This is a genomic window from Sphingopyxis sp. (genome assembly GCF_016704835.1).
Lineage (GTDB): Bacteria > Pseudomonadota > Alphaproteobacteria > Sphingomonadales > Sphingomonadaceae > Sphingopyxis.
The window spans coordinates 168,601-226,271 of sequence record NZ_JADIZJ010000001.1; the positions used below are offsets into that span (position 1 = coordinate 168,601).

52 protein-coding genes and 1 pseudogene (2 of these 53 only partly in view) are annotated in these 57,671 nt (G+C 60.9%); 15 read left to right on the plus strand and 38 right to left on the minus strand.

The annotated features are described in order from the left end of the window. The 5 genes from IPF76_RS00910 to IPF76_RS00930 all read left to right on the plus strand — a co-directional run. Positions 1–41, plus strand: the end of a protein-coding gene (locus tag IPF76_RS00910; protein ID WP_293838385.1) for a Crp/Fnr family transcriptional regulator. 649 nt of this gene lie to the left of the window's left edge; only the last 41 of its 690 coding nucleotides appear in the window; its start codon lies beyond the left edge, outside the window; the stop codon is at positions 39–41. Between the two features lie 52 nt (positions 42–93). Beyond that, positions 94–1,053: a L,D-transpeptidase family protein gene (locus IPF76_RS00915; RefSeq protein WP_293838388.1), complete on the plus strand. Its 960-nt coding sequence runs from the start codon at positions 94–96 to the stop codon at positions 1,051–1,053. A 448-nt stretch (positions 1,054–1,501) separates the two neighbouring features. Further along, positions 1,502–2,161 (plus strand): BON domain-containing protein, encoded by a 660-nt coding sequence (locus tag IPF76_RS00920; RefSeq protein WP_293838391.1) that lies wholly within the window; start codon positions 1,502–1,504, stop codon positions 2,159–2,161. A gap of 130 nt (positions 2,162–2,291) precedes the next feature. Continuing rightward, positions 2,292–3,098, plus strand: coding sequence for a universal stress protein (locus IPF76_RS00925; protein ID WP_293838394.1), 807 nt, complete (start codon positions 2,292–2,294; stop codon positions 3,096–3,098). Between the two features lie 159 nt (positions 3,099–3,257). Further along, complete coding sequence (locus IPF76_RS00930; protein ID WP_293838397.1) at positions 3,258–3,641, plus strand: response regulator; 384 nt, start codon at positions 3,258–3,260, stop codon at positions 3,639–3,641. A 157-nt stretch (positions 3,642–3,798) separates the two neighbouring features. Here IPF76_RS00930 and trxC read toward each other — a convergent pair whose 3' ends face one another. From trxC to IPF76_RS00970, 8 genes are all read right to left on the minus strand, one after another. Further along, on the minus strand, positions 3,799–4,239 hold the full coding sequence (trxC, locus tag IPF76_RS00935) for a thioredoxin TrxC (protein WP_293838400.1): 441 nt from the start codon (positions 4,237–4,239) through the stop codon (positions 3,799–3,801). 64 nt (positions 4,240–4,303) lie between these two features. After that, positions 4,304–4,819 carry a potassium channel family protein gene (locus tag IPF76_RS00940; protein ID WP_293838403.1) on the minus strand — a complete coding sequence of 172 codons (516 nt, stop codon included), beginning with the start codon at positions 4,817–4,819 and terminating at the stop codon, positions 4,304–4,306. Beyond that, positions 4,788–5,015 (minus strand): hypothetical protein, encoded by a 228-nt coding sequence (locus IPF76_RS00945; RefSeq protein WP_293838406.1) that lies wholly within the window; start codon positions 5,013–5,015, stop codon positions 4,788–4,790. The genes IPF76_RS00940 and IPF76_RS00945 overlap by 32 nt, the downstream gene beginning before the upstream one ends. A gap of 88 nt (positions 5,016–5,103) precedes the next feature. Continuing rightward, positions 5,104–5,904 (minus strand): sulfite exporter TauE/SafE family protein, encoded by an 801-nt coding sequence (locus tag IPF76_RS00950; RefSeq protein WP_293838410.1) that lies wholly within the window; start codon positions 5,902–5,904, stop codon positions 5,104–5,106. 11 nt (positions 5,905–5,915) lie between these two features. Beyond that, positions 5,916–6,839 (minus strand): MBL fold metallo-hydrolase, encoded by a 924-nt coding sequence (locus IPF76_RS00955; RefSeq protein WP_293838413.1) that lies wholly within the window; start codon positions 6,837–6,839, stop codon positions 5,916–5,918. Between the two features lie 65 nt (positions 6,840–6,904). Then, on the minus strand, positions 6,905–8,167 hold the full coding sequence (locus tag IPF76_RS00960; protein ID WP_293838416.1) for a TolC family protein: 1,263 nt from the start codon (positions 8,165–8,167) through the stop codon (positions 6,905–6,907). Next, a complete protein-coding gene (locus IPF76_RS00965) occupies positions 8,164–8,367 on the minus strand; it encodes a DUF2892 domain-containing protein (RefSeq protein ID WP_293838419.1) in 204 nt (67 codons plus the stop codon). Before IPF76_RS00965 ends, IPF76_RS00960 begins: the two co-directional genes overlap by 4 nt. A 16-nt stretch (positions 8,368–8,383) precedes the next feature. Beyond that, positions 8,384–9,661, minus strand: coding sequence for an FAD/NAD(P)-binding oxidoreductase (locus IPF76_RS00970; RefSeq protein ID WP_293838422.1), 1,278 nt, complete (start codon positions 9,659–9,661; stop codon positions 8,384–8,386). 187 nt (positions 9,662–9,848) lie between these two features. On the opposite strand from IPF76_RS00970, the gene IPF76_RS00975 reads away from it, so the two are divergent. The 4 genes from IPF76_RS00975 to IPF76_RS00990 are packed head-to-tail and all read left to right on the plus strand — an operon-like array spanning position 9,849 to position 14,768. Further along, positions 9,849–10,190, plus strand: a complete 342-nt coding sequence (locus IPF76_RS00975) for a rhodanese-like domain-containing protein (RefSeq protein ID WP_293838425.1) — start codon at positions 9,849–9,851, stop codon at positions 10,188–10,190. 5 nt (positions 10,191–10,195) lie between these two features. Further along, positions 10,196–11,248, plus strand: coding sequence for an efflux RND transporter periplasmic adaptor subunit (locus IPF76_RS00980; RefSeq protein WP_293838428.1), 1,053 nt, complete (start codon positions 10,196–10,198; stop codon positions 11,246–11,248). Beyond that, positions 11,245–14,463 (plus strand): efflux RND transporter permease subunit, encoded by a 3,219-nt coding sequence (locus tag IPF76_RS00985; RefSeq protein WP_293838431.1) that lies wholly within the window; start codon positions 11,245–11,247, stop codon positions 14,461–14,463. The genes IPF76_RS00980 and IPF76_RS00985 overlap by 4 nt, the downstream gene beginning before the upstream one ends. Further along, positions 14,460–14,768, plus strand: coding sequence for a metalloregulator ArsR/SmtB family transcription factor (locus tag IPF76_RS00990; RefSeq protein ID WP_293838434.1), 309 nt, complete (start codon positions 14,460–14,462; stop codon positions 14,766–14,768). The genes IPF76_RS00985 and IPF76_RS00990 overlap by 4 nt, the downstream gene beginning before the upstream one ends. A gap of 1,188 nt (positions 14,769–15,956) precedes the next feature. Here the strand turns inward: IPF76_RS00990 and IPF76_RS00995 are convergent. The 10 genes from IPF76_RS00995 to IPF76_RS01040 all read right to left on the minus strand — a co-directional run bounded on the left by IPF76_RS00995 (position 15,957) and on the right by IPF76_RS01040 (position 28,568). Then, entirely contained in the window at positions 15,957–17,840 is a 1,884-nt protein-coding gene (locus tag IPF76_RS00995; protein WP_293838437.1) for a glycoside hydrolase family 3 N-terminal domain-containing protein, read from the minus strand. A gap of 248 nt (positions 17,841–18,088) precedes the next feature. Further along, positions 18,089–19,381, minus strand: coding sequence for a sugar MFS transporter (locus tag IPF76_RS01000; RefSeq protein WP_293838440.1), 1,293 nt, complete (start codon positions 19,379–19,381; stop codon positions 18,089–18,091). A 197-nt stretch (positions 19,382–19,578) separates the two neighbouring features. Then, on the minus strand, positions 19,579–20,685 hold the full coding sequence (locus IPF76_RS01005; RefSeq protein ID WP_293838443.1) for a carboxylesterase family protein: 1,107 nt from the start codon (positions 20,683–20,685) through the stop codon (positions 19,579–19,581). A 107-nt stretch (positions 20,686–20,792) separates the two neighbouring features. Continuing rightward, the gene (locus tag IPF76_RS01010; RefSeq protein ID WP_293838446.1) at positions 20,793–20,921 is read right to left on the minus strand and encodes a hypothetical protein; all 129 of its coding nucleotides are present in this window, start codon (positions 20,919–20,921) and stop codon (positions 20,793–20,795) included. Then, positions 20,911–21,576 carry a carboxylesterase family protein gene (locus IPF76_RS01015; RefSeq protein WP_293838449.1) on the minus strand — a complete coding sequence of 222 codons (666 nt, stop codon included), beginning with the start codon at positions 21,574–21,576 and terminating at the stop codon, positions 20,911–20,913. The genes IPF76_RS01010 and IPF76_RS01015 overlap by 11 nt, the downstream gene beginning before the upstream one ends. Then, the gene (locus IPF76_RS01020; protein WP_293838452.1) at positions 21,557–22,381 is read right to left on the minus strand and encodes a carboxylesterase family protein; all 825 of its coding nucleotides are present in this window, start codon (positions 22,379–22,381) and stop codon (positions 21,557–21,559) included. The genes IPF76_RS01015 and IPF76_RS01020 overlap by 20 nt, the downstream gene beginning before the upstream one ends. A gap of 1 nt (position 22,382) precedes the next feature. Next, positions 22,383–24,059, minus strand: coding sequence for an alkaline phosphatase family protein (locus IPF76_RS01025; RefSeq protein ID WP_293838454.1), 1,677 nt, complete (start codon positions 24,057–24,059; stop codon positions 22,383–22,385). Between the two features lie 119 nt (positions 24,060–24,178). After that, on the minus strand, positions 24,179–25,072 hold the full coding sequence (locus IPF76_RS01030; RefSeq protein WP_293838457.1) for a TonB-dependent receptor: 894 nt from the start codon (positions 25,070–25,072) through the stop codon (positions 24,179–24,181). Further along, positions 25,011–26,456 carry a TonB-dependent receptor gene (locus tag IPF76_RS01035; protein ID WP_293838460.1) on the minus strand — a complete coding sequence of 482 codons (1,446 nt, stop codon included), beginning with the start codon at positions 26,454–26,456 and terminating at the stop codon, positions 25,011–25,013. Before IPF76_RS01035 ends, IPF76_RS01030 begins: the two co-directional genes overlap by 62 nt. Positions 26,457–26,483: 27 nt before the next feature. Further along, on the minus strand, positions 26,484–28,568 hold the full coding sequence (locus IPF76_RS01040) for a glycoside hydrolase family 3 C-terminal domain-containing protein (RefSeq protein WP_293838463.1): 2,085 nt from the start codon (positions 28,566–28,568) through the stop codon (positions 26,484–26,486). 249 nt (positions 28,569–28,817) lie between these two features. On the opposite strand from IPF76_RS01040, the gene IPF76_RS01045 reads away from it, so the two are divergent. Further along, positions 28,818–29,846, plus strand: a complete 1,029-nt coding sequence (locus IPF76_RS01045) for a LacI family DNA-binding transcriptional regulator (RefSeq protein ID WP_293838466.1) — start codon at positions 28,818–28,820, stop codon at positions 29,844–29,846. Positions 29,847–29,890: 44 nt separating this feature from the next. On the opposite strand, the gene IPF76_RS01050 is transcribed toward IPF76_RS01045, so the two are convergent. The 18 genes from IPF76_RS01050 to IPF76_RS01135 all read right to left on the minus strand — a co-directional run bounded on the left by IPF76_RS01050 (position 29,891) and on the right by IPF76_RS01135 (position 48,771). Beyond that, on the minus strand, positions 29,891–30,526 hold the full coding sequence (locus tag IPF76_RS01050) for a LysE family translocator (protein WP_293838468.1): 636 nt from the start codon (positions 30,524–30,526) through the stop codon (positions 29,891–29,893). A gap of 78 nt (positions 30,527–30,604) precedes the next feature. Beyond that, positions 30,605–32,254 carry a carboxylesterase family protein gene (locus IPF76_RS01055; protein ID WP_293838471.1) on the minus strand — a complete coding sequence of 550 codons (1,650 nt, stop codon included), beginning with the start codon at positions 32,252–32,254 and terminating at the stop codon, positions 30,605–30,607. Between the two features lie 76 nt (positions 32,255–32,330). Continuing rightward, the gene (locus tag IPF76_RS01060) at positions 32,331–33,893 is read right to left on the minus strand and encodes a tannase/feruloyl esterase family alpha/beta hydrolase (RefSeq protein WP_293838474.1); all 1,563 of its coding nucleotides are present in this window, start codon (positions 33,891–33,893) and stop codon (positions 32,331–32,333) included. Between the two features lie 244 nt (positions 33,894–34,137). Further along, positions 34,138–36,297 carry a TonB-dependent receptor gene (locus IPF76_RS01065; protein WP_293838476.1) on the minus strand — a complete coding sequence of 720 codons (2,160 nt, stop codon included), beginning with the start codon at positions 36,295–36,297 and terminating at the stop codon, positions 34,138–34,140. 195 nt (positions 36,298–36,492) lie between these two features. After that, positions 36,493–37,122 (minus strand): amidohydrolase family protein, encoded by a 630-nt coding sequence (locus tag IPF76_RS01070; protein ID WP_293838479.1) that lies wholly within the window; start codon positions 37,120–37,122, stop codon positions 36,493–36,495. Further along, entirely contained in the window at positions 37,046–38,131 is a 1,086-nt protein-coding gene (locus IPF76_RS01075) for an amidohydrolase family protein (protein WP_293838482.1), read from the minus strand. The genes IPF76_RS01070 and IPF76_RS01075 overlap by 77 nt, the downstream gene beginning before the upstream one ends. 301 nt (positions 38,132–38,432) lie before the next feature. Next, the gene (locus IPF76_RS01080) at positions 38,433–39,671 is read right to left on the minus strand and encodes an FAD-dependent oxidoreductase (RefSeq protein ID WP_293838485.1); all 1,239 of its coding nucleotides are present in this window, start codon (positions 39,669–39,671) and stop codon (positions 38,433–38,435) included. A 3-nt stretch (positions 39,672–39,674) separates the two neighbouring features. Further along, positions 39,675–39,995, minus strand: coding sequence for an anthranilate 1,2-dioxygenase ferredoxin subunit AndAb (gene andAb, locus IPF76_RS01085; protein ID WP_293838488.1), 321 nt, complete (start codon positions 39,993–39,995; stop codon positions 39,675–39,677). Between the two features lies 1 nt (position 39,996). Next, positions 39,997–40,470: an anthranilate 1,2-dioxygenase small subunit AndAd gene (gene andAd, locus IPF76_RS01090; protein WP_293838491.1), complete on the minus strand. Its 474-nt coding sequence runs from the start codon at positions 40,468–40,470 to the stop codon at positions 39,997–39,999. Further along, positions 40,467–41,777 carry an anthranilate 1,2-dioxygenase large subunit AndAc gene (gene andAc / locus IPF76_RS01095; RefSeq protein WP_293838494.1) on the minus strand — a complete coding sequence of 437 codons (1,311 nt, stop codon included), beginning with the start codon at positions 41,775–41,777 and terminating at the stop codon, positions 40,467–40,469. The genes andAd and andAc overlap by 4 nt, the downstream gene beginning before the upstream one ends. A 175-nt stretch (positions 41,778–41,952) precedes the next feature. Then, complete coding sequence (gene andR / locus IPF76_RS01100; protein WP_366498910.1) at positions 41,953–42,966, minus strand: anthranilate 1,2-dioxygenase regulatory protein AndR; 1,014 nt, start codon at positions 42,964–42,966, stop codon at positions 41,953–41,955. Between the two features lie 5 nt (positions 42,967–42,971). Beyond that, positions 42,972–43,772 (minus strand): 3-oxoadipate enol-lactonase, encoded by an 801-nt coding sequence (pcaD, locus tag IPF76_RS01105; RefSeq protein WP_293838497.1) that lies wholly within the window; start codon positions 43,770–43,772, stop codon positions 42,972–42,974. After that, positions 43,772–44,971, minus strand: a complete 1,200-nt coding sequence (pcaF, locus tag IPF76_RS01110) for a 3-oxoadipyl-CoA thiolase (protein ID WP_293838500.1) — start codon at positions 44,969–44,971, stop codon at positions 43,772–43,774. The genes pcaD and pcaF overlap by 1 nt, the downstream gene beginning before the upstream one ends. Further along, complete coding sequence (locus IPF76_RS01115; RefSeq protein WP_293838503.1) at positions 44,968–45,615, minus strand: 3-oxoacid CoA-transferase subunit B; 648 nt, start codon at positions 45,613–45,615, stop codon at positions 44,968–44,970. Before IPF76_RS01115 ends, pcaF begins: the two co-directional genes overlap by 4 nt. Continuing rightward, positions 45,615–46,334, minus strand: coding sequence for a CoA transferase subunit A (locus IPF76_RS01120; protein ID WP_293838506.1), 720 nt, complete (start codon positions 46,332–46,334; stop codon positions 45,615–45,617). Before IPF76_RS01120 ends, IPF76_RS01115 begins: the two co-directional genes overlap by 1 nt. 36 nt (positions 46,335–46,370) lie before the next feature. Beyond that, entirely contained in the window at positions 46,371–47,288 is a 918-nt protein-coding gene (gene catA, locus IPF76_RS01125; RefSeq protein WP_293838509.1) for a catechol 1,2-dioxygenase, read from the minus strand. Positions 47,289–47,320: 32 nt separating this feature from the next. Continuing rightward, positions 47,321–47,611: a muconolactone Delta-isomerase gene (gene catC / locus IPF76_RS01130; protein WP_293838512.1), complete on the minus strand. Its 291-nt coding sequence runs from the start codon at positions 47,609–47,611 to the stop codon at positions 47,321–47,323. A gap of 2 nt (positions 47,612–47,613) precedes the next feature. Further along, complete coding sequence (locus IPF76_RS01135) at positions 47,614–48,771, minus strand: muconate/chloromuconate family cycloisomerase (protein WP_293838515.1); 1,158 nt, start codon at positions 48,769–48,771, stop codon at positions 47,614–47,616. A gap of 89 nt (positions 48,772–48,860) precedes the next feature. Between IPF76_RS01135 and IPF76_RS01140 the strand changes: the two genes are divergently transcribed. Then, a complete protein-coding gene (locus IPF76_RS01140) occupies positions 48,861–49,772 on the plus strand; it encodes a LysR family transcriptional regulator (RefSeq protein ID WP_293838518.1) in 912 nt (303 codons plus the stop codon). Here IPF76_RS01140 and IPF76_RS01145 read toward each other — a convergent pair whose 3' ends face one another. Together IPF76_RS01145 and IPF76_RS01150 are read right to left on the minus strand one after the other, a co-directional pair. Beyond that, a complete protein-coding gene (locus tag IPF76_RS01145; protein ID WP_293838521.1) occupies positions 49,773–51,113 on the minus strand; it encodes an MFS transporter in 1,341 nt (446 codons plus the stop codon). Positions 51,114–51,493: 380 nt separating this feature from the next. Next, positions 51,494–52,461, minus strand: a pseudogene (locus IPF76_RS01150) (glucokinase). A 318-nt stretch (positions 52,462–52,779) separates the two neighbouring features. Between IPF76_RS01150 and IPF76_RS01155 the strand changes: the two are divergent. The 4 genes from IPF76_RS01155 to IPF76_RS01170 all read left to right on the plus strand — a co-directional run. Further along, the gene (locus IPF76_RS01155) at positions 52,780–54,150 is read left to right on the plus strand and encodes a DUF6119 family protein (RefSeq protein ID WP_293838524.1); all 1,371 of its coding nucleotides are present in this window, start codon (positions 52,780–52,782) and stop codon (positions 54,148–54,150) included. A gap of 32 nt (positions 54,151–54,182) precedes the next feature. Next, positions 54,183–54,548, plus strand: a complete 366-nt coding sequence (locus tag IPF76_RS20685; RefSeq protein WP_366499273.1) for a DUF6119 family protein — start codon at positions 54,183–54,185, stop codon at positions 54,546–54,548. A 257-nt stretch (positions 54,549–54,805) separates the two neighbouring features. Next, positions 54,806–55,819, plus strand: coding sequence for a RelA/SpoT domain-containing protein (locus IPF76_RS01165; protein ID WP_293838530.1), 1,014 nt, complete (start codon positions 54,806–54,808; stop codon positions 55,817–55,819). After that, positions 55,816–57,671: the 5' portion of a hypothetical protein gene (locus IPF76_RS01170; protein ID WP_293838533.1), read on the plus strand. The gene runs 313 nt beyond the window's last position; only the first 1,856 of its 2,169 coding nucleotides appear in the window; the start codon lies at positions 55,816–55,818; the stop codon falls past the right edge of the window. The genes IPF76_RS01165 and IPF76_RS01170 overlap by 4 nt, the downstream gene beginning before the upstream one ends.

Here is a 57,671-nt window from a genome sequence, read left to right on the forward strand (position 1 = left end):
TGATCCGTGATCAACGCGCGATGGAGTTGGCGGCAGGATGATGGCACTTTGCCCCGAAAGGCTGCTGCATGCTGGCCTTGGCGACGTACAGACATGATGCGTGCCGTGCGGATGGCAATCCTGATCGGCGGTGCGCTATTGCCCACGGCGTCGATTGCGCAGGCGTCGGCCAGCGGCGAAACGGTGCTGGGCGCCGCTCAGGCGCTCGAGCCGGGCGAATTTCTTTGGGCGCCAGAGATCGCGCCGCATGGCCCGCTGCTGCTGATCGTCAGCACGGCGACCCAGCGGGCGACGCTCTATCGCAACGGCATTCCTATCGCGATTACGACGGTTTCGACCGGGCGGCCCGACCATCGGACCCCCACTGGAGTCTTCACCATACTGCAGCGTAAGGTCGAACATTATTCGAGCATCTACGACAATGCCCCGATGCCCTATATGCAGAGGCTCACCTGGGGCGGTGTTGCACTGCACGGCGGCAATCTACCCGGCTATCCGGCGTCGCACGGCTGCATTCGCCTGCCGCACGAATTCGCGCGCCTGCTCTATGGTGTGACCCGGCTGGGCATGACCGTCATCATTACCGATGCGGCCGCCGTTCCTCGCATCGCACCCGCCGACCGCATGGCGTGGGACAGCGTCGATGGCTCTGGCGGGACTTTCGAATGGCATCCGGAGCGCGCCGCGTCAGGACCGGTGTCGGTCATAATCAGCGCGGCCGACCAGCGTGTCGTCGTCCTTCGCAACGGGACTGCGATCGGCTCGGCGCCGGCCCGGATCGACGGGCCAGTGAACGGCACCTCGGTCTTTGTGCGGCAAGACGCGGAGGCACCAAATGGCGGGTGGGTCCGTGTCCATTTGCCTGCGCTGCTTGCGATGTCGCGAGAGGAAAGTTTCGCGGGGCGCGTCCATGTCGCCGCCGAGTTCCGCGCCGCGGTCGAACCTCTGCTCGGGTCCGGTGCCAATGTGGTGATTACTGGCGACTCGCTTCGCTCGGACGCCGCCGCGCCGTTTCGCATCGAGGACGACAGCGGCGAACCCCCGTCGGAATGAATGTCGTCGCCCAAGGGGCACGGCTTGCCCGCTAGCACTGCCATTTCAAAAGGCTGGGTTTATCTCAACCAGGAGCGGCGCTGAACCGGGAATGCTGCGTTAGGCGCGATAACGCCGCTTTGTCTTATCGTCAGGCAAAACCCTTACGGAAGAATGCGAATAGGCCGAACATCGCAATCCGATCAGATTATTTGCTCTTGGAAAGACCAACACGACGGACTCTGGAAGACGTCAGGCTGCGGCCTGGGAGGGGATCGTACCATGCTCGGCATGGAACGGATCTTTGCAGACTTTCTCGTGAACGGTTCTGCCAAGCCGATCCCTAGACCCATCTTGGCACCGTCCGGCATCGGACGGCGTCATTTCGATCGGGGATACAGCGCTGCGAGGCTGAACGCGACCCGGATGCCTCGCAGCGCTGCCTTCTTCCCATATGTTCAGGAGACAAATGATGAAAAAGTCCGACAGCCAGCTGCAGCACGACGTGATGGCCGAACTCGAATGGGAACCCGCCGTTGATCATGCAGATATCGGTGTTGCCGTGACCGACGGGGTCGTGACCCTTTCGGGCTATGTGAAGAATTTCACCGAAAAGCTCGCAGCCGAAAAAGCGGTGCGCCGCGTCGCTGGCGTGCGAGCAATCGCCGAGGAAATCAATGTCCGCCTCGCTTCCGACAGCAAAATGGCGGATCATGAAATCGCCAAGCGGATTGTCGACATAATTGCTTGGACCATCTCGATTCCTGCCGACACGGTAAAGGTCAAGGTCGAGCATGGCTGGGTGACGCTGTCCGGCACCGTCGACTGGTTCTTCCAGAGCAACGAAGCGCGCAAGGCTGCCAGCCGCGTCTCGGGCGTCGTCGGGGTGACCAACCTGATCAACGTCAATCAGCTGCCGGCGCGCGCCGACGTCAAGGATCGCATCGTATCGGCGTTCAAGCGGCAGGCCGATCTCGACGCGGCAGCGGTGACGGTGACCACCGATGGCGGGACGGTGAAGCTCAGCGGAAAGGTCCACGCTTGGAACGAACGCTGCATTGCCGAGCGCGCCGCGTGGTCGGCGCCCGGCGTGACCAAGGTCGAAGACCATTTGACCGTTCAATCCTGACACCCCGTCCCGACGGGGCTCACTGCGGCCGCTCCGGCAACGGGCGTCTGCTTCTTATCCGTATCATTGCGCATATCGCGTCACAGGCGAGCGTCCTATTTTCGGCCTCCAACGAGAAGGAGAATCGGCCATGAAAAATATCTTGTTGCTGGTGCATCATGATGATGGCCAGGAAGCCCGATTGCAGGCTGCGCTCGACGTGACGCGCGCCGTCGAAGGTCATCTCGCCTGTATCGACGTGACGCCCTATCCCGTCATGGCCGGCAATGCTGTCATGGGCTTTGGCGAGAGCGTCGTCCTGTTCGACGAGCGCGGCAGCGAGGCGAAGAACAAGGCCGATCTGACCGATCGACTGTCGCGCGAGGATGTCAGCTGGAGCTGGGCCGATGTCAGCGGCGAAATCGCCACCTCGGTCCTCGAGGCTGCCGATCTCGCCGATCTCATCGTCCTCAATCGCGCCCTCGATGGCTATCCGCTCCCGGACATGCGCGACATTTCGAGCCGCATCATCGAACGCACCAGCGCGGCGGTCCTAGCGGTTCCCGAAACCCTCGAACACTTCGCCGTCGATCGCGTGCTTGTCGCGTGGGACGGCGGTCGCTCAGCCGCCGCGGCACTGCGCGCTGCAGTCCCGATCCTCGCGCTCGCCTGCGAGGTCGAAATCTTCATGGCGCGTGAAGTGATTGACGACGATATGCGCAACGATCCCGAAACGGCGGCGGCTTATCTGTCGCGCCACGGAATCCACGCGGCGGTGAAAATCGCCGAGCGGGCGGAGGGCCGGGCCGACGCGTCGATCACCGGGGAAAGCGACGCTTGGCGAGCCGACCTTATCGTGATGGGCGCATATGGCCGCGGACGACTGCGGGAAACCTTCGGCGGCGTAACCAAGCGGATGTTGAGTGACAGCAAGCTTCCGCTTCTTCTCGCTCACTGATCCGTCGCGCGACGTCAGGTGGCGTGGCGATCAGAGCCGATCGATCCCGACGACGCGCAGCACCATCGCGGCGCCTGCGCGCGGATACAGTCACAACTTGGCATGGTCGATGCGCCAGAAAGACTCTTTCCCGGACGCCCGAGTATGAACGATCAGACCGTGCCTGAAAGACCGAACGCCCGGCGCATTCTCATCGTTGAAGATGATCCGGGCGCGCGGCGTTCGCTCCTGTTGCTGCTGACCGGGCGCGGCTTCGATGCGGCGGCCTTCCCTACGGCGGCGCAGGGGCTCGCCGATGCGGCAATGCACCCTCCCGCCTGCCTGGTCGCCGATTATCGCCTCGCGGAAACCGATGGCATCGCGTTGCTGCAGGCTATGCGCGTGAGTGGTTGGATGGATCCGGCGATCCTGATTTCCGCCCACAGTTCGCCTAAACTTGCGGACCGGGCGACCGCTGCGGGGTTCGCGGTCATATTCGATAAACCCCTTCGCGAACATGCTCTTGTCGATGCGGTGCAGCGACTGGTCCGCGGCGACGGATGATCGCGGCGCGGATGACGTAGTCTCCCTACAGCGCGCGGCGCATAATTCTCGCCGCCGCGCTGGCGGCAACTGCCATTTTCGTCCTGTTCCCTCTCGAAGCGCTCAAGCGTGTCCTCAACGTCGGGCGCGGCGACTGAACGATCGGCTTCGCGCGGGATCAGCCTGCCGCGGCCACACGCGCCCACCGAACCAGCGATGCGCGGTCCATCACGCCCGATTGGCGCGCCACCTCGCGTCCCCCGACGACGAGCATGAGTGTCGGGATCGACCGTATCGCATAGCGATGGGCGAGCGTCTGTTCTGCCTCGGTATCGATCTTGACGAGACGGAAGCCGGGCTCGAGATCGCCCGCGGCGGCGGCGAAGGTCGGGGCCATCGCCTTGCAGGGGCCGCACCATTCGGCCCAGAAATCGACAAGCACCGGCAGGCTGCCCGTACGGATCAGCCGGTCAAAACGGCGCGCGTCGAGCGCCAGCGGCTTGCCCTCGAACAGAGCGGCTTTGCATTTGCCGCAGCGCGGCGCGTCAGCCAGCCGCACGCGCGGAACGCGGTTCGCGGCGTCGCATATCGGACAAATCAGGATTTCTGGTTCGCTCATCGCACCTGTTTCTGCCACGCCATTACGGCTTGTCCAAGTCGTTGCTGGCCAACCGGCGATGTTTTCAAACCCGACGAAGGAGACCGACGACGCGAATGAGGAAAGCCGTCGACCAGCCGATCATCAAGATGCCGTTGATGCCCTCGATCGCCGACACGAGACGCCATCGTTCGGCCATAACCGCATCGTCATAACCGATCGCGCCATAAGTTATCGTCGAAAAATACACCGCATCGTGCAACGTGTTGATCGCACCGATCGCAAGATAAAGCAGCGCATAGAGCCAGATTTCCACGCCATGCGTTCCGATCAAGGCCAGAACGGCAAAGAGTAGCTTTCCAAGCTCGCTTATCGATGCGGGATGAAGATGTCCCGGGCTATTACCATGCGTCTCGAGCCGGAGAAGCCGAGCGAGCAGAACCAAACCGGCCCCATGGATCAATACGGTGAACGTCACCATGACAGTCGAAAGTGCCAGCTCGCGGATCATCGGAACCGCCATGGGACGCGGCTTGTCAGCCGGCGGAACGGGTTGAGAGCGCCGCTTCTCACGCAAAGAGCGAAGGCGCTTCTTGCGCATCGAGCGGCTCGGGTATCGCAAGCTGTTCATGGTTACCATGATGATGGGCGCTCGAGCTGAACGAAGGCCATAGCATCGCCGCGCTATTCCACCAGAGCATCATTAGCGACACGGGGATTTGCCAGCTCTGCAGACAGGCCGACCGCAAATGGCCCTCGGGCGACATACTCGAATCCTCGGGAACTTCGTAGCGCATGGCTATCCTCCTTGAGCGAAGGGTCTGGACGTCTGCTATCGGTTCCGGAATCAGCAATGCTACGTACGCCACAGGCTGACGTAACGCGTCAGCCGAGCATTGCAGCCGCGCTGCGATAGAGCATGAAGGCGGCGACGGCCAGAACGAGCACCGCAAACAGCGTGTTGAGCCGTCCCGAGCGCGCCGAGAGCCGCTGCGCTCCTTTCATCCCGAGCCAGCTACCCAGCGCGCCGCCGCTGATGAACAGCCCGGCGAGCTGCCAGTCGACCAGACCCGACCACGCATAGTTGGCCGCGGTGGTGAGGCCGAAGGCGGTGACCGCGACGAGCGAGGTGCCGACGGCATTGATCATCGGCATGCCCGTCGCGGCGACAATGCCAGGCACGATCAGGAAGCCGCCGCCGATCCCGAAGAAACCGCTGAACGCCCCACTGCCGAGCCCATAACCGAGCAAACGCGGGGCATTCTCACGACTGATCCTTACCGCTGGGTCGCCCGCTTGCCCGCGCCGGAGCAGCATGATGACCGCGATCGCGACCATCAGCAGCGCGAACAGGAAGAGCAGTCTGTCGCCGTCGAAACTCTTGCCGAGCGTCGACCCGGCCAGCGCGCCGACGACCCCTGCGGCGGCGAATGTGGCGCCGCACGGCCAGCGGACATTGCCCGCGCGAGCATGATTGGCCAGGCCGGCCGCCGCGTTGGCGGCGACGGCGAGTGCGGCGGTGCCGATCGCGACATGGGGCTGCGGCACCCCGACGAGATAGACCATCAACGGCACGGCAAGGATCGACCCGCCGCCGCCGACGAGACCGAGCGTGAAGCCGACGAGCACCCCCGACAGCGCGCCGAGAATCATCTGGGCAAGATCGAGCGTGGCGGGATCAGGCATCGCGCCGGCCTTCAAAGAATATCGATGGGCAGCTTCAGGTACCGCGTGCCGTTGCTCTCAGCTTCGGGCAGGCGGCCGCCGCGCATGTTGACCTGCACCGACGGCAGGATCAGCTTCGGCATCGACAATGTCTTGTCGCGTCCCTCGCGCATCGCGACGAACGCGTCCTCGCTCACGCCGTCATGCACATGGACATTCGCGGTGCGCTCGGCGGCGATCGTCGTTTCCCACGCATAGTCGTCGCGCCCCGGAGCCTTGTAATCATGGCACAGGAAGACGCGCGTCTCACCCGGCAGCGACAGGAGGCGGTGGATCGAACGAAAAAGCGCGCGCGCATCGCCCCCCGGAAAGTCGGCGCGCGCTGTGCCATAGTCGGGCATGAACAACGTATCGCCGGTGAACAGCGCGTCCCCGATGATCCACACCATGCATGCGGGGGTATGCCCCGGGGTGTGGAGGACAATGCCGTCGAGTTCGCCGAGGCGAAACATGTCGCCGTCGGCCATCAGCCGGTCGAATTGCGATCCGTCGCGCGCGAAACGGTCATCCTCGTTGAAAATCTCGCCGAACACCGTCTGCACCGTCTTGATATGCCGTCCGATGACGATCTGGCCGCCCAACTTATCCTGCAGATAGGGCGCGGCCGACAGGTGATCGGCATGGGCATGGGTTTCGATCTGCCATTCGACCGTCAGGCCCCGTGTGCGAACATAGTCGATGATGGCATCGGCCGAGGCATGGCTCGTGCGGCCCGAGGGCTGGTCGAAATCGAGCACGCTGTCGATGATCGCCGCCGTTCGCGTCGCGGGGTCGTGGATGACGTGCGTCGCGGTGAAGGTCGCTTCGTCAAAAAAGGTGCGGACGATGGGAATCTTTCCCGAGCGTTGCGCAGCTTTGATCTTGGCGGCGGCCTCGTCGCGGTGGAGATCGGTCATCGGGCACTCCTTTAATATTAGCTTATTATAATATAATAGCTCGGCGCCGGATGTCCAGTCCCGGCCTACTCGATCCCGCACAGCAAACGGATCCGCCAAGCCGCGACTTGGACCGACGCCTGCGCCTCGGCGAGCCGCGCGGTCGCGGCGATCGCCTCGCGCTCGGCATCGAGTTCGGCGAGCGGCGGCCGCGCCCCCGAGCGCACTTCCAGCCGGGTGCCGCGCAACGCTTCGCGCGCGGCAGCGTCGCCGTCGCGTGCGGCCTCAAGCGACTTTTCGGCGCTGTCGAGGCCGGTCCACGCCTCGATCACTGCCTGCGTCACATCGTCGCGCGCCAGACGCAGCCGCGCTGCGCTCGCCGACAGGCTGGACTGCGCCTCGCGCACGCGCGCGTTGCCCGCGCCGCTGTCGAAAAAGATCCAGCGCCCGCGCACGCCGACGGTCACATTGTCGTTGCGATAATCGGGAAAGAACTGATCGCGGATGCGCCCCGCTTCGGCAAAGACACCCACGGTCGGTCGGTTGCTTGCCCTGGCGGCGCGCACGCCGGCTTCGGCGCCATCCATGCCCGCCCCCGCCTGTGCGAGCATCACATTGGCGAGCGTCGCCGCTTCGACCGCCTCGCCCAGCGATTCCGGTACGGCGGGGCGCGGCGGCAGCGGCGCCATCGCGGCGACGGGGGCGCCGGTCAGGCGTTCGAGTCGCGCCTCGGCGGCGGTCAGGCGCCCCTCCGACTGGACCAGTCCCGCGCGCCCTTCGGCATAGCGCGCCTTGGCTTGGGCAACTTCGCTGCTCGTCGCGTCGCCGACATCGTAACGCAGCCTGGTGTGGCGCACGATCTCCCCCAGCGCATCGGTAAGCTTGCGATAGCTTGAGACCAGTTGGCGCACGGTCAACACTTCGGCGTAGGCGGCCACCGTCCCGAGCGTCAGGTTCTGCCGCGCCATATCCTTGCCAAGCGCGGCGGCGTGGCTTCCCGCCCTGGCCTGATCGATCGCGGCGCTGATCCGGCCGCCCGCATAGAGCGGATACTCGCCGACAAGCTGGAGGGCGCTTGGCGTGACGCTTGCGGCGGAGAGGCCGAAATAACCGCCGGGATCGAGCCTGCCGGTGCCGATGCTCCCCTCGACGCGCGCGGTTGGACCCGCGGCTGCCTGCGCCTGTGCAACCCGCGCCGCCGCCGCATCGGCTTCCGCCGCAGCAACCGCGAGCGCCGGCGAATGCGCGCGCGCGTCGGCAATCGCGCTTGCAAGGTCCTGCGCCGACGCCGCGCCCGGCAAACACAAGGCTGCCAGACTAACGGCCAACCGGAGGGAGGCCGATGTCACCGAAAGACGGTTCCCGAGCGCACGCCGAGGCGCTTGAAGAGCATCGCGGCAGGGCAGAAACCGGTGAAGCTTGCCTGGATAAGGTTGAGCCCGGCAAAGGCCGCGAGGGCGATCCAGTACGGATGAACGAACCAGGTGAGCGCGGCGCTCAACAGGACGATGAAGCCGGCGAAACGCAGCACGGCACGATCGAGATTCATGGGTTTTGTCCTTTCTTCAGAAGCGGAGTTTTTTGATACCGAGCGCATGCATTGCGAGCTTTTCGTAGAAGGGCTCGCTCTCTCCCTTGCGGACCTTGCGCAGGAAATATTTCTCGAAGCCGATCTTGGCGAGGTGTACCCATTTGCCCGACGACGACCAGTTGACGTTGCGCGGGGGGATTTGCGGCTGGGCAACGAACGCGACCCCGCCATCTCCGAAATCGGCAAGGCAAACGGCGTTCCACGTCGCCTCGTGGATCGGCGGCTTGCCGTCGATCTCGAGCTTCAGATTTTGCGCGATTGCGGTGACCATCGATTCGATCATGAAACCCGTCTTGGGCACGCCCACGGGCACCGGTGTTGGGCCGACCGGCGGGATCGCGACGCAAACGCCGAGCGAATAGACATTGGCGAAGGTCGGATTGCGCTGATGCTTGTCGGCGAGGATGAAGCCGCGCGGGTTGGTCAGGCCCTCGATCCCGAACACGGCATCGACACCGCGAAAGGCGGGCAGCAGCATCGAATAGGCGAACGGAAGATCGTGCTTCGCCTTGACGCTGCCGTCCTCGGCGACCTCCTCGACATGCGCCATGGCGGGCTCGAAGCTGGCGACCCGCGCGTTGGTGATCCATTTGATGTGGCGGTTTCGAAACTCGCTTTCGAGCAGGCCCTTGGTGTCGCCGACGCCGTCGAGGCCGAGGTGGCCGATGTAGGGTTCGGCGGTGATGAAGGTCATCGGCACCCTGTCGCGAATCTTGCGCCGCTTGAGCTCGGTGTCGAGGATCATCGCGAATTCATAGGCGGGGCCATAACAGGAGGCGCCCTGCGCAGCTCCGACAACGATCGGGCCGGGGTTTTCGCAGAAGCGGTCGAAGGCATCCGCCGCCGCAGACGCATGATGTGTCGAGCAGATCGAAACGGTGTTTGCGTCGGGACCGAAGCCCTCGATCTCGTCGAAGGCGAGTTCGGGGCCGGTTGCGATCACCAGAAAATCGTAATCGACCGACGATCCATCGTTCAGTTCGATCCGGTTGTTCTTTGGGTAGACGCGTTTGGCGCCGATCGCGGTGAAGCCGATGCCCTTGCGCTTCATCACCGGCGGCAGGTGAACGCGGATCGCTTCGGGCTCGCGCCAGCGCACCGCGACCCAGGGGTTGGAGGGGACGAACGAGTAATCATCCCGGTCGCAGACCACCATGACCTCGGCCTTGTCCTTGACGGACTCGCGAATTTCATAGGCGGCGATCGTACCGCCGAGCCCGGCACCCAGAACGACGATCCGCGGCAATGGCATGTCTCTCTCCTTGTACCCGAGCGCGTCGGCTCCGGCTTGTTCGAATGGTCGGATTTGCGCCCGGTCCGGCGAGTCGGGCGCAATTTTGAGGGCATAATATTAGATATTGCGCATATTACAACTAAGTAATATTAGCAGTATCGCAATTTAGCGGCGCCGATAATGTGCCGGCCAACCGAGGAGTTCCATGATGCTGAGCCTGTTCCGCCGCCCGCGCTATAAGGAGATTCCCCCACAGCGACTCGCCGCCTTGCTCGACCAGAAGCGAGCAATTCTGGTCGATGTGCGCGAAGCGGATGAATTTGCCGCGGGCCATGTCGCGAGCGCGCTTTCGGTGCCGTTGTCGCGGTTCCGCGCCAGCGCCTTGCCGGTGGACGGCGACAAACCGGTCATATTGATGTGCGCTGCGGGGCGACGTTCGGCGATGGCGCTTGAAAAGGCGGCGGCGGCGCGGCCCGATATCGACACGCACCTTGCTGGCGGACTGACGGCGTGGCGCGCCGCCGGCCTGCCGGTCGTTGCAGGTTGACCGCAGTGGTGCGCCCTTCCTTAGTAGCTGTCGCGCTGTTCGCGGTCGGGGTGTCGCTTTCCGCATGCAGCGGCAATGAATCGACGAACGCGCCCGCTGAAAAGAGCGCGGCGATCTCGGGCGAGCAGTTGCGTCTGGCGCCCTCGACCGTCACCGATTGGAAGGATGTCGGTGCGCTTGTCACCAGCGTCGACATGGCAGACGCGCGCGCGCGCATTTCCGGCATCCTCGACAGCCTGAGCGTGCGCGAGGGCGATATGGTGCGAAAGGGCCAGGTCATCGGCCGCATCGTCGATAGCCGGCTCAGCTATGAAGGCGCCGCCTTTGGCGCGCAGGCGGCGGCGGCGCAGGCGCAGGCCGCGCAAGCCGAGGCTGAACTGGCGCGCGTCAAATATCTGCACGCCAATGGGATCTATGCGCAGGCGCGGCTCGATCAGGCCGAAGCCGGCGCACGCGCTGCGCGCGCGCAGATCAACGCCGCGAGAGCGCAGCAATCGGCGGTGGGTGCGGTTGCCGGACAGGGCGCGGTCGTCGCCCCTTCGGCGGGTCGGGTCCTCGTCGCGCCGATACCCGCCGGCTCGGCGGTCGCGCCGGGCACATCGATCGCAACGATCACATCGGGGCCGATGGTGCTGCGCCTCGAGCTTCCTGAAACCTTGGGCGAAAAGGTACGCGTCGGGAGCGCCGTGATCGCGACGGGGCTGGCCAACGACGCCGCCCCCATCGCGCCGCGTGCGACAGTCGGCCGCGTTTATCCGTCGGTCACCGGCGGCCAGATGTCAGCGGATGTCCAGATTCCGGACTTGCCCAGCCAAATGGTCGGCCGCCGCGTCACCGCGCGCATTGCAGTCGGCGAACGGCAGGCACTCATCGTGCCGCGCCGCTTCGTCGAAACCACCTATGGTACGGATTATGTGACGCTCCGGGTCGGCAAGGATGCGACGTCGCGGGTTCCGGTGCAGATCGCGCCCACCGACGACCCCGCGCGCGTCGAAATCCTCTCGGGCGCCGCCAAAGGCGATACGCTGATCGCGGTGCAGGCCGGAATGCGCAAATGAATCTCGGTATCTCCGGGCGGCTGACCCGCGCGACGATCCAGAGCCCGCTGACCCCCCTGATGCTGCTCGCGGCAATCCTTGTCGGGCTGCTCGCGATCATGACGATCCCGCGCGAGGAGGAGCCGCAGATCAGCGTCCCGATGGTCGATCTGATGGTTGCCGCCCCCGGGCTGTCGGCGAGCGATGCGATCGAAATCGTCGGCAAGCCGCTCGAGACGATCGTCAAAAGCGTCGACGGGGTCGAGCATGTCTACACGCAGGCCGAAGATGACGGGGTGATGGTCACCGCGCGTTTCCTCGTCGGATCGAACGCCGACGATGCCGCGACCCGAGTCAACGAGCGGCTGTCGGCCAACATGGACAAATTGCCGGCCGGGGTGCAGCCGCCGCAAGTGACGGTGCGCGGGATTAGCGACGTCCCGATTGTCGTGCTCACCGTCGCGCCGAAACCGGACGCCAAGGGAGAATGGACCGAAGCCGCGCTGCACGCTCTTGCCGTGCGGCTGCGCACCGAAGTCGCGAAGGTCGATGACGTCGGGCTGACCTTCATCGCGGGCGGGCAGGAGGAGCAGCTTCGGATTGTTCCCGATCCGGCAAAGCTCACCGCGCATGGCGTCTCGCTCGCCGCGCTGATGGACGCGGTGGTGCAGGCCAACCGCAGCTTTCCGCTCGGCTCGGTGCGCGAGCGCGGCGCGGCCACCACGGTTGTGGCGGGCCAGACGGTGCGCAGCGCCGGTGAACTGGCCATGATCACGGTCCGCGCGGCAAACGGCAGCCCGCTCTATCTGCGCGACATTGCCGCAGTGACGCAGGGGCCGAGCGAAGAGCAGGCGCGCGCGTGGCGCTGGGCGAAGGGCGAGGGGGGACGCTGGTCGATGGCGCCTGCCGTCAGCCTCGCGGTCGCCAAGCGTCCGGGTGCCAATGCCGTCAACGTCGCGCAAGCCGTCGTTGAACGCGTCGAAGCGTTGCGCGGCACGCTGATCCCCGCTGGGGTCGATGTCGCCGTCACCCGCAACTATGGCGAAACGGCGAACGAAAAGGCGAACGAGCTGATCTTTCACCTCGGCCTCGCAACCGTGTCGATCGTCATCCTGATCGGCTTTGCGATCGGCTGGCGCGAAGCGGCGGTGACCGCGGTCGTCATCCCGACGACGATCCTGCTCACCATGTTCGCCTCGAACCTGATGGGCTTCACGATCAACCGCGTCAGCCTGTTCGCGCTGATCTTCTCGATCGGCATCCTCGTCGACGATGCGATCGTGATGATCGAGAATATCGCCCGCCACTGGGCGATGGCCGACGGGCGCAGCCGGATCGACGCGGCGGTCGATGCGGTCGCCGAGGTCGGCAACCCGACGATCATCGCGACGCTGACTGTGGTCGCGGCGTTGTTGCCCATGCTGTTCGTCTCGGGGCTGATGGGCCCCTATATGGCGCCGATCCCGATCAATGCGTCGGCGGCGATGCTCTTTTCCTTCTTTGTCGCGGTGATCATCGCCCCGTGGTTGATGGTGCGCTTTGCCCGAGATGCGTTGGCGCACGGTCATGACGACCATGCGACGGGCGGCAAGCTGGGAGCGCTCTATGGCCGCGTTGCGGCCCGCGTGACCCGCGACCGCAAGAGCGCGCGCACCTTCCTGATCGCGGTTGGCGTCGCGACGCTCGTCGCCTGCTCGATGTTCTATTTCAAGGCGGTGACGGTGAAACTGCTGCCCTTCGACAACAAGTCGGAGGTGCAGCTGGTCCTCGACATGCCCGAAGGCACCTCGCTCGAAACCACCGGCCGGACGCTCGATGCGGCGGCGGCCGTCGTGCGGCAACTGCCCGAAGCGCGATCGATGGAGGCCTATGCTGGCACCTCGGCACCCTTCAACTTCAACGGCCTGGTTCGACATTATTTCCTGCGCAGCCGCCCCGAGATGGGCGACCTGATGGTCACGCTTGCGCCGAAGGACGAGCGCTACCGTTCAAGCCACGCGATCGCGCTCGACCTGCGCGAACGACTCCATGCAGCGCTGCCGCTCCCCGCGGGCGGATCGATCAAGGTTGTCGAGACACCGCCGGGACCGCCGGTACTGGCGACGATGCTCGCCGAAATCTATGGCCCCGACGAATCGACGCGGCGCAGGACCGCCGAGCAGGTCGAGAAATTGTTCCGCACCATCCCCTATGTCGTGGATGTCGACAACAGCTTCGGCATGGCACGCCCACGGCTGCGCCTCATCCCCGACCGAGCGCGGATGGATGCCTATGGCATTTCGGAGCGCCAGCTGTTCGACAGCATCGGCGCACTGCTCGGAGGGCAGACCGTCGGCTATGCGCCGCGCGGCGACGGGCGCGATCCACTGCCGATCCGCATCGCGCTGGAACAGTCGCAGCGGACGTGGAGCGCCGGCCTCGCCGCGACTCCCGTCGCCACTATGGCGCCGGGCGGCCGACTGGTGCAGCTGGGCGAGGTCGTGAGCGCGCATGAAGAATCGGGATCGCCCACGCTGTTCCGCCGCAACGGCCGCGCCGCAGATATGGTCACCGCCGAACTCGCGGGTGATTATGAGGCGCCGATCTATGGCATTTTCGCGGTCGACAGTGCGATCGAGGCGTTCGACTGGCGGGCGCTCGGGATGACAAAACCTGTCATCCGCTTCAACGGTCAGCCCGGCAACGAACAGGAGCCGACTTTGCTCTGGGACGGCGAGTGGGAAATCACCTGGGTGACGTTCCGCGACATGGGCGCCGCTTTCATGGTCGCGTTGCTCGCCATCTATGTGCTGGTCGTGGGACAGTTCCGCAGCTTCACCATTCCCCTCGTCATCCTCACCCCGATCCCGCTGACACTCGTCGGCATCGTGCTCGGCCATATGTTGTTCGGTGCGCCGTTCACAGCCACCTCGATGATCGGCTTCATTGCCCTTGCAGGGATCATCGTGCGCAACTCGATCCTGCTCGTCGATTTCATCAACCATGCGAAAAAGCCCGACAAGCCGCTGCGCGATACGCTGCTCGAGGCGGGCATGATCCGCTTCAAGCCGATCGTGCTCACCGCGGCGGCAGCGATGATCGGCGCCGCCACGATCCTGAGCGACCCGATCTTCCAGGGGCTTGCGATCTCGCTGCTCTTCGGGCTTGCCTCCTCGACACTGCTGACGGTGCTCGTTATTCCCTCGATTTACATCGTCCTGCGCGACGATGGCCGCGAAGGAACGCTCTCTCCATGACCAAGCCTACCGACCTTTCAATCCTGAAACGCGATGCGCACGAAATGGCGGGCTATCTCAAACTGCTCGCGAACCCCGAGCGACTGTTGATGCTGTGCCAGATGGACGAGCGCGAGGTGTCGGTTGGCGAACTGACCGAAATCAGCGGCTTGTCGCAGTCGGCGGTTTCGCAGCACCTCGCGCGCTTCCGAAAGCAAGGAATCGTATCGCTGCGCGGTGAGGCCCAGACGCGATATTACAGCTTGTCCGACCCCAAGATGCAGCGGATCATCGCCGCGCTCTGCGAGGCTTGCCACACCGCCTAGCGCGTTTGTCGGTATCCGCTGCCCGAGAGGCCGGGCCTGCACATAAGTAACTGTCCTGATTCGGAGCTCGCTAAGCGCCTGCTACCGCAGCCTGCACGAAAGAGTCGCTACCAACCCATTTCCTTCCGGGCAAGCTGTCGTCGACCATGACAACGAGCAACCGCACGGAGGGCATGCGATGAAGATACGCAGCCTTCCCATCAATACCTAACCTGAGAACACAGCCTTTTTGCTGCGCGGTGGCGGCGACTTTGCACCCGAACAATTCCAGGCGATGCGCAAGCTCGCTATTGGCGCCGGTCAGAAGTCGATCTTCGCCACACTCGCGATCGACTCATCGGCTACCGCGCCTATCGTTTGGCAGGCGAGGCCAGACGTATCGGACTTTTCAGCGCGCGGGGAAATCAAAGGCGCGCTCGTTCTGCGGCCTTGGCCGGACCATCGGACGCGACACGACATGCCAGCTAGGGGAACTAACGTATAGCGCAGCGAAGCCTACTCCTCGCAGATGAGGCTCGCTATCCAAAAACACGAAAGGATATCGCATGCCGTCTGCGCAGCCCCAGTCAATTGCCGAGCCGATCCGCCATCCCGAATGTCCCGCAGGCGAGCCCCTGGAGAGGCCAGAAAAACGCTTCCCCGAGCGTCCCGCTCCATCAAGCGAGCCTCAGCCGCTCCGCGCACCGCCCGAGACGCCGGTGCTGCCCGAGAGTCACCCCGAGGAGACGCCGACCGAACGCCCCGATTGATTTTCTCGCCGGCCTGGCGGCTCGGACGTTGGGGCTGCCCGAGATCCCCGTCAATTGATGCCACTGCGATGGTCGGCCTTGCTCAGCTTCGGCGGAAATCTGGGGTTTTCCGTCCCCTGGTTGAGGCAAACACCGGCTGGCTGGGGCGGCAGGTCGATCAAGAACAAGCTATATATCTGATAATGTGATCTTTTTGTAGGGATAAGTCGCGAAATACCAGATTATCTTCCTCCTTAGATGTGAGCTGCAGCAGCGCTTTTTGAGACGATTAGAGCAAATTCGGCGAGCCGTTCTCTAATGACGGCGAGGTGCATAACTGCACGACATTCTGGTGGGTGTAGCTTCCCAAATGCAGCCTGGATTAGGGTACAGAATGTCACACGGTCGGGTCGGTCGAGACAGTGTGGCGAACTCAATCGATCGATCTGCGCAGCGGGCGTCACAATCCCGCACCGAAGGCGAACAGTGGGGCCACGCTGTCATCGGGCCGCGCTGGATCCTGCTGCTCCACTGCCGCCATCGAGGATGGAAGTTCGAATGGCATCCGGCCCTGCGCTGTTGCGCGACCCGTTATGACGTCAAGCAAGGCGTCATCCGATATCCCAAAATTTCCAAGAAGAACGTCGGTCAGTCCGACAACGTTGGTCAGGATTGCCGGTCGATCAAGGAAGATCGAAGCAATAATCCTGGTTTTGCCCTGCAGAGCCTTGAGCTGTTCATATTCGGCGTCGCCGTCGCGGAAATCGAGGCGGCCCTCATGTTGGCGGCTACCAAAGAAATGGAAGGGATGGAGCGTTTCGGACGGCGCCGACAAACGCACGATCGCTGCGTCCGCCTGTTCCGGTTTATCGACCACGACCAGCCCATAGGCCCGCGCACGGGCTGGGTCCACGCCCACCAGATATACCGACTGGCTGACTTCGAGCGGGTCCAGACCGTCCTCCGCCTTAAGCAAGACCTGCGATTCCGCTTGAGCTTTTACGCCCTCGGCCAGGATCTCGGGCGGCGCGACCCGCGCTGCCTGCCCGACATCGACATAAGGATTTTCAAACAGCCCTATTTCGAATTTGGGCAGCAGGATGCGTGCGACTGACGCATCGATCCGCGCCATGTCGATCATTCCCTTTTCCACCGCGCCCGCGAGCATGTCTGTATCGTGCGCGCCGCCGAACTGGTCGATCCCGGCGTCGACGCCCTTCACGATCCGCTGCTGCCGGGTCAAATCGTCGACGCCCCATGGCATGCCTATGACTGGCGGGTCAGCCTGTTTGGGATCCTGGCACGTGTCCGGTGGACAATCTTCCAGAATGGCCCAGTCTGACAGGATGATGCCTTTGTAACCATAGGTTTCGCGAAGCAGTCCGGTCAGCAGGCTTTTGTTGAATCCCGCCCCGACAGGCTCAAGCGGTTTGCCGTCAATCCGCACACCTTCGACAATGGAATAGGTCGGCATGACCGCCGATACCTGCGCCTCGAACGCGCCGATGAAGGGTTTGACGTGGAGCGAGAAGGAAGCATCGTCGGCTTTGGCGAAGCGACCATAATGATTATGTCCGTCCCATCCTCCGGGCGTCGCGCCATAGCCCACCCAATGCTTGACAACCGCCATCACGCCGTCCTGGAGGAGCCGTCGATCGTTCCCCTGAAATCCCGAAATATAGGCTTTGACCAATTGCTGCGCGAGATCGGGACTCGACCCGAACGTGCCCGTGCCACGCGACCAGCGCGGTTCGGTGGCAAGGTCGGCTTGCGGCGACAGCGCCTGATGAATGCCGGTCGCACGATATTCCCGGCGGACGATGTCGGCGAACCGTCGCACGCGCTCAGGATCGCGCAGCGCGGCGAAGCCTAATGGCTCGGGCCATTGCGAGAAACCATTCGCGGTGACGCTGACCCCCGCGACATACTGAAAATGATTGCGCGGGTCCGTGCTGATTGTCACCGGAATGCCCAACCGACCTAGCTCCGCGAGCGCTTGCACTTCATTATTCTGCGCAGCCATGATCGGCGGCGACACCGCGATCCGCGTGATGAAGCTGGTGATGGCCTGCGCGCCAATCTGCTCGCCGACATCCGGCAATGCGTAGCCCTCGGTTGAAAAGCCGATCGCACCACCGGGGCCAATGCCCGGCAGGTTCCCATGCATCATCGTCCCCGCCTTTTCGCGCGGGGTCATACGTGCGATCAGATCCGTGACGCGAGTGTTCGGGGACAAGCGCCAGTCCTCATACGCATTGACCTGTCCATCGCGGTTGAGGTCGCGGAACTGGAGGCCATCGCGCGTGAGAATGGGGATCGCGCGCGTCCCAAGCGCCGGCTGCACTGAGCTCGCGAAGGCGGACTGCGCGCAACCCAGCATCAGGAGCGACGTCAAACACCGTAGGATCGAATTCATGGTCATGCGCGTTTCGCCTCTGCTAAAAATGTTGTCGAAGGGGGTTGGCGAAGGCGCACGACCCGATGATCCATGGAACGGTCGCCGGGCCTGCTTCTTCAACAAATCAAAGAAGAATGACCGTGCTCGAATGCGCGGGGGCGTAGCCGTGGGCATCGGCGAAACCATAGAATTGTCTATGCCGGACGCCGAGCATACACCCCGAAAGCGGCGATGATGGCATAACAAGCCGCAGGCAGGATCAATGCGATAGCCAGGTTTCCGGCTAGGTCGGCGAGCGCCCCCGTCGCAAGCGGCACCACTGCGCCGCCAAAGATCGCGACGTTGATGATCCCCGAACCGTCGGCGGCGCGTGAGCCAAGCTTTTCACAGGCCAGCGAGAATATCGTTGGGAACATGATCGAATTCATGAAGCCGATTGCGAGCAGACTGTATCCTGAAAGAGCCCCGGTCGTGCTGACCGACAACAGGATCAGCACTATCGCACCGCACGCCGCGCCCGCCAATATCTTGCCGGGGCTGATGAAGCGCATCACCGCCGACCCGATAAAGCGGCCGACCATGGCACCGCCCCAATATAGCCCAATCAATTTGCCTGCCGCCTGTTCGGGCAGTGCCATCACATCGGGCTGCATCAGATAACTGACCACCAGCGATCCAATCGACACTTCGGCGCCGACATAAAGGAAGATGCACAGTGCACCAAAGCCGAAGCGCGGACGCTGCAACAGGTCGAGACCGGCAAGACCTGCGCTCTCCTCATGCCGCTCGCCCTTTAGCCGATCGCGAAACGCCCAGACCGTCGCGGCCACAATCGCCAGCACGATGGCAATCCCCAGATAGCCATGAACGATCGCCTGGCTCTCGGCGGTCCGATAGGCGTCCAGCTGGGCGCCCGAGAGATCGTCGGCAGAGACAGTCGCGAGGCTGCCCAAGATCAGGACCGCGCCTACAATCGGGAACAGTGTCGTGCCGAGCGAATTGAAAGCCTGGGCAAAAGTCAGGCGGCTATGCGATGTCGCCGCCGGACCGAGCAGACTGATCAGCGGATTGGCGACCACCTGGACGATAACGATTCCGCTGGCGAGAACGAACAAGGCCAACAGAAACAGCCCATAGATTGCAGTTTGACTGGCCGGGATGAACAGCAGGCAGCCTAGCGTCGCGAGCGACAATCCCGCCACCGCCCCGCGCATATAGCCAATTTTCTTGACGAGACGCGCGCCGGGAATGCCGACCATCAAATAGGCAGCAAAAAAGCAGAACTGAACGAGCATTGCCTGCGTATAATTGAGCGTAAACAGCTCTTTGAGCTTCGGGATGATGACGTCGTTGAGCGACGTGATACCGCCAAAGATGAAGAATAGGCCGAAGACGAAAACCTTGAGTCCGGGAGCCTCCAATTGCGAGACCGGATCATTGCCCCCCGCACTGGCGGAATTGTCCAATGTCGTAGAAATCAATGCCATTGCTGTTCACTAGCCCCTGCACACGCCGATTTTCAAAATCACGGAGTTCATTTCCTATTCACGACCAGCATCCTGCGCCGCGGGTAAGCTGCCGAGGCCGAATATCGAGCGCCCCAGCCCTTTGGATATCCAGTCGAGCAGCAGTGCCAACTTCTCGCTATCGGGGTTATAAGGACCAAAACGCCCCCCCAATTCCATCACTGCGGGATTGTCGCGATCGAATTTCGGCCAGCGTGGCAAACCTGTCCCGTTTGGATCGGCGGATTTCGCGAGAATTCGCCCAATAGCTCGACATGCCATACCGGGCGATCTGCCGGTCCTTGTCGGCAAAGTTTCGCCATGGCGAAGCGCCGAGAGAGTTGAAGACATAGGGGATTTCCGCCGAATGAAACGCCCGAACATGTCAGACCCTGGCCCGGGTTCGCTGTGGGTAAAATAATAGGCGTATAATGCCTCGCGATTGCCCTTTGCCCAGTCGATCGTCGAAGCCAGGCCGACCCATCGATGATCGGCCCCAGCAATGACGTCTCACCGATCTGCGCGGTGCCGGCCAGCGGGCCTTGGGAAAGCAGCGCCATGATCCGGTCGGCGGGCATTCGCCGCAGATCGGCCAGGCTGCCAGTCGCGGCGCGCAATCGAAGGTCGTCGCCGCGGCGATAACCTTCCTCGCGAACCGGCAGGGGTGTCTCAATCACGCCGCTCTGTGCAATCGCCCGCGAAAACAAACCGCTCGAAGCCGGCGATACCAGCAGCGTATGCACGGCCATCGCGCCCGCCGACTGACCGGCTATCGTCACCTGCGCAGGATCGCCGCCAAAGGCCGCCGCGTTGCGCTGGACCCAGTCGAGCGAAGCGACGATATCCTGCAGTCCGAAGTTGGCACCGCCGCCCACTTCGTCGGCGAGTTCGCGGAAGGCGGCAAAGCCGAAGACACCAAGCCGATAATTGATCGAAATGACGATCACGCCTTTTTTGGCGAGTTCGCTTCCGTCGTAGATGGGAACCGAATTGGAACCCGACATGAAGGCGCCGCCATGAATCCAGACCAATATCGGCCGTGGCTGGCCATTGAACTCGGCCGGTACCCAGACATTGGCATAGAGGCAATCTTCCGAAACCGGCGCGGGTGTGACATATTCCTTTGTCCACGGACCAAAACCGTCGGGCGTGACAAGCTGGAGGCATCCCGGTGCATTGGCCGTCGCACCGCGCTGCCCCGCCCATGAGAGCGGGCGCTGCGGTGGCGCCCAGCGCCGAACACCGTCAATGACTTCGCCGCGCAACGCGCCACTTTCGACGGTCACGACCGTGTCCATTGCCGCAACTGAGGGCGCTAAAAGCATGGCGCACAGCAACGCAGCGCAAGACCGCAGAAATGTCATGGAATACTCCCCTTTTGCCGCCGATGAATTCAAGCGACCATCAGCGACTTCGCGGCAGCGTGCGCGGCCGAGGCAGCGGATATGAGGCCCTCAATAAAATCGAGCCTGGCCTTGATCGGATCGGCCTGTTCACGGGCACCATCGGCATCAAAGATCATCACATTGTCGGATGCCGGATCCTGGGTGACCGTGACCCGCCGTTCGAGGACGACGGCACGCCGGTCTTGGCGAAGTGACCCAATATTCGTGCGTCAGGCGCGCCGCCGCGCGATCTTTGTCGGTCGTCATCGCGCCGTGCCGTACCTCGACCGTGTCGAAGACAAACGGGAGTTCAGAGGCGTGCAGTGCACCGGGCATCTTGCTGCGAAGATATTCGGGCACATAGCCAAAGCGATAGGCGTAAACCGGCTGCCCCTTGCCCGCGATGATCCGTGTCGCGTGCCGAGCCGGTTCGAGGAACATCATGTCGGCCGAAATCGCTACACCAATCTTCGCAGGATTCTGCGTTCCGGCCGGATCATAAACTCTTTCGGCGGCAGGCCGGACCGCCGCAAGCGGGGCATAGGCCTTGTCGAGATCACCGCCAAAGAAGAAGCCGTCGGCATCATTGGCGCCGATCACCATGGGAATCGGCGCCCCGTCGCCCGCAGCATAGGCTTTGTCGACCGACGTGCGCACGATCTGGCCATCGGCGAACAAGGGCGTGAAATTGGTCGTCGGTGAGAAAAGGGTCATCAGGTTGAGACCATCCATCACCGCGTCGGCGGGCAACGCACGCAACGCCTTCAGACTGTCACGGTTTGTGCCTTCCACCCCCTTGGTTCGCGCAAAATGACTGCCCGATCACCTCGGCCTGCGAGGCTGTGACGAGCGGGCCCATCAAATCGCGGCCGCCTCCCGACAGCACGATCGCCTTGTCGAACAGGCCCTTGGCCAGCGGGGTGGTGGCAAGCGCGTGAACCGACCCGCCGCCAGCGGATTCACCGAAAATCGTAACATTGTCGGGATCGCCGCCAAAGGCCGAGATATTGTCCTGAACCCATTTCAGGGCAGCGATCTGATCCAGAATCGCATAATTTCCGTGCGGCGTACCGGCAGCCTCTTGCGTCAGTGATGGGTGCGCAAAAAAGCCGAACCGTCCCAAGCGATAGTTGAAGCTGACGAACACGACGCCGGATTCAGCAAATTTCGTTCCCGCATAGACCGGAGCCGAACTGCCGCCATTGACGAAGCCGCCGCCATAGATCCACACCATCACCGGACGCTTCTTTTTGGGCGATTGCGCAGGCGCCCAGACATTGGCGTAGAGGCAATCTTCCGATGGCTTGACGCCGAGCGGAGCCGCATCGGCCTTATAGGGGATCTGCATGCAATCGGCGCCGTAGCGGTCGGCGGCCCTGATGCCATTCCACGGCGCGATCGGCTGCGGCGCCCGCCAGCGCAGGTCGCCGACCGGTGGCTGGGCAAACGGAATACCCTTGTGTGCAATCACGCCACCCTCGACGACGCCTTGCACCTTGCCCGTGCTGGTTGCGACCGTCGTCTGTCCGGCGGCGACCGTGGGTAGCGCCGCAACGAGCGATATCGCCAGCGCGGCCAGCAGATTCTTACGGTTCATTTTACATTCCTCTCGCAATATCAAAACGTCGACGGTCATCGTCCGCAGTTCGTCGCCAATTCCGCAATCTCGATACATTGTCCGTCGACCGAGCCGGCGACACTTCGATCATTGCCGCCAGCGTCGGGGCCAGATCGACAACTTCCACCGGCAGGGCTCGCTCCTGCGGCATAGCACCCGGCCACCAGAACAAGATCGGTACGCGCCGATTGAAATCGCTAGGCCCCGAATGTCCCATCATGAACAGGCCGGGCAGCGCAGGTGCCGCAGTTTTGAGCGGATCGGTCGCCAGCAGTATGTCGCCACTACGCCCCGCAAAATAGGATAGCGCCATGCGGTCGTCGACCGAAAGGAGGTCGGGAGAGGTTGCCGGATCGACCCGGCGCGCCTGTAACGCCTCGCCCGTCCACGCGCCGACGACACCGGAAGTTTCGAGCGCGCGAGTGGCCGCCGCATCGGCAATGCGGCGCTTCAACGCGGCGTCCGCCAGCGTCCGCCCTTCGCGATCGACCACAACAAGCTGCGTCGGGTCGAAAAACGCGGGGCGCAATGGGTTCCAGTCGATGCCTGCGGCATTTCGCGCCGCAGCATTCAATTGTGCGAGCAGCGCGACCGGATCGATCCGACCGGCCTCCGCATAGCCACGCATGGCCAGACGCTCGGGAATGTCGCCACCGCCATGGTCTGCCGTGACCGCGATCACGACCGGGATGCGAAGCACCTCAACCCGCTTCAACAGGCGTCCGAGTTCGGCATCGAGCCGGGTCATCTGGTCGCACATTTCTGGGCCCTGCGACCCATAGGCGTGCCCGACCATGTCGGTTGCGGATAGACCAATCGCCAACAGATCGGTCGAGGATGAACGCCCCAGCCGTTCGGTTTCAATCAAGCTCAGCGCAGCATCGACCGTCACGCTGTCATAGAGCCACGGTGGCAGGGGGCTGCCTGCGGCGGCGGGCTGTCCGGCTATGGTCGCCGGGGGATCGGGGGGCAGATGGGCATGAAACATCTTGTCGTCGGCAAGCGGAATGCGAGCCTCGCGCACGCGGCAGTTTCCGCGAACATAGGTCCATTGGGTCGACGCCGCCAGGCGCCGCGCCAATTGCGCATTCAGGGCCGCGAGAGGGGTCAGCCGATGCCGCGCCTCTTCCGCCGTCGCACCCCAAGTGTCGAACCCCTGCTTGCCGTCGAACCAGAATGCGCCATTGGGCTGGTGACCGCCCATCATGATCGCCGAGCGATCTTTCCCCGCGACGGAAAACACACGGTTCGATGGCGACGCCGCTTTCAGCCAGTCGCCGAGCGTCGAAACCTCCAGCAAGCTAGGGCCGACACCGGCCTTGCGCTTCGCGGTCGCCGCGACATGAACGCCATCGTCGGTGCAGTACCGATCGACCGACAATTTCTGATCGAACCATTGATTGGCGATAATGCCCGTCGCGCTGGGATGGCGGCCACTCGCAATGACGGCGTGTCCGGCGCATGTTTCGGTCACGCCGTGCGCGTGGAACGCGTTGGCATAGACGATCCCTTGCGAAAGCTGTTTCAAGCCCTCACGAAACTCGGTGCGAAACCCATTGAATAGATCGGCCGAAAATTGATCGATCGAGATCAAGATGATCAGTTTCGGGCGAGCCGTATTTGCCTGGTCGTCGGCGGCGACGGCTGTTGACGTCACCGTCAGCGACAGCAACAGCGCGCAACAAGCGGCTTTGATACCGCACCTAATCATGTGCGCGTCCGCGGAGAAAAAGGGGGCCGGACTCCCGTTTCCGACATGTCCGGCCCCAATCCACCCTAGAACCGACCGTCAAGGGACAGACCAATCGTCCGGAACGAATTCAACCCGAACATGTGATAATAATCCCCGCGCGATTGCGAGTTGGAATTGATGAACGTCGGCTGCCGCTTGTCGAAGCAGTTCCTGCAGAACAGCGTCATCTTCAGTGCGTCATTGATATCTTTCAGCCCGACGCTGGCATCGAACAGCGAATAGCCCGGCAACTTCGTGCTGGGATCTTCATTTGAGCTGAAGTTCGATTTCGTCCGGCTATAGAGTGCGCCTTGGACGAAGATGGCCAAATCCTCGCTGACCGGCGTCTCGTAGCGACCGGTCAGGCTGACCGTCCATTTGGGTACGTTGGGAAGCCGGTTGCCCGTCGAGTCAGTCGTGCCATTTGGACGGCAAACGGGCTGGAACGGATAACAACGGTCGAGTTGGAAGTCCGAGAAGAACGCATCGACATAGCTGACGCCAAGGTTGAAGACCAATCCTTCTGTGGGAAGTGCCGAGGCCTCCACTTCGAAACCGCGCGATTTCAACTCACCTGCGTTCAACAGAACGTAGCCATTGCTGGCGGTGTCAAACGCCTGTGCCTGAAAATTCTTGAACGTCGAAGTGTAGCCCGAAATGTTGAGGATCAGATGACGGTCGAGCAGCGTCGATTTGATCCCGGCTTCATAGGACGTTGGGATTTCAGGCATGATCAGCGGCGCGCGCGGATCGATCGACAGGTTAAAGCCTGGCCCTTTGTAGCCGCGGGCCACAGAGGCATAGGCCATGATGTCGTCGGTCAGATCATATTGGCCGCCAATCCGCCAAGAGAAATTCTCCTCGCTGATCTTCTGATCACGCGCCCCCGGCACGCCGAGCGGAATAACAAATCCCGTGGCATCGGCGGTCGTTTGCAATTTCAGCTTGTCGTAGGTAGCGGCCGCCGACCGTAATGCGCGCTCGCTCTCCAAGGTTGATCGTACCCTGTCCGAACGCGGCATAGCTTTTAGACTGCATGGCCCCGACAGAGTTGATGCCGACCCACGCGTCAAACCCGGCGGGCGGCGGGTTCAGATTGCCGTTCGCGCCGCTCGCAGTTATCACGGTCCCGCTGTCAGAACTGTAGTAATACAGACCTAACTGATATTCGAACAGTCCGTCTGTCGGCGAGGCAAAACGCAGCTCTTCGGTAAACTGGCTTACGTCGCCAAGTTGGTGATTGGTATCGAGCAGGTTGACCCGATGCTTGTCGGAATCGAACAGATTGTCCGAGGTGAATTTCCTCCATGCAGTAATGCTCGTCAATGTGTGGCCGCTGCCAAATTCATAGTCGATATTGGCCTGGACACCCCCAACCTCGAAGCTCGCCACGGTTGGCGCGCCATAGCTGGAGAACAGGTTATTGGGTCCGGCGACAATCCCAAGCTGGGTGTTCTCTGCCACGAACCGGCTGGTCGGAAGGACGATAAGGTCAGCACTGCCGCCCGAGCCGACCCCCGACGAACGCGCGTAGTCGCCCGCCAGGTAGATGCTGAGACTGGACGACGGCTCCCAGAGCAATTTTGCGCGAACGCTGGACTGGTCCTGCCCATATTGGCTGCCCGGGACATCGACCAGATTTTTGATGATCGGATCTGTATGTGTCTGCGATCCGCTGACGCGCAGGGCCGCCGTGTCGCCGAGCGGAACATTGACGATGCCCTGCAAGCGATAGAGCAGACCGCGACCGGGCACGTCAATTTGCGCCAATTCGCCCATCAGATTGCCCTCGAAGCGGCCGAGTTCGGGCCGCCGCGTGGTGATGTTGACGAGGCCAGCCGACGCATTTTTGCCGAACAACATGCCCTGCGGCCCGTTGAGCACTTCGATTTGCGCGAGGTCGAGATAGTTCATGAAACCAAGCGCGGGGCTGCCCATGACGACGCCGTCGATAACCGAGGTGACACTCGATTCAATCGAGTTGGCGAAGCTGAGCGTACCCACGCCGCGGATGGAAAAATTCGATGCGCCCAGCGCGGCGTTGAAGCTTTTGACCTGCAAGCTTGGCGCAACCAGCTGCAGCTGGGAAGGGTCATAGATTTGGCGCGCGGCAAGTTGATCGGCGCTGACTACGGTCGCGGAAATCGGGACATCCTGAAGATTTTCAGCCCGTTTCTGGGCTGTAACGATGATTTCCCCAAATCCGCCACCTTGCGTTGCCGCGTCCTCATTCTCCGCCGGCGATGCATCCTGCGCGTGAGCTGGTGTTGCGATGGCTAGAACTGCGGCAATCGCGGCCGCTGATGACAAAATTTCCCTCATGGCGCTCTCCCTGTCATTTCTTGATTCTTACTTGGCGTAATTCCACGTCCGTTCGGTCAGCTGGACCTGCGCTTCTTCGATCAGGTCGTCGGCCGACGCACCCAAGGCGAAACGGTAGGTTCCGCCCGCGATCTTCCAGCCTTTCGATGTCCAGTCGGCGAGCACGCGCGGGTCGATGGCGACCTCGACCCGGCGGGCCTCGCCGGGTTTCAGGTCGATCCGCGAAAACCCAACCAGTCGCCGGGTCTTTCCAAGCGGTGTTTCAACCAAATAGACTTGGCCGATATCGGCGCCGTCGCGGGCGCCGGTGTTGCGTAGCGTGAAGGATGCAGACGGAGTCTTGCCGCCCGTCACTGCGAGGCCTGAGCGCTCGAAGCTGGTGTAGCTCAGCCCATAGCCGAACGGATACAGCGGCTTGGCGCCTTTCCGGGCGAACCAGCGATACCCGACGTCGGCGCCTTCGATATTATAATCGATGTCGAGCGTCTGCCCGGGCTTTCCATAGCCTTGAAAATTGGGTTCAATCGTCTCGGCGCCGGGAAGACCCGGGCGTGGCAATTGTGCGACCGATGCGGGAAAGGTAACGGGAAGACGCCCCGACGGGTTCACATCGCCGAACAACACGGCGGCGATCCCCTCTCCGCCACGAGCGCCCGGATACCAGGCTTCAAGGATCGCAGCGACGTCGCCTTGCCACGGCATCGCCACCGGCCCACCGGTCTGGAGCACCACGACAGTGTTGGGATTGGCCTTTGCAACCGCGGCCACCACTTCGTCCTGACCGGTCGGCAGCGACAGATCGGGGACGTCGAGCCCCTCGCTCATCCATTGCGTGGCGAACACAATAACAAGATCGGCATTTTTTGCGGCGATCGCCGCTTCGGCAGGATAACGTCCGTCGCGAAAGGTCACTTCCGCCTGCGGGGCGCGCGCACGAATGGCCTGGAGCGGTGACGAGCGATGATAGTTTTGAGCCATTATCGGCGCGAACGGTCCCTCGGCCATGGTCGGCAACGAGACGACCGGCCCGCCTTCACCCTGCACCTGTGACGAGCCCGCCCCCGAAAGGACACCGGCATCAGCATAGCCCCCGATGACCAGGATCTTTTTGGCCGAAGCTGCGAGCGGCAGGACATTGTTCTGGTTTTTCAGTAGAACCATGCCCTTTTCGGCGATCTCCTGCGCAACGGCGGCGCCCGCAGTAAAATCGATCGGCGCCTTGCGCGGCGGGTTCTGGTCGATGCCAACGGCATAGATCGACCGGAGGATGCGCCGGCTCATATCGGAGACCTTGTCGCGGTAACGCTTGTCCTGGTTCGCCGCGTCGAGCAGCGGCTTGCCAAAATGCACCGCCGCGTCGAGCTGCGAGCCCGATTGCTGATCGAGACCCTTCAGCGCGAAATCGGTTGCCCGAACCGAACCCCAGTCGGACATGACCCAGCCCTTATAGCCCCAGTCCTTCTTCAGGACGCCATTGAGCAACGGGTCATTGCCGCACGCCTGTGCGCCGTTGACCTTGTTATAGGCGCACATGATCGAGCCGGGCTGCCCCTCCTCGATTGCAATTTCGAAAGCGAGGAGATCGCTCATCCGCAACGCGCCCTCGTTGATGATGCCGTTGTGAAACTGTCGTCCGATTTCGGTGGGGGTCAGCACGAAATGCTTGATCTTCGAGATGACGTTGCGCGACTGAATACCGGCCACTGCGGCGCCCCCGAGCAGACCGGAGTGGAGTGGATCTTCACCCAGATATTCAAATGCGCGCCCGCCGCGCGGATCGCGGACGAGGTTGATCCCGCCAGCCAGCAGGACATTGAAACCCTTAGCGTGAGCTTCGCCAGCGATCAGCGCGCCGCCCTCGCGCATGAGCTGTGGGCTCCAGGTCGACCCCATGGCGAGCCCGGACGGCAGCGCAGTGGCGCCGTCGCCGCGCATGCCGCCAATGTAGGAGACCCCCAGACTGGCATCGGTTTCGGTCAAGGCGGGAATGTTGAGGCGTGCGATACCAGGAATATATCCAGCGCCGAACGGCACCCCTTCGGGCACCTTTGTATCGCCATAAGGCATCGCAAGAATGCCGTTCAAAAGCGTGACCCGTTCGTCATTGGTCATCGCCCGCTCGGTGGCAGCGGCCCGCTTATCGGCATCGCCGGCGCTCAGCGGTACGTTGCCAACCTGAGCCATAGCCTGTGTTGAACAGGCGGCAAGCCATGCCGCGCAGCAGAGCCACGACCTCATATCAATCTCCCCCATCATTATTTTCGATTCGAAACCTATCATGAATGTCAGCGCTGACAAGCTAAAATGTCAGCGCTGACATTCGGGGTGGACTGGATACGTATTCGATGTCTAATAGACGCGATGACTCTCACGCCCCCAAACTCGAAAAAGCCAGCGACGCTGGATCATGTTGCAGCGCTCGCCGGTGTGTCGGCGAAGACCGTATCACGCGTCGTCAACCGCGACAGCAACGTCAGCGCCAAGACGCGTGAGCGGATCGAACGCGCGCTTCGAGAGACGGGTTACCGCGTAAACCAAGCGGCCCGTTCTCTTGCGACATCGCGGTCCTATCTGATCGGTGCCTTTATGCCGCACCTCTCGTCGTTTTACTTCGCGGAAATTTTTCGCGGCGCGGCAAAGGCGTGCCGCCAATATGGCTATCATCTCGTGCTGGAAGAATTTGACCATGGCGCCGAAAGCGTCGTGGATCGTTATGAACAGGGGCTGCGCGGCGCGCATTGCGATGCCTTGATCCTGACGCCACCGACCTGCGACGATGAGAAGCTGCTCGACGCGCTTGATCGTGATGGAATGCGCTATGTCCGTATTGCCCCATCGAAGCAGATCGACCGGTCGACCGCTCTCGGCGCTGATGATCGCCAGGGGGTCGAGGAACTGGTGCAGCACCTATGGGCAACCGGCCGCCGAAGCTTTGCCATGATCGCCGGGCCTGAAGATCATCTGGCGGCAACGATTCGCGAGCGGACCTTCTTCCAAACACTGGCCGAGTTGGGATGTGACGCCACCCGCCTGTCGATTGTCAGGCCAGAATGGAACGAGCCGATTGCAGATGCCGGTCGCGAGGCAACATTGCGTCTGTTTCGCGACCTGCAACAGAAACCCGACGCGATATTTGCGTTCAACGATGAACTGGCGATCGGCGCGATGGCTGGCGTGCGCGAACTAGGCCTGTCGATCCCCGACGATGTGGCGATCGCGGGTTTCGATGACAGCTATGTGGCGCAGCTGGTTTGGCCTCCGCTTACCACCATCCATCAACCGATTGCCGATCTCGCTTTCCGGGCCGTCGGCATTATCGCCGGGTCCGCCGAACCGCGCGGTAGCGATGTGTGGCTGCCGACCAATCTCGTTGTTCGTGGTACCGCGTAAGCCGTCGCCGACCGCTTCCGGCAAATTTTGCATTATATCCAGGGTCAATTTGACAGGAGGATGATGCACGCTGCTCCAAACAAGATAACCGATGTCACGCGATTCATGGTGCGAACATGACCCGGGGCTTGAAACCATCGTGAAGCATGGCCGCAAATTGCAGCGTAGAAACCCATGGTCACGATATTTACGATTGCGATGACACCCATCACAGCCAAAACGTCAAGCATCTCGAGCTTCGCTAAATCAAAAATTTGAGGCGACAAGCTCGAATGAAACAATATTGCTTTCGGATTTAGAGCCGAGACAATAATTCCCGTGCGCAACAGAATAGTCCATCGCTCCGATGCAACTTGCTCCGATCGCGCGACTTCTGTTTTTGCATTCCATATTCTCAGACTGAGCCAAGCCAAATATGCGAAGCCGGCATATTTGACCAGGTCGAGCATCCATTTATGCGCTTGAACGAGCGCTGCTAGCCCGAGCATCGCAAAGCCCAGCAACAACGCGTCACCCAGAGCAGCGCCAACGCCGACCAAAAAGGCTGCGCCGCGGCCTCTCCGCATTCCAACGGAGATGACCGTCAGCGTTGTCGGCCCCGGCACCGATGAAACTACAAATACTGCGCCCGCATATGCTGCGACAGCGACAATATCTAAATTGAAAACATTGTCTATCAAGCGGCGTTCACCCGGAACAAATCAATTTGTGTAGATTAGGAATATCCAAATTCTGTTTCAGAAACTAGACAGCCTAACTTAGCTCCGAGCCAGGTTTCCGGTATTTACCATCCAATCACCGAACAGCGTCTGGTCCCAAAAAATACAATTATGCTTCTCACGAAATTCCGTCGATGACAGTTTTTTATCTCCGTCGGGAGACAGGACCGCCGTTTCACCGGTCTTTCCGAATTCGGACAATGCCGCCGGTTCCCGGCCCCAGATGAAATCACCCCAGGTTTTTAGCATCCGATCGGACAAACCGACTTGCGCTGGGGAGAATGTCGGCGGCCCGGCGTGCAATTCCGACGGATAGCTGGTCTGAAAGACGTAGGGTATTTCGGCGGTATGGAATGCGCCCTTGGGTGCGCCAGGAAAGGCGAACAACGTGGGCGGAGCGCCCCGGTCGGCAAATTCATACGCGTAAACCGGTGCAAACCGGCTGTGGATCAGGTTAATGCTCTGCGTTCCACAGGCCCATTGATTGCTGACCGCCGTCGCGAATGTCGTATCGGGCGAGCCGTATTTATGCGGCGGGTAGGCTGCAAGAATCTTGGCGCCGAAGGGAGCGCGCGAAACGGCATCGCGATAGTCATCCTCCTTCCAACCAGCACCCGGCCGAATGGTTCGCATCGCGGTAAAAAAGCCGCCTTCATTCTCCGTGTGGCCTGACAGCACTGGAACCCGGGCAACTTTGCCCAGTTCGCGCATACGCCGGGGCTGTTCGGGCAACACGTCGCCGTCCAGAATTATCGTCCAACCCGGCCAGCCCCGACTTGCTCCCGCGGCAGCAACAAGGGCGGCGGCCGGAACAGCCCGGAGACATTCGAGCAGTTTCGAGCGCGTATGGCAGCCGAATTCCTCGGCCAGTTTAGACGATGCACCGCGCTTTTGTTCGACGGCCCGCTCCACCATCGGCATACCATCGGCCAGCGAAGAATTTGGCCCCGACATCGTGATGGCGCGATGGAACAAGCCGCGAGCGCCGGGTGAGGCGATGTGCGCCCAAATACTGAACGCTCCTGCCGATTCCCCCATTGCGGTCACCCGCCGCGGGTCGCCGCCGAACGCCTTGATATTCTCCTGGACCCAGCGGAGCGCAGCCTGTTGGTCCAGCAGGGCATAATTGCCCGAACCGTGCGTGGGACTTTCGGCATCCAGTTCGGGCAATGAGGCGAAACCGAGCGCTCCCAAGCGGTAGTTTACGGTGACGACCACCGTGCCCGTCTTCTCTGCGAACCGCGACGGATCGACATCTTGTGATGCGCCCGCGGTGAAGCCACCACCATGGAACCATACGGCGACCGGGCGTCTCTCCTTGATCCCCTTGGGCGTGTATATGTTCAAATAGAGGCAATCTTCATTGCCAACCGTTCCGCCGCCTGGTCCCCAACTCAAACTTGGGCATTTGGCCGCAAACTGCGTCGCTGATCTGATACCCTTCCATGCTGCGGCGGGCACCGGCCGTTTCCAGCGCAGGTCTTTGACGGGCGGCGCCGCATACGGCACCCCGAGGAACGCCCGCGTCTGACCTATCGCGACACCCTCGACGACACCCAGCCGCGTCGCGACCCTCAATGGGTCGGCCTTCGGCGCTGCCGACGCAACCGTGGACAACGACAGCAATAGCGCCAGAAAGATGCCATGCCGCGCGCGCCGCGTCACATCAGAACAAATCAAACCAGCCATCCACCTATTCCTCATGATAAAGACCACGCCATTGCCAACGGCAGTGCAGGCGTCTGTCTGATTTAGATCGCCGCTTTCATTGTTCTACGCATTCAAAATTCTCAGAATCCTCGGTGTCGCCGCGCCCTCTATAAATTGTTCGCGTTGGATAGGGGCAGTAGGACCTTGAATATGGCTTGGCCGAACCCGGCGGCGAATGTGTAGCCAGCCGTGCCGGCGCAATGCCCTTTTCCACCCAATCGATCACGGGCGTCAAAGCGTCGATACTGCTCGGCCCATAGCCGCCCGCGCAATGCGCGACACCGGGGATGAGGAAGAGCCGATAGAATGCCTGAAGCTCATCGATCCCGTAACGTCGCGACAGTTTATCGTAATAGCTTATGCCCATCTGCGGATTGAGCGCCGTGTCGGACCAGCCCCAATAGGTGATCATCTTGCCCCCGAGTGCGTGGAACCGATCGAGATCGGGTGTCGGATTCATGATCTCGCTGACGGAATTTCCCAAGGCCGGATCCCGCGAAAAGTTGAAATTGGCGGGATCATATTGCGCGTTCGCAAACACCATATTCGCCATCCAGCTATCTGCCATTTTTGGCAAATAGCCTTCGGACCCGTCGGACATCATGGCGAAGGGAGCGAAGGTGGACACCGGCTCCGCCCCCACCGATTGCGGGTGAAAATAGGCACGGCCCTGCGCATCGCGCGGCCCGCCATAAAAATGATTGAGCGCCTGCGACTGCCGCGAAGTAAGGCAATCGGCCCCGTCGCTGCCCGCCTTGCACGCCCTGACGTCGCGCGCCGCGTCGAATTGACAGCGACGCGGATCATCGATCAGGCCATCCACCAGCCCATCAATCGCGTCGCATTTGCGCTTCACCGCTGCGAACACGGTCTCCATCTTCGCAACCGTCAAGCCGGCACCCGCGAAGGATTGCCGCGTCCACAGCCCCTTCACCATGATATTGTTCCAATCCAGCGTCGGCGCGGCCGCAGCTATGCCATCGAAATCATCCGGATATCGCTGCGCGGACATGACGCCTTGGCGGCCACCGGTGGAGCAGCCTTGCCAATAGCTATAATCTGCCGCGCGGCCATAAAATGCGGAGATTGCGGATTTGGCATATTGAACGGTCTTGTGCACCGCGAGATAGGCATGATCGACCATCTTCCCGGGATTGCGCGCAAAACTACCGCCAGGCTCGATCGCCGCAAGATGCCCCGTGTCGGTGCGAGCTACGGCAAAACCATTTGCGATGCCCGCGTCGCGTGATGCCTTCATCGCCGGGGCATCGACGTCTTCACCCGCAAAACCGCCATTGCCAAACATGTACAGACGGCCGTTCCATTGGATCGGCAAGTTGATTTGAAAACCTATTTCGGGCGCGATCACGCCATCGACACGGCAATGTGCGGGAACCCCGCCGACTGCGTCCACCAGCCGAACCGAGCGAATTTCGACATCCTCCGTCAGCGGCGCAGCCAATGCCCGGCAGTCGGTGGTCGCAGCGAACGGCGTCTGACGATAGTCCACGGCGCCGACGGTTGTCAGCGCAGCGGGGTTGCCACTCTGCGCATGGGCGATTGTGCCGATGCAAATTATTGTTGCAAAAAGCGCCAGAAACCTCTGCGTTCGCTTCATTCAATCCCACTCCGTAGTGATCAGATCGCCTCGTCGCGCCGTCCAGAACCTGCAGGATGCCGCGCAGATCCAACCGCGGCGCTTCAAAGCGACGATGGTTGGCAGCCCTGTTGGTATAGAAACGGACAGGGCTGCCACCGAAAAATGCGCGGCTGGGTTCGCCGATGGTCTTAGAAACGCCACCGCAGGCTTGCGAAAACAGATCGGGGTGCGGCCAGATTGCCGGTCAATGTCCCGGTGGTGTTCACACTCTTGCCGATACTCGTAAATAGAATGCATCGGTCAGATTCTTGACGCCCGCGACGATCTGCCAATCCTGGTTGGGGAAAGTATAAGTGACGCTTGCGTTGACCAGGATCGTCGCCTCCTGGGTGGTCTCAATGTCCTCAACCGAGCTGAATTGCATGTCGCTGGTCAGCGAAACATCGGCGCGCGTGAGCAACTCGCTGCCGTTGGCGAAGGGAATCGTCCAGCTCGCCCCCGCCGACGCTTTCCAAGACGGCGCGTAAGGAAGCTTGCTTCCAAGCGGGATTGGCGTTCCCTCGACCGCCGCCGTAGGATCGACGCGCGTGACCTTTGACTGGAGGTGGGACAGCGAAGCATCAAAGCGGAAATACCGCGATGGCGAGGCCGTCATTTCCAGCTCGAACCCCTTGATGCGGGCATCGCCGGCATTGATGATCGTCCCGAAAGGGGGCACGACATCGGGCAGAGTTCCAAAGCCCTGGAAGTCAGCGAACTTGGTGGTGAAGACCGCCAGATTCACGCGCAGCCGATTGTCGAGAAGATCCGCTTTGACGCCGGCTTCATAGGCAATCGCCGTTTCCGGATCATAGGAAGGCAAGAAGCTGACCTGGCCGATGATCCGCGGCGGAAAACCACCACTGCGAAAGCCTTCGGAATAGGTCACATAAGCGAAAATATCGTCGGTCAGATCCGCACCCAGCGAAACAAGCGGCGTCGCCTTGCTGACGGTCAGCTCGCCGTGGAGACCGCCGGGCGTTGCCGGGAGCAGAACAATCCGCGCGTCCTTCTTTTCGTTGGTCCAGCGCAAACCGCCCGTGAGGTGCAGCCGGTCGGTAATGTCGAAGGTCGCCTGACCAAAAACCGCCTTGTTGTACGTATGCGTCGTCATCGTGTTTTCGGTCAGCAGGGGATAGGTCGTCCCCAGGAACGGCGCGACAGCCAGGGCCGACAGCACGTCAACATGGCTAAACGTCGTTTCATAGAGATAGTAGCCGCCCAGTATCCACTTCAACCGATCGTCGAAGGCTTCCCCGCTCAGCTGAAGTTCCTGACTATATTGGTCCGAGTCCTGACGATCTGCGCTCGATTGAAAGAACAGCGCACCGATCAGCCCGCCGTCCGCATCATAATTGCTGCGCAGGTTGCGATACGAAGAAATCGACTGCAACGTCCCGAACGGCAGATCCAGCGACGCCGTCAGCGTCGTGCCCAGGCTGTCGAAGGCGTTTTTCGGCGAGACCTGGTTGAGGCTGCGATCGAAAAAAGCTGCATTTGATTTATACGGGTCCGTCGGAACCTGGACCGGGCCGAAGCATGCAGGATCGCTGGCCTGTCCCGCCGGCGAAAGACATGCACCAGGATTTCCGCTAAAGGCGCTGTTGTAGAAGACGGCCGTCAACGCCCCCGGATAGGTTTTGAGAAGAATTCCGGTGCTGCCAGTATTGCGGGTCGATGAATAGTCGGCTGCCAAATCGATGGTCAGGTTGTCACTCGCCAGCCAGCGCGCTTGCCCCCGCACCGCCCATGTGTTGTCATCGCCAAACTCGCGCCCCTTATAGTTGACGAGATCGACATAGCCGTCCTTTCGCGTGCCATAGCCAGTCAGGCGAACGAAGAAGCTGTCACTCAGTGGCAGATTGAGCGACGCCTTGCCGCTGAACTGCTGTCCCTTGACCCCGGTATAGCTGCCGATCGTCACTTCTGCCGAACCGGCAAAATCGGGGCCAGGCTTTTGGCTGATCAGGTTGATCGCGCCGCCGATCGTGTTCTTACCGAACAGCGTCCCCTGCGGCCCGCGCAGAACTTCGACGCGTTCAAGATCGACAAGATCCAAAATGCTTCCGACGTTGCGCGTCACATAAACGCCGTCGACATAAAGACCCACTGCCGGATCAGCGGTCAGGACAGTATCGGCCTGCCCAAGCCCGCGAAGATAGATGGCCGGGGTCTTCGAACTGCCATTGGCGCCCGAGGTTTGCAGCACGAGATTCGGGGTCGCCGCAGCCAGATCGGTGACGTCCGTCAGATTGCGCTCTTCCAGCATTTTTGCCGTCAATGCTGTCACCGCGACCGGGGTGGTTTGCAGATTCTCTTCGACCTTACGGGCCGTAACAATGATGTCTTCGTTGCCCCCCGATTGATCGTCCGCAGCGGCCACGTCTTGCGCGTGCGCTGTACCGGCAACAGTGCTGGCACTTGCAAGGCACACCAACATGAGCGCGAGCGAAGGCGACTTTGATCGCCTGACAGCGCGCATTCGAAGGCGCGACATCGTAGCGCCTACCAAATGGTTGTTCAACATTCCGTTCGAGTTCACTGAGATTCCCCTATTTATATAGTAAAGAAGGCATTATTACTTGTTTTCATAGACTTTATGGCCACCAATATAGGTTTCTATGGCCTTCATATCTCTGATATTATTGAGAGGAGCGGTCATGAAATTGTCAGAGAGCAGTACGAAATCCGCGCTCTTTCCGGGTTCGATCGATCCGATGGCTTGGTCTTCACCGACCATTTTGGCGTAGTTCAGTGTGAACATGCGCAGGATCGCGCCGCGATCGGTCACGCGTTCACCCGCGCCCATCACGCCGCCCTGGATCGTGTCGCGACTGAGAAAATGATACATCGCCCAAAAGGGGTTTGCGGGGACGACGGGAGCGTCGGTGCCGCCCGCCACCACGAGCCCGCTGCCCATAAGAGTCCGCAACGGCGTCACATGATTGGCGCGGCTTTCGCCCCAATATTTCCGTAGCGATGGCCCGGCGAGGTAGAGATGGTCCTGAACCGACAGCATGATATCGAGCTGTTTCATTCGCTCGATTTGCCGCGGATGGACGATGAAGCCATGTTCGATCGTCCAACGCCGTCCCTTGAGCGAGGTCGTGGCCGTGGCAGCCTCAAATCCGTCAAGAACCTGATCGACCGCCGCATCGCCCACCGCGTGCGCGGCAACCCGCCAGCCATCCTTGGCCAGTCGCGTCACTTGCTCGTTGAACTGCGCCGGGGGCGTCGACGATCCCGGAAAACGTGCCATTCTTCCCATAGGGCTCGGCATAAGGCTCAGAAAGATGCCCGCCCTCAAACCCGCCATCGACGCCGAGCTTCACGCCGCCGATGCGGACCCAATCGTCGCCTTCGTCCTGGCGCAATGCCGATTTGGTCAGATAGTCGGCGGGGGTTCCGAAAAACCCCGGAGCCGGCAAATAGAAAGTGTAGCGGAGCGTTAGTTTGCCCGCGTCCTTCAGCTCACGCGCCATGCGATAGGCTTCGGCTATTGGTCCCTTGGTGTAAAATCCAGGAACACGCACCGCCGTAACGCCAAAGGCGTTCATTGCCGCCTGCGTCCTGATCAAATCATCGGGCGACATCGGCCTTGGCGGCGGCATCCGAACTAGCGATTTCGCGGCATCGATAATTTCGCCGGTCAGGCGCCCTGTTCCATCGACGCTGATAACGCCGCCCGGGGGCGATTTGGTTGCCGTCGTAATGCCGAATTCGGTCAGTGCCGCAGAGTTCAGTATTAGGCTGTGACCGCCGCGCGGCAGGATAACCGGCGTGTGCGGAGCGACGGTGTCGAGCTCCGCCGCGGTCGGAAGGCGCTGCTCCGCGAGTTGGGCCTCGTGCCAATCGAAATTCGCGATGACCATGCCGTCGGCCGGCGCCACGCGCACAGCCGAGCGCACAGCATCGAGTAATTCGGGGATCGAGCGCACTTTTGACAGGTCGAGACCGGGACCGCCGCCCTCACCGTGGAAATGATCGTCACCCAAGCCCGGGATGACGAAATTGCCCTCCAGATCGACGCGTCTGGCTCCCAGATCCAAATACTCCTGAATATCCGCCTGCCCGCCGACCGCGACGAACTTTCCGTCGCGCACGACAAAGGCTGTCGCCATGGCGCCGTTTTCCGCAGCGGTAAAAATGTTGCCGTTCAGATAGACGACGGCTTCCTGCTTCGAGGAAGTGTCCGTACCGGCGCTCTCGTGAGCCAAAGCCGACCCTACGGGCGCGCAGAATAGAAGGCCGCCGACGATAAGGCGCCGCGCAATCGATCCCGACGCTAAACTCCCCCTGCTCACCACAGGCTTTGATCTTGCGATTTCCATCACGTTTCTCACGGTCGATTGCAACTCGCTCTGGCACTCGCTGGGACTATCCCGAACGTAATAAAATTACGTAGAATGCGACCTCTTTGGTAATGAAGAGGCGTGTTTGAGCGAGCCTGCTATCCGAAACGCGAGATTCGGGGCGCGACTGTCCAGTTTTCGCAGATTTCCACCCGCGGCATGACAATTATGCGGAGATCATGCTCACGTCGGCCAGCGCACACACGCTATCCGCCCATTTGGCAGGGTCCAGTGTCTGGCTGCCGCCGATAGCCTTTCGCACGACGCGTAACTCACGCGGCGCGTTTGCCGAAACGGCGCCAAGCGTTTCTCCAGCCTCGCCCAAGACGAGCCAGCAGCATGGCCCGTGCTGCGCGTCGCCGCGGGCCACAACCAGCGCGCCGCGCTCTGGATGGCCTAAAATCTGAAGATTGACGTCGAACTGATCCGACCAAGCCCACGGGACATCGCCGTATGTCACATTCTGGCCCAGCGCCGCCTTCGCCGCAACGATCGCCTGATTCTGGGCGTTGGCCCAGGATTCCAGCCGGCGGTAGCCGCCCGCCTGCGCACAAGGGTGGCTGGTCACATCGCCCGCTGCATAAATATGGGGATCTGACGTCCTGCATTGATCATCGACCATGATGCCGTCTGCGATTTTAATGCCGGCTGCTTCGGCAAGGTCGGTTGCCGGCACGATACCGATACCGATCACCAGTTGATCGACGCGAACAGTACCGGCATTGCTATTCACGACGACGACGTCGTCGCGCACCTCAATCGATTCGATCGAAACGCTGACGCGAATATCGACGCCCTCGCGTTGGTGGAGGCGCGCGAGATATTCGGACACCTGCTGCGGAACCGACCGTGCGCACAGCCGCGGGCCGGCTTCCAATACCGTCACGTCGGCGCCCTGTCCGCGCGCAGTCGCCGCAACTTCAAGCCCGATCCAACCGCCACCAACGACCGCCATGGACTGGCAATTTCCCATCGCAGTCTTCAACCGCAGCGCGTCGTCGATCGTGCGAATATAGTGGACACGTTCGGACGGCGTGGACCCGACCGATGGCAGGATCCGCGCCCGGCTACCCATTGTCAGGAACAATGTGTCATAGGCCACCGAGCGCTCGCTCGCACATCGAACGGTGCGTCGCCGGGTGTCGATTGCGACGACAGATTCACCGACCACCAGGTCGATCTGGTCAAGGCTGGCCTGGTCCCGCGCTAGCAACACTGCCTCAGCGATACTGGTCCCACCGCTGAGGATCGATTTCGACAAAGGCGGCCGCTCATAGGGTGGATGATCCTCGTCGCCGATCATCACGATGCGCCCAGAAAAACCTTCGGCACGAAGCGTTCGTGCAACCCATGCTCCCGCTTGGCCCGCCCCGACGATAACGAAGCAGCGATCGTCGACCGACATGGATCAAAGCTCGACTTCGATGCGTGCCCCGACCAGGCGAACGGGAAAGCTGCGCACCGCTTCGGTGATGGGCGCGGACCTGGGCTTGCCGCTGCAAATTTCGATCAACCCCTGGTGCAGGGGACATTCGACGCAGCCGTCCTCAATAAACCCTTCAGACAGCCGCGCCTGGCCGTGGGAGCATAAATCATGCAGGGCGAATATTTCGCCTTCCACACGAAAGAGCGCGATCGGCACTCCTTCCGCCGATGCGGCGAAGGGCTCGTCATCGGCGACATCGTCGACGGCAGCGACATCAATCCATCGGGCCATTTGCTGATCCATCCTAGATCGGGATCGCGAGCAAGGTCTGGACACGCGAAGTGTCGAAAATGACCCGCTTTGCCTTGAAGCGCCAGCCCGCCTCCGTCTTCACGACATGGTCGTGATAACGCCCCGTCTGATACACCGTCGATTCCCCGGCTTGGCTCGTGTTGATCACCAGATAGCTCGATTCCATCCGGACGCCGTCGTCACTGGCTTGCTTGATCGTCAGGCCCGATACGAAATGACGATAGACCGCGGGTTGAAAGATGTTCGCGTTGCGCAGGGACACGATGCGATCAAGCAACATGCGCTTGTTGTCGCACAGGATTACGGGTGCCGGCAGGCCGAGATCCACATTCTCCTTGGGAATGATTTCATAAAGGCAATCATCGACAAACATTTCCGGCCAGCGCTCAAGCGCATCGGTATCCAGGTTGGAGATATATTCGTCCTGCAATGCCATCATTTCGTGGCGCAGTTGCCAATCGGTCATGCGCTTTCCTCCGCAGTCGAAAACTCGTCGAACGCCATGAGCTTTTGATACCCTTTCCAGAAACTGCGGATCAAATTCTCGGTGATAAGCGTGTTGTCCTGATCAGGCGCATCGCGCGCCATATCGATTACCGACGTCGCTTGGGAATCGCGGATGGTACCCTGCTGCACCAACTCGGTCGCCTCAGTGTCCTCCATCGAAATATATCCCGCCGGCCCGACCAGATTGGCCTGCTTGATCCGCAGCGCTCGCATTTCGGCGGTGTCATCGGCATAGCCAAAGAAATGGAAGATCAGTTCGAAGCTGTCCGGCCCTTTCGGCAAGACCTGCCGCGCAACCAACGTGTTGTGGATTTGCTGGATGACGAGTTGTGGAAAGATCGGCTGGATATGGTTGGTCGCAACGATGTCGAACTCGGGTACCAGCGCGAGGATGCTGTCATCCTGCAGGTGAAAGCCTTCATCATAGGACCTGATATTCTGCTCTTTGTAGCTGGCGGACGTTTTGTCCGTGTCATCCGCCTTTTCATCTTCCTTGATCGCAAGGATGATACTGTGCAGCCCATCCTTGCCATCGGTCACGCATTTGGCGCGCATACCCACGCGAAAAATATTGAACGTGGTATGAAAGAGATGCAGCAGGCTGGCGTGATAAGGGTCTTTCACATTCTCATAATATAGCTTCCAGTTCGACTTCGAGAACTGGCGCGTGCAGCCAAGATACTCGACCGGCTTGCAAAATATCCGATCGACATAAGGCCGCATGACCGGGCCAATATACTCGGCAAGCGGCTCGACGCTGTCGCTGAAGGTCGCAAAAACAAGGCCATTGTAGCTCTCGACGCGCAGCTGGCGAAGCCCATTGTCCTTCGGGTTAAATTCGGATGGCATGCCCGCCATTCCCTTTTGCCCGCGTCGGAAGGGGACACCAAGCAGGTTGCCGCGCGTGTCATAGCTCCATTGATGATAGACACAGTTGTGCGACGAAGCATTGCCGCGCGCCAGCCGGCAAACCACGGCGCCACGATGGGCGCAGCGATTGACCCATGCGGCCAACCCGCCATCCTCGGTGCGCGTCATGACCACGGGCGTGTCGCCAACGAAGGTACTCTTGAAATCGCCGGAATTCTTGATCTCGGCCTCAAGGCCCAGAAAATTCCAGGTGTGGCCGCGATAGATGCGCTCTTGCTCGCGCTCATAAATCGCCTGCGAACTGAAGACCGCATAGGGTACGCGCGATCCGTCCTCGCGAGGAAAATGCGCGAGCGGTTCGATCTTTCCGCCTGATGAATGCAATGTTTCGGACATGTCGCAAGTACCTCGATCACTTTTGATTGCGTGAGGCTCAGGCTAACCTATGGATACTGGGCCGCACTATCCAGTTCTGACTTTCGACTGCTTGACTATCCGGTTCCGGTAAGATTCCGCCTCGCACCTTCGAAATCGCACGTCAGCGCCCGTGGGACGGAGCGGGACTATGAGGTCAGCGGAAGCGCTGCGCGCGGTTGCGTGCCAGCGTTTCAGACGGTGCCTCGCCATAACGCTGGCCATAATATTGGGAAAATCGACCGAAGTGCGTGAACCCGCAATCGAGCGCGACATTTGTCACCGATGTTCCGCCGACGCCCTGCGCCAACAAGGCACGGGCGCGATCCAGCCGCAGATCACGCAGGTAACGCATCGGACTTGTGCCGCGAAACCGCTGGAAGGACAGCAGCAAGGTGCGCGCCGGAACGCCAATAGCCTGGGCAATATCCTCAAGCCGCAGCGGTTCTTCGCTGTTTTCTTTCAAGTACCGTTCGGCTCGTGTCACCACGGCGGGCGCGACCCCTTTGCCCGGAGCATCCTTCATCCCCTGACCAGCGATCAAAAGATGCAGCAAAAGCTGCTCATAGGATCGCGCCACCGAATCATGCGCCTGAATGAAACCAATCGTCGCTGGGACGGCCAGCAGGTCGCGGATCGTCACCAGCCAAGGCTGTAACTTCGGGTTCGATAAATCGATCACGCTGTTCAGCCGCGACGATGACGCACCCGTCTGCGTTCGCCATGTCTCCGCATCGACCCGCATGACAAATTGTTCGCAATCGGCCGAAAACTCGCCGCGGAGCGGAGCCCCGGCCGGCAAATAATAGCCTCGGCGCGGATCGATATCGATCGCCTCGCCGTTGTCGGCCTGAATTCGGGCGCTACCCGAAAGGCAGCATAATATAAGGTGATAGCCGTCGATAGCCTCGACATTGACGCGCATGTGGCCAAACTTGATCGCTCCGATACCCATGCCGGGCAAACGCAGAAAATCCATATGAGCCCGCAAATTTGTCATGCTGCCAACCGGCACCAGATCATGCGGTTGCATCACGCGCGAGATCATTTCCCGCGTTTCATCGACATCGGTCGATTCAAAGAGACGACATGCCGCCAATGGCGAGCGCTGTTGATGTAGTGAGAGATTGCCGGTCATCATCGTCATCCCCTTCGGCCCGTGGGCCGACATTCAATCTAGCAGACTATGCTCTTCATCACGAACTCCAAAACCGCGTCGGCAAAGAGGGCGGGTTGTTCAATATTCGACAAATGTGCAGCATCGAGCGTCACCAGGCTGGCGTCGGGCAATAGTCGCATCATGATGTCGGCATGTTCGGGAGGCGTAGCGGGATCCTGCAAACCTGCAATGACGAGCGCGGCCTTACGGACCAGAGGCAAAACGGGGCGCATGTCCATGTCCCGGATAGCGGCGCAGCATCCTGCGTAGCCAAGCGGATCGGTTCGCAGCAACATGTCGCAGACTTCGGCAATTTCGTCCGGCGCGCGCGCGCGGTATGTCGGCGTGAACCAGCGTTCGATCACCGCCTGAGCGACGGCAGTCATACCCTGTTCGCGTACCAGTTCGATGCGCGACTGCCAGCCCGACGGCGGCCCCATGCTGGCCGAGGTGTTGCATAATATCAGCCGGTCGATCCGCTCGGGGGCGCGAAAACCGAGCCACTGACCGACCATGCCGCCCATCGACAACCCGCAAAAATGCACCTTGTCGAAACCCAGGCCATCCAGGATCTCGACGACATCGCGCCCCAGCCGATCCATGGAATAGCCACCGGCGGGCGCATCCGACGCGCCATGCCCGCGGCTGTCATACCGTAGCACGCGAAAATTCTCGGCAAAGGCGGGCAGCTGGGGTTTCCACATTTCCATTGTGGTCCCCAGCGAGTTGGACAGCATCAAGATCGGCCGCCCTTCCCTGCCGTCCAGCCGATAGGCGATCCGGCAACCGTCACCGGTCGTTATGTACCTCTGCTCCATCAAACCCGCTCCACCGCGATCGCGACGCCCTGGCCGACGCCGACGCACATTGTTACCAAGGCGCGCCTCCCGCCTCTGGCTTCAAGCGCATGAACGGCCGTCATGATCAGGCGGGCGCCCGACATTCCAAGTGGGTGGCCCAGCGCGATAGCGCCGCCATGCGGATTGACATGGTTGGCAGCCGGATCGACCCCCAGCGTCCGCAAACAGGCGATGACTTGGGCGGCGAAAGCCTCGTTGATCTCGATAATGTCGAAGTCACCGATCCCGAGACCAAGACGTTCGAGCAATTTGCGCACCGCTGGCACAGGTCCAACGCCCATCAAATCCGGCGATACGCCCGCGGTCGCCATGCCCAATATCCGGCCGCGCGGGGTCAGCATATGGCGCAACGCTGCATCTTCGGAGGCCACGAACATAGCCGCGGCGCCGTCGTTGACCCCCGATGCATTGCCCGCCGTGACCGTACCATCGCTGCGCACTATGGGTTTGAGACTGGCCAGCTTGGCGAGCGAGGTTTCGGGGCGGGGATGTTCGTCGTCACGAAAGCGGGTCAAACCACCCTTCTTGTCCGCGATTTCGACGGGTACAATCTCTGCGACAAGAAAGTCGCGCGCCGCCGCAGTCCGTTGTTGGCTTTGCAGCGCGAACGCGTCCTGTGCGTCGCGGCTCACGTCATAAGCCTGTGCTACATTTTCAGCGGTTTCCGGCATCGAGGCCGTGCCATATTCATGCTGCAGGCGCGGATTGACGAACCTCCACCCGATGGTCGTGTCTTCGATGTGTGCCGCGCGCGAAAAGGGAGCGGCAGCCTTAGCAAGCACAAAAGGCGCCCGGGTCATGCTTTCGGCACCGCCCGCAATCGCCAGATCGATCTCGCCGCTGATGATCGCACGGGCCGCAGTGCCAACCGCGTCGGCGCCCGATGCACACAGGCGATTGATCGTCGAACCCGGCACCGTATCGGGCAGCCCGGCCAAGAGTGCGGCCATGCGCGCGACATTGCGATTGTCTTCTCCCGCCTGATTGGCTCCGCCGAGAATGACTTCGTCAATATCGACCGGGTCGAGCGCGGGATTGCGCGCGATCAACGCGCGGATCGGGTGCGCCGCAAGATCATCGGCACGCACACCTGCCAACGCACGGCCAAAAGCCCCGATGGGTGTGCGAACGGCGTCACAGATGAATGCCGATCTCATTCTGCCAAACCCATCTGAAAGGCCGCCTCTGTGGACGCATGAACATCATCGAGCGACACGCCCGGCGCCAGTTCGATCAGCGTCAAACCGCCGCCACGCTTGTCGCATTGGAAGACCGCCAGATCGGTGATGATCAGGTCGACAACCCGCGTCCCGGTCAAAGGCAGGCTGCACCGCTTCAGAATTTTGGGCGCGCCCGACTTGTTCACATGGTCCATGATGACGACGACACGGCGTACCCCGGCGACCAGATCCATCGCGCCCCCCATGCCTTTCACCATTTTTCCCGGGATCGTCCAATTGGCGATATCGCCATTCTCGGCGACCTCCATGGCTCCCAATATGGTGAGATCGATATGCCCGCCCCGGATCATGGCGAAACTGTCTGCGGACGAAAAAAAGCTTGATGTCGCCAGCTGGGTGATCGTCTGTTTGCCGGCGTTGATCAGATCGGGATCGGCCTCGCCTTCATAAGGGAAAGGCCCCATTCCCAGCATGCCATTCTCGCTTTGCAGCGTAACGCGCACATCGGCCGGAATATGGTTGGCCACCAGCGTTGGGATGCCGATGCCCAGATTGACGTAATAGCCGTCCTTCAGCTCCTTTGCAGCGCGTGCCGCCATTTCATCGCGTGTCCAAGGCATCAGCTTTGCTCCGCTTCGGGGCGCGGGCGGGTCGTGAGATGCTCGATACGCTTTTCATACCCCGCGCCCTGGATCACGCGATCGATGTAGATTCCTGGCGTATGGACATGATCGGGATCGAAACTGCCATCGGGCAATATTTCCTCGACCTCGGCGACGGTCACACGGCCTGCGGTCGCCATATTCTGATTGAAGTTCCGCGCCGTTTTTCGATAGACCAGATTGCCTTCGCTATCCGACCGCCAGGCTTTTACTATGGCCAGGTCGGCATGCAGCGCCCGTTCCATAAGATACATCTCGCCGTCAAATTCCTGGACCGGCTTTCCCTCGGCCACGACGGTTCCAACGCCGGTTTTCGTGAAGAAGGCGGGGATACCCGCACCGCCCGCGCGCACGCGCTCCGCCAGAGTTCCTTGCGGGGTCAGCTCGAGTTCAAGCTCGCCGGCAAGGTAAAGTTGTTCAAACAACTTGTTCTCGCCGATGTAGGACGAGATCATCTTTTTGATCTGCCCCTTTTTCAGCAGCGTCCACAAACCAAATCCATCGGCCCCGCAGTTGTTCGAAATGATCGTCAAATCGCGGACACCCGACTCCCAAATCGCCCTGATCAGGTTTTCAGGGTTTCCCGACAGTCCGAAGCCGCCCGACATGATCGTCATACCGTCGAATAATATGCCATCGAGCGCCGATGCTGGATCTGCGTGTATCTTGCTAAACACGGTGCTTGAATCTCCTCACCTATCCATCCTTCCGCTCTATCCGGCGCGGGGGCGCGTCGATGCCAGCGTGTCGGCGTCCGACGCGGCGGGGTGAAGGATGAAATCAAACTCGATCTCGGAAAAAGGTTCGTTGAGATTGTTCGCAACAATCGCCTCGGTTTCCTCACGGCGTACCACCGCCGGGATCAAATCATCGCGCGTCGCAAAGGCGAAATCATCGTGAAGATAGGGGTCGCCGTCGATATTGATCTGCGTCGTCAGATGCAGGCATTTGTTGGCCGACACAAAGAAATGGATATGCGCCGGACGATGGCCATGGCGTCCCAATTTCGTCAGCAGGTTGTCGCTCGACCCACCCGGCGGGACCGAATATCCCGACGGAATGATGGAACGAAATTTGTAGCGCCCCTCACTGTCGGTTTCGATCTGTCGGCGAAGATTATATGCGGGCTGCGACGGGTCGAAATGCGAATATCCTCCAGCCGTGTTCGCGTGCCAGACTTCGACTAACGCACCGGCCAGCGGCTTGCCCGAAATGTCGAGCACCCGGCCATGCATGATCAGCACCTCGCCCTTTTCGGTCCCATCGTCGAGCCGTGCCTCGCCCACGCTACGCGGAGCCCCGGCGACATACAGCGGCCCCTCAATCGTTCGCGGGGTGCCGCCTTCAAGGCCAGCGGCGGCGGCCTTGCGGTCGGCACGGATGTCGAGAAAACGCTCAAGGCCGATCCCGGGAACGATCAGACCGAATTCCGGTGCGGCTTGCTGAGCAAAGTGGAGCGCATGCCAAAATTCATCTTCGCTGATGTCAAACGCGTCGATCGTTGCAAAAAGATCGGCCAGCATACGGCGCATGATCTGCTTCAGCCGCGGATCACCCGCCTCAGCGTCGACACCGCTCGCTCGATCGAGAAGTTGCTGAACTTCGGCGCTTTGAACAAGATCTTCCGACATTTTCATTTCTCCCAAAGCTATCGTGAAAAGCGCTATTGATCGCTGGCGTGTATCGATGAGGGATGGCGGCAAAGGGGCGTGACGCGAATTTCCATGTATGGAAACAGCGGCAGCGCCGTCAGAATCGCGTGGAGTTCGTCATGACTCTCAACGTCGAAAATGCTGACGTTGGCATAGTGTCCGACGACGCGCCAAAGATGGCGCCATTTGCCTTGCCGTTGCAGATCCTGCGCGCGCGCCTTTTCGGTCCGCTTGAGTTCTTCGGCAATCTCCGGATCGAGGTCGCGGGGGATCGATACCGTCATCTCGACATGAAACAACATGACTAGGCTCCTTCAGTCACAGCGACAGGGTGCAGGCTCGTCGTCCGGTCGCGGCTCAGGAACGCGACCTTGTCCTCATCCAGATGGATCCCCAACCCTGGCCCGGTGGGAATAGCGAGCGAGAATTCGGAGTAGTCCAGCGGCTCCGCCAGGATTTCCTCGGTGAGCAACAGCGGCCCGAATAATTCGGTGCCCCAGTCAAGGCTAGGGAAGGTTGAAAACAGGTGCGCGGACGCCACCGTACCCACCCCGCCCTCAAGCATCGTTCCGCCATAAACGCCAAGCCCGGCAGCATGGGCGACCGCAGCCACCCGTTGCGCCGCAAAAAGCCCGCCCGACTGCTCAAGCTTGATCGCAAATACGTCGGATGCATGAAGCGCAGCGAGGTCGAACGCGTCGCCCGGACCGTGCAAGGATTCATCGGCCATCACTGCAATCCGGGAAATCGACACGAGCCGCGCCATTCCCTTGGCGTTCGCGCGCGAAATGGGTTGCTCGACGAGATCGACACCCGCGTCGGCGAGCATCGCTATGCCGCGCCGCGCGACTTCCTCGTTCCAGGCCTGATTGACATCGACGCGCACGCTCGCTCGATCGCCCAAGGCAAGCTTGATGGCCGCGACATGCGCAATATCATCGGCGAGCGCCCGCTTGCCGATCTTCAACTTAAAAATATTGTGGCGCCGCGCCGACAGCATCTTTTCGGCTTCATTGATGTCGCTTTCGGTGTTGCCGCTGGCGAGCGTCCAAGCGACCGGGAGCCTCCCGCGAACCCGCCCGCCGAAAAACGTGTCGATTGGCAAACCAAGGCGTTTGCCATGCGCGTCGAGCAAAGCGGTCTCGACCGCTGACTTGGCAAAATGATTACCGACGATCGCCCGCTGAATGTCCAACATCGTTCCTGCAACACAGGCGGCATCAGCCGTTCGCAGCACCGGCTCGATATAGGCATCGATTGCCAGTTTGATGCCTTCGGGGCTCTCCTCGCCATAGCTTAGTCCCCCAATGGTCGCGGCTTCGCCGATCCCCTCAATGCCGTCGGCGCAAAGAATACGAACCAGCACGATCGTTTGGCTGTGCATCGTGGCAACCGACAGCACATGGGGCCTGATTGTCGGCACGTCGAGGAGTGTCGTTCGTACTGAGACTATATCGATCAAGTTCGAATCCCTTCAGGCCATCGGCATAGCGCTTGGCATTCCGGGCATGAAGGACTAGATCAGTCCGGGTTTATATCTCTGAGGTCTTAATGGAACTGCGGCATCTTCGATATTTCATGGCCGTGGCGACCGAGCGCAGCTTCACGCGCGCCGCCGAAGTCCTGCACATCTCCCAGCCACCGCTAAGTCGGCAGATCCGCGAGCTCGAGACCGAAATCGGCAGTCCGCTGTTTGTCCGCAACACGCGCAATGTGAGCATGACCGAGGCTGGCCGACTCTTTCACGACCAAGCCGCGCAGATCCTTGCGCGGGTGGACGAGCTGAAGCACATGATGGCCCGCTTCGCCGATGCTGAGCGGCGACGCTTCGTCATCGGCTGCGTCGGGTCGACGATCTACGGCACGCTCCCCATGCAATTCCGTCGTTTCCGCGCGGAATTTCCGGAGCTCGATGTCGAGCTTTCCGAAATGACGACCCTTGAGCAAATTGCGGCTCTGAAGGCAGGTCGAATCGACGTCGGCTTCGGGAGGCTCAATTTCGACGATCCGGCGATCCGTTTTGAAGTGCTGATGCGCGAGCGTCTGATCGTCGCGCTGCCAATGAACCATGCGCTCGCACTGCGGACCGACGCGATCGACATCGAGGCGCTCGCCGCCGAACCATTGATCCTTTATCCCAGAATGCCGCGGCCCAGCTATGCCGACCAGATTCTCCGTATTTTTAATGAACGCGGTTTCAGACCTAAAATCGTTCACGAAGTGCGCGAGCTTCAAACTGCGCTGGGTCTGGTCGCGGCCGACGCGGGCGTGTGCATCGTACCAAGCGCAATGCACCGCCTCCAGCGCGACGACGTAGTCTATCGGGAACTCACCGATCCGACTGTCACGTCGCCCATCATCATGAGTACGCGCATCGCCGACGAGTCACGCGAGCTTTTGTGGTTTCTCGATATGAGCCGCGAAATGGCGCGCTCGTCCACGGACGGTGACGCGGCGCCCTGACTATTCGGGATGGATATTCCGCAGCGCCAATGCCTCCGCTCTGCGGTGGAGCGCCAGCAGCAGCAACACGCCGCCTACACACAGAACCGCAGGTATGGCGGCAACGCCAAAAAGTGTCGCCTGTCCCCAGTCGGCAGCGAGCGCAAGCCCCCCCGCCATCGGGCTGACGACCGCGCCCAACCGGCCCACCCCGAGCGCCCAGCCCACACCCGTCGAACGTATGGCTGTCGGATATAGCATCGCGGCGAAAGCGGTAAGGCACAGCGTTGAGCCAACAATACCGAAGCCCGCCCCAACGACAAGCAAGCGAACGATGTCGGGATCGGTCCCATAGAGCCCCACCGCCAAGGTCAGCGCAGCGCCAATCGAATATCCGCCGATCAGGACGGCATGCGCGCCAATCCGGTCAAGCATCCAACCGGCGAACAGGCCGCCGACAATGCCGCCAAGCTGGAAAAAAGCGACGGTGCGGATCGCTTCTGCCATCGGCCAGCCCTGATTGCGAAAGATGCTCGGCAACCAGCTTGCCAGCAAATACATGATCGCCATTCCGAAGAAAAAGGTAAACCAGAGCGCCAATGTCGGCGCGCCCCGACCTTGGGCAAACAAGTCGCTCACGCGCCCCTTGTGCATGCCGCTATCGATGACAAACCGGTGGCCCTGCTCATAAGTGTAGCGCTTATCCACTTTCGCGAGGAGCTTGCCGACCTGCGCAGGATCACCGTCATTCGCCACCATGAACCTGATCGATTCCGGCAGGGCAAACACCAACGCCACGCATATCACGAGCGGGATGACCCCACCCAAGATAAATATGCCCTGCCAGTCGATCAATTCGATCAGGTCACCAGCGATAAAGCTGCCCAGCACGCCGCCGAGCGGGACAGCGGAATACATCAAGGTAACAGCGAGACCGACGCGCTTTGCAGGCACGAACTCCGACGTTAGCGCTGTAATATTCGGAAGGCAGCCGCCGATGGCAAAGCCGGTGATGAAGCGAAGGATCATCAACGGAACTATGGACGATGCAAGCGCGGTCAGCATCGACGCGATACCGACAATCAGGAACGCGCCGATAACGACCTTGCGCCGACCAATCCGGTCGCCGAGTGCGCCAAGCGAAGCGGTGCCAAGCATGATACCGGCAAAAGAGGCCGACAGCACCGGCCCGAACGCCGACGTCGGCAAGCCCCAATCTTCGGCCATGCGCGGCGCAACGATCGCCATGGTCTGGATGTCGAGGCCATCGAGCAATGCCACCAACGCGCACAAAATAACGACGCGAACCTGGTAACTGCTGACGTTGGCGGTGTTGATCTGCTCCGAAACATTGACGTTCATTGAAAATTCTCCTGAAGGTGTCTGGAGCAGAGGCATTGCCGTTCAGTGCCGACGCTTCCTTCATTTCCTGCCGTCGGCGGACTTCGGGGGCCGGGGCATTGGAGCGTCATGGAAACGTCAAATGTTATTCGCGTGACGATCGGCCCCCGTAACATCCTTCGGGGTTGCCGCTTTGAAGTTTGACGACCGGAGTTCGAGAATTTCCCAAGTGCCATTTGCGGCGTAGAAACATGTACGCCCGGAACAAAAGACTATTTCAATCCCAATTCATGCCGCGAGGGTATCAACGGCGGCGGCCATAGGCTCGAAAACGGGAAGAATGGGCTGACCCGGCCAGGAACCGCACATCACCGGGAGCAGAGTTTTACCCCCTCGACGCCTCAGCCAAATTGCCGCGCGAACGCCGCTGCGGCGCCAAACAGGCCGGGTTGTGGATGCGTGATCAGCTTCACGGGCAGCGCCGCCATCAGATTCTCGAACCGGCCTTTGGCGACGAAGCGTTCGGGAAAGCCCGAGCGGACGAGGCTGTCGCGGATGCGTAGCCCCAGCCCGCCCGCGATGACCACGCCGCCCGCGCCTTGCGCCAGCGCCAGATCGCCGGCGACGCTGCCGAGCGACAGGCAGAAGCGGTCGGCCGCGGCGGCGGCGAGGCTGTCCTCACCGCTCATCGCCATCGTCCAGATCGTCCGGTCGTCGAGCGACGCGACCGGGCGCCCTTCGAGCGCCGCCAGCGTTTCATAGATGTCGACGATCCCCGGACCCGACACGATGCGTTCGATCGACACGCGCCGGTGGCGTTCGCGCAGCCGCGTCAGGATCGCATCCTCGATGCTGTCCAGCGGCGCAAAGTCGATATGGCCGCCTTCGGTCGCCTGGACCCGGTAATCGCTGCCGTCGCGCCAGATATGCGCGACCCCAGCCCGGTGCCCGGGCCGATGATGCTGATCGTGCCGGTCGCCGGCAGCGGTTCGTCAGGACCGCTCAGCCGCTCGAAATAGCCCTCGTCGGCCTGCGCGACGGTATGGCCCACCGCCTCAAAATCATTGACCAGCACATGCCGGTCGACGTGCAGCTTTTCGCCGATCAAGGCCGGGCGGATGAGCCAGGGGTTGTTGGTAAAGCGAATGACGTCGCCGCGCACCGGTCCCGCCACCGCGATCGCGACGCTGCGCGGCACCCCGCCTTCGCGGCGCGCGAACGCTTCCCATGCGGACTGGAAGCTCGCGTGATGCGCGGTGTGCAGCGTCGTCGCTTCGTCCAGCGACACGACACGGCCGCCCGCGACTTCGGCGATTGCAAAGCGCGCATGGGTACCGCCGATATCAACTGCGACGACTGTCTCGCTCATAACGCTCCAGCTCAAATTGGGTCAGTGCCTTAATGCGGATGTCGGAGGCTCACCCGGAATGCAACTCGCATAGCTATGCCAGATTTGGCAGCGCCAATTTATCGAAAATTTGAGCCGTCCGAAGCCGGAGTAGGCCGGGTGCGGTCAGTCAGCTTTTAGCGGAAGTTTTGCCAAAGGAGACATTGGGCCATTACTGACGATAAGGCTGGACCATAAGTTATTAAGGTTCATTCGCCCATCGCGTCATGTGTCTGACCGGATCTATTTGTTCTTCCCTGCTCGCTCAATTTGAAGCACATTGGCGTTGGGGGAATGAGTATGGCTAATGAGAACGGCGATTTAGCGCTCGAAACGCCAACGCGCGAAATTGCGCAGATCACGTTTCACCTCGCAATTGAAGGCGCCGATTTCGATACCGTCGTCGACCTCGACGGCAGCGAAACCAAAAAGGAAGAGCTGCAGATCGAAGATTTCGAGTATGATGGTGTTCCCTGCCGCTTCATCTACTTCAAGACAGCGTCGAGGCGGACGACGCCGCCGTGGCTCGCATTTATCAACGAACGATTGCCACTCGAAGCGCCGATCCAGTTCGCCGACACAAGCCGAAGCCCGAACGGCGTGCTCCTGATCAGAATCGAGGAACGCGTCCTTGCAGCCGCGTTTGGCCGTGCAGCCGCCTCATGCCTCAAGAAGAGGGAGATGGTTCCGGATTTCGGAATCAAAACCGCAATGAATATGTGCGGTAACGAAGAAATCCGCCAGACGCGAAGCCAAAGCAACGCCATCACCCCGACGCATATTGATCGCCAAGTCAGCCGCCCTTCAGACACTTTTGTATTCGGGCTGAGCGACGCCGAAGATCTTCGTTACATCTCCGCGCATTTGAAGGGCGACCGCAATGTCACATTGCAAGGCCGCGATCATCTCACCGTTAAAGTGATTGGCAGCGAGAAACTTACATGGGAGCGAATGATAAACCGCTGCGGTGATTTTCTCGAACGTTATGAGGCGCGAGATTACATCGAGCTCTTCCCCAATTATCGCAATTTCCAGCCCGCCAGCGACGATGAAATTATCGCCCTCGATGCGGCGCTGATCGCAGCGCTGAGAGCACGCGATTTTGCCAAGATTGATCTCACTATCCCGGAGTTTCTCCAAGAAGACGAGTTCAGCTTTTCATTTACGAACCACGCGAGGAAGGAGAACAAGATTTATGCGTTTCTCTCCCCGACGCAGCTTGAAGAGCAGTTCAAAAACCTTGACGATCTGAAGGTCGAACGATTGCAGTCACGTCGGATCTTCGCCTATTCGGCGGCTGAAGATCGCGTGCTCCGCCACCGGTACTGGTCGATCTACGATTGCCTAGTGTTTGAACATGAACACAGCGGTGAATATTTCCTGCTCAGCAGTGGCAGATGGACGAAGGTCGATCCCGAATTTCATCAGTCGATCGTCGACTTCATCAAGCACCAGGTTCGCGAGGAGCCTGCCGAAGCTGCATATTGCAACATCGACATCAGCGACGACACCACAAAAAGAAATAGCGAGGCGATCTTCAACGAGAAAGTCGTCGCGCTCCGCCCGTCGTCTATACTTTTCGACCGCGCCAAGCTAAAAATCGGGACAGGTCGTAAGGACAAGGAGTTCTGCGACATTCTAGATTTGGGGATGATGGGCGCATCCGGATAATAAATGTCAAACAACACAAGGATGCGTCGTCGATCAACCACCTCTTTTCGCAAGCCAAATTTTACTGCGAGGCTTTTCTCAACGACGATATTTTCCTAGCCGAAATCCGAGGGCATATCGATGCCAGCCCATCGCCCCGCAAAGCCGATTACCTCGCCTATATCAAAGAGGACATCGCCGATAATCACGGTCAGAATTACCGGCTGTGTCTCTGGCTCCTCTACGACGCCAAACTTGCAGCGCCGACCAAGACAGACATCCCGCTGATAGCCCAATATGAGCTTAAGCTGATGCATGATCACTTGCGCAAAATTTGTAAGGTGGAAACAATAATCCTCCGCTTTGTGCCCGTAACGGTTAAGCGATACACCACCGGTAGAAAGCCCAACACCACGTAAAACGCGCTGGCCGTTTGCAGTCAGGTCGCTTTTGACAGGGGATTCAAAAAGAGGCGGTCGTTCGCGGCGCGCCGAAAAGGTATGGACTTGATCGACCATTCAATGTGCTAAATTTGGTTTCCCAATAGTGCTGACATACCTGCGCAATCACGAAGTGCATTTATGCGTAGCCGCAGGGTCCACAACACGTCCTCGACATTGTATGCCTAGTTCCTTCCGTACACTTGGCCGAAGGACGCATCGCAGGCCAGAGGTTGGTGCGCGAAGCAACCATTTCGATGCCAATATTCACTGGCCCGACATCACAAATTGCGCCACGCGGAAATCCCCGGCTCCGAGGAGAGAGCATGACGCTAGAGGACTATGAGCGCGAACGCCGCCCCGAGTATGAAAGATTTGGTTCCGTCGTCGCCTCGATCCCTGAGGCCGTGATTCTTAGTGCGGGCTCCTTCAGACTCCAGCAGGTAAAGTCGCGCGCCAAGACGACACGCTCGCTCGCGAAGAAGTTGACGGACCGGGGACAGGAGCGCGGCCTCGATCTTCTATCGAGCGACGCGGTCGAACAGGAGATAAAGGACCTCGCCGGTTGCAGGGTTATCTTCTACACGAACAGCGATGTGTCACGCCTGATCGCGTCCGGGCTGATCGAGGAGAATTTCGAAGTCCTCGAAACGAAGCTCCATCACCCCCGGCAGGATACCGAGGAGGCATCTCAACTTTATATTTCTAACCATTACCTCGTGCGGCTCCGTCCCGAGCGCACGGGTCTCGCCGAATATTCGCGGTTCTCGGACATGCGATGCGAAATCCAGATCCAGACGATACTGAACCACGCATGGGCCGAGATGGCCCACGACACGATCTACAAGGAGCCGAACCTCGACGGTTTCGGATCTCGCGCGCTCGATCTGATCAAGGACCGGATGGCCCGGATTGCTAGGAAATATCTCGTTCCGGCCGGATATGAGTTCGCGAAAGTCGCCGCCGATTTCGATCGCCTCATGCGCGGCGAGGATCTTTTCCGAGGAGAGGCACTCGCAGCGGTCGCAAAGGCGGCGAACAACAACGAGCGTGCAGAAGCCATCGAGACATTCGCCGAAAATGTCCTGCCTCTCTACGACAATCTCGCAGCCGAGTTTCCGGATATCTTGGCCACGCTAAGCGAGGCCGTCGAAGCCGCGCGCAAGGACCCGGGGTACCGATCGAAACGCCCTATGGCGAGATCGCGGCCCGGACCGCGCTCTCGATCACGCGGCAAGTTGCGAAATTGATCGGCGACTATCGCAACATCGATCCCGCCGCGGCGCTGGATGCGCTTATCCAGCTATATGAAGGCGCAGCCTCGCAAGAAGAGCGCGAGGTCCTGGCCAAGGCTGCGAAAAGGATTTCCGGACTCAACCTCGCCATATGGCGTCGTGCGGGACCCCACCACCAGGCTATCGTGCTCGAGAAGGCCGAGGCTGCGCTGGCCGCGGGGAAAGGCGCCGCCTTGCTGCCCCCTGCTTGTCGAGGCCATCGAGCCGATGCTGGGAAGCGAGCTCGAAGGGTCGGAATCGAGGGGCAGCGCCTGGTGCTGCAGCGAGCCCCTATGCCCGGCGACGAGGATACGCGCTTGATGCGGCGCCGCGCTACATCCATCCTCAAATCCCTCTATCCTATCGCGGAAAGCGACGAAGAGCGCAGCCGGCTTCTTGCCGCACTCCGAACGGGCGCCCGGCCGCCGGTTGGAGCGGGCCTTATGCAAGGCCAGGCCGCTATGCTGCTGGAGAGCGCGGCGGAATATGTGGAGTTCCTGTCCGCGCTCGTGCCCGACATCAGCTGGGATCTTCTGCAGAGCGAAGAAAAATCCGTGCTTCGCCTCTACCAGATCAACAATGCGATCTCGCCTGATCTCTTGGCGCAGCCGGAGGTGCTCGATCTTCAGGCCCGGCTGGGCAAGGCGATCACGGCATTCAGAACCTCTGTCGAATCGAACGGTGAATATGGGATCTTCCGGCTGCTCGTGGGATTTGGCGGCGTCTTTCCGCCCTCGTGGGACAATCCCTCCTTCGACTATCAGGAAGAGAAGGAATATCGAACTCAGGGCGTGTCCGATCTCGTGGCGGGCGTAACCCCGGAAAATGAGCGCGTTTGGTACGAGCGCGCGATGGGCTTCGCTGCCATCCGATCGAACGATCTCATGACATTCCCGATGTTCGGAGACTTCCTAGCCCGGCTGGGCGAGCAAAGACCCGCTATCGCCCTCGCCTGGCTAGAGAAACTTGCGGAACCGCTTGCCAGCTTCGCATCAGCCCTGCTTCGCGGACTCCAGAAAGTCGACCCTGCTGGCGCCGAACGCTGGCTAAAAAGCTCGATTGACGTAGGCCGTTGGCTCGCCGAGATCGCATGGTTCGAGCGGAACGCCTCCCCATTTGACGAGGCCCTCCTAGCAGGCGCACTTCAGCGAGCTATCGAGAGCGACGAGCGCCACGCTATCCGCATTGCGATGCATGCAGCGGGACAGCGCTTTCCGGAGGGGCCCGGCAATCTCATCGCGGGCATTTTCATGCCAGCGCTCCACCATATGAGCGGAAAGGACGATAGCTCATGGGTCGGGACCGGTTGGGGCGCCTGGCACTACCCCGAATTGATGCATGCGCTCGACGCTGACCAGGCCGCGCAGGTGCTTGCCGCGCTCCAATATTATCCAGACCTTGACGATAGCGCTGACCAGATAGTCGGCGCGATCGGCAAAACTTGGCCGGAGGCGGCACTCGACTTCTTCGGCGAGCGGTTCCGGATCGCGCATGGCGATGAGAGGCCCGACGAGTTCGATCCGATACCCTATGCGTTGGACGACAGTCTCAGGGAGGCTTTCGCCGCTCATCCAGCGCTCCTGTTGCAGAAGGCTCGGGAATGGTACGACCGCGACGCGCGCAACTTCCGATATTTTGGCGGCAGCCTCATCACCTCAACCTTCCCGGCTATCGGGGAAGGCCTTGAGCCGCTGCTGGCAGCGCTGGCGGCGGGCTCCGGAGCGGATCATGCCTTTCTGCTCTCGGTCCTCGCAGCCTATGACGACGTGGCTATCGTTGCGCCCACTATCCGCGCCCTGGTGGCCAGGCTGGAAGCAGAGGATCCGCT

What these genes read in the sequence shown, in the direction of transcription:
- IPF76_RS00915 (WP_293838388.1), top strand. Translation starts at nt 94, where the DNA reads ATGATGCGTGCCGTGCGGATGGCAATCCTGATCGGCGGTGCGCTATTG.
- IPF76_RS00920 (WP_293838391.1), top strand. Translation starts at nt 1,502, where the DNA reads ATGATGAAAAAGTCCGACAGCCAGCTGCAGCACGACGTGATGGCCGAA.
- IPF76_RS00925 (WP_293838394.1), top strand. Translation starts at nt 2,292, where the DNA reads ATGAAAAATATCTTGTTGCTGGTGCATCATGATGATGGCCAGGAAGCC.
- trxC (WP_293838400.1), bottom strand. Translation starts at nt 4,239, where the DNA reads ATGAGCGAACCAGAAATCCTGATTTGTCCGATATGCGACGCCGCGAAC.
- IPF76_RS00940 (WP_293838403.1), bottom strand. Translation starts at nt 4,819, where the DNA reads ATGCGCAAGAAGCGCCTTCGCTCTTTGCGTGAGAAGCGGCGCTCTCAA.
- IPF76_RS00945 (WP_293838406.1), bottom strand. Translation starts at nt 5,015, where the DNA reads ATGCGCTACGAAGTTCCCGAGGATTCGAGTATGTCGCCCGAGGGCCAT.
- IPF76_RS00950 (WP_293838410.1), bottom strand. Translation starts at nt 5,904, where the DNA reads ATGCCTGATCCCGCCACGCTCGATCTTGCCCAGATGATTCTCGGCGCG.
- IPF76_RS00955 (WP_293838413.1), bottom strand. Translation starts at nt 6,839, where the DNA reads ATGACCGATCTCCACCGCGACGAGGCCGCCGCCAAGATCAAAGCTGCG.
- IPF76_RS00965 (WP_293838419.1), bottom strand. Translation starts at nt 8,367, where the DNA reads ATGAATCTCGATCGTGCCGTGCTGCGTTTCGCCGGCTTCATCGTCCTG.
- IPF76_RS00970 (WP_293838422.1), bottom strand. Translation starts at nt 9,661, where the DNA reads ATGCCATTGCCGCGGATCGTCGTTCTGGGTGCCGGGCTCGGCGGTACG.
- IPF76_RS00975 (WP_293838425.1), top strand. Translation starts at nt 9,849, where the DNA reads ATGATGCTGAGCCTGTTCCGCCGCCCGCGCTATAAGGAGATTCCCCCA.
- IPF76_RS00985 (WP_293838431.1), top strand. Translation starts at nt 11,245, where the DNA reads ATGAATCTCGGTATCTCCGGGCGGCTGACCCGCGCGACGATCCAGAGC.
- IPF76_RS00990 (WP_293838434.1), top strand. Translation starts at nt 14,460, where the DNA reads ATGACCAAGCCTACCGACCTTTCAATCCTGAAACGCGATGCGCACGAA.
- IPF76_RS01000 (WP_293838440.1), bottom strand. Translation starts at nt 19,381, where the DNA reads ATGGCATTGATTTCTACGACATTGGACAATTCCGCCAGTGCGGGGGGC.
- IPF76_RS01010 (WP_293838446.1), bottom strand. Translation starts at nt 20,921, where the DNA reads ATGATCTTTGATGCCGATGGTGCCCGTGAACAGGCCGATCCGATCAAG.
- IPF76_RS01020 (WP_293838452.1), bottom strand. Translation starts at nt 22,381, where the DNA reads ATGAACCGTAAGAATCTGCTGGCCGCGCTGGCGATATCGCTCGTTGCG.
- IPF76_RS01035 (WP_293838460.1), bottom strand. Translation starts at nt 26,456, where the DNA reads ATGAGGGAAATTTTGTCATCAGCGGCCGCGATTGCCGCAGTTCTAGCC.
- IPF76_RS01040 (WP_293838463.1), bottom strand. Translation starts at nt 28,568, where the DNA reads ATGACCAATGACGAACGGGTCACGCTTTTGAACGGCATTCTTGCGATG.
- IPF76_RS01045 (WP_293838466.1), top strand. Translation starts at nt 28,818, where the DNA reads ATGACTCTCACGCCCCCAAACTCGAAAAAGCCAGCGACGCTGGATCAT.
- IPF76_RS01055 (WP_293838471.1), bottom strand. Translation starts at nt 32,254, where the DNA reads ATGGCTGGTTTGATTTGTTCTGATGTGACGCGGCGCGCGCGGCATGGC.
- IPF76_RS01060 (WP_293838474.1), bottom strand. Translation starts at nt 33,893, where the DNA reads ATGAAGCGAACGCAGAGGTTTCTGGCGCTTTTTGCAACAATAATTTGC.
- IPF76_RS01080 (WP_293838485.1), bottom strand. Translation starts at nt 39,671, where the DNA reads ATGTCGGTCGACGATCGCTGCTTCGTTATCGTCGGGGCGGGCCAAGCG.
- andAb (WP_293838488.1), bottom strand. Translation starts at nt 39,995, where the DNA reads ATGGATCAGCAAATGGCCCGATGGATTGATGTCGCTGCCGTCGACGAT.
- andAd (WP_293838491.1), bottom strand. Translation starts at nt 40,470, where the DNA reads ATGACCGATTGGCAACTGCGCCACGAAATGATGGCATTGCAGGACGAA.
- andAc (WP_293838494.1), bottom strand. Translation starts at nt 41,777, where the DNA reads ATGTCCGAAACATTGCATTCATCAGGCGGAAAGATCGAACCGCTCGCG.
- andR (WP_366498910.1), bottom strand. Translation starts at nt 42,966, where the DNA reads ATGTCGGCCCACGGGCCGAAGGGGATGACGATGATGACCGGCAATCTC.
- pcaD (WP_293838497.1), bottom strand. Translation starts at nt 43,772, where the DNA reads ATGGAGCAGAGGTACATAACGACCGGTGACGGTTGCCGGATCGCCTAT.
- pcaF (WP_293838500.1), bottom strand. Translation starts at nt 44,971, where the DNA reads ATGAGATCGGCATTCATCTGTGACGCCGTTCGCACACCCATCGGGGCT.
- IPF76_RS01115 (WP_293838503.1), bottom strand. Translation starts at nt 45,615, where the DNA reads ATGCCTTGGACACGCGATGAAATGGCGGCACGCGCTGCAAAGGAGCTG.
- catA (WP_293838509.1), bottom strand. Translation starts at nt 47,288, where the DNA reads ATGTCGGAAGATCTTGTTCAAAGCGCCGAAGTTCAGCAACTTCTCGAT.
- catC (WP_293838512.1), bottom strand. Translation starts at nt 47,611, where the DNA reads ATGTTGTTTCATGTCGAGATGACGGTATCGATCCCCCGCGACCTCGAT.
- IPF76_RS01140 (WP_293838518.1), top strand. Translation starts at nt 48,861, where the DNA reads ATGGAACTGCGGCATCTTCGATATTTCATGGCCGTGGCGACCGAGCGC.
- IPF76_RS01145 (WP_293838521.1), bottom strand. Translation starts at nt 51,113, where the DNA reads ATGAACGTCAATGTTTCGGAGCAGATCAACACCGCCAACGTCAGCAGT.
- IPF76_RS01155 (WP_293838524.1), top strand. Translation starts at nt 52,780, where the DNA reads ATGGCTAATGAGAACGGCGATTTAGCGCTCGAAACGCCAACGCGCGAA.